Origin of the sequence: Nocardiopsis sp. NPDC006198 (genome assembly GCF_040613895.1) — a bacterium.
GTDB classification, from domain to species: Bacteria; Actinomycetota; Actinomycetes; order Streptosporangiales; family Streptosporangiaceae; genus Nocardiopsis; species Nocardiopsis tropica.
Map to the genome: position 1 here is coordinate 56579 of NZ_JBEXSY010000022.1, position 51024 is coordinate 107602.

46 protein-coding genes (1 of these 46 running past the window's edge) are annotated in these 51024 nt (G+C 74.8%); 19 read left to right on the top strand and 27 right to left on the bottom strand.

All coding sequences use genetic code 11. The annotated features are described in order from the left end of the window. The 6 genes from ABZ234_RS17090 to ABZ234_RS17115 all read right to left on the bottom strand — a co-directional run. Positions 1–720, bottom strand: partial view of an alpha/beta hydrolase fold domain-containing protein gene (locus ABZ234_RS17090; RefSeq protein ID WP_355012710.1) — the 5' portion only. It extends 204 nt beyond the left edge of the window; the window shows 720 of its 924 coding nt (coding positions 1–720); it begins with the start codon at positions 718–720; its stop codon lies off the left edge, out of view. Between the two features lie 171 nt (positions 721–891). After that, entirely contained in the window at positions 892–2223 is a 1332-nt protein-coding gene (locus ABZ234_RS17095) for a transporter (protein ID WP_355012711.1), read from the bottom strand. After that, the gene (locus ABZ234_RS17100; RefSeq protein ID WP_355012712.1) at positions 2220–2891 is read right to left on the bottom strand and encodes a hypothetical protein; all 672 of its coding nucleotides are present in this window, start codon (positions 2889–2891) and stop codon (positions 2220–2222) included. The genes ABZ234_RS17095 and ABZ234_RS17100 overlap by 4 nt, the downstream gene beginning before the upstream one ends. Then, positions 2888–5071 carry a hydantoinase/oxoprolinase family protein gene (locus ABZ234_RS17105; protein ID WP_355012713.1) on the bottom strand — a complete coding sequence of 728 codons (2184 nt, stop codon included), beginning with the start codon at positions 5069–5071 and terminating at the stop codon, positions 2888–2890. The genes ABZ234_RS17100 and ABZ234_RS17105 overlap by 4 nt, the downstream gene beginning before the upstream one ends. A gap of 86 nt (positions 5072–5157) precedes the next feature. After that, complete coding sequence (locus ABZ234_RS17110; protein WP_355012714.1) at positions 5158–6780, bottom strand: FAD-dependent oxidoreductase; 1623 nt, start codon at positions 6778–6780, stop codon at positions 5158–5160. A 150-nt stretch (positions 6781–6930) separates the two neighbouring features. Then, positions 6931–8019 (bottom strand): LacI family DNA-binding transcriptional regulator, encoded by a 1089-nt coding sequence (locus ABZ234_RS17115; protein ID WP_355012715.1) that lies wholly within the window; start codon positions 8017–8019, stop codon positions 6931–6933. 208 nt (positions 8020–8227) lie between these two features. On the opposite strand from ABZ234_RS17115, the gene ABZ234_RS17120 reads away from it, so the two are divergent. Continuing rightward, on the top strand, positions 8228–9253 hold the full coding sequence (locus tag ABZ234_RS17120; protein WP_355012716.1) for a hypothetical protein: 1026 nt from the start codon (positions 8228–8230) through the stop codon (positions 9251–9253). A 153-nt stretch (positions 9254–9406) separates the two neighbouring features. On the opposite strand, the gene ABZ234_RS17125 is transcribed toward ABZ234_RS17120, so the two are convergent. Both ABZ234_RS17125 and ABZ234_RS17130 read right to left on the bottom strand, forming a co-directional pair. After that, a complete protein-coding gene (locus ABZ234_RS17125) occupies positions 9407–10654 on the bottom strand; it encodes an Nramp family divalent metal transporter (RefSeq protein ID WP_355012717.1) in 1248 nt (415 codons plus the stop codon). 232 nt (positions 10655–10886) lie between these two features. Beyond that, positions 10887–11699 carry an SAM-dependent methyltransferase gene (locus tag ABZ234_RS17130; protein WP_352985223.1) on the bottom strand — a complete coding sequence of 271 codons (813 nt, stop codon included), beginning with the start codon at positions 11697–11699 and terminating at the stop codon, positions 10887–10889. A gap of 224 nt (positions 11700–11923) precedes the next feature. On the opposite strand from ABZ234_RS17130, the gene ABZ234_RS17135 reads away from it, so the two are divergent. The 6 genes from ABZ234_RS17135 (at position 11924) to ABZ234_RS17160 (ending at position 17594) form a co-directional block, all read left to right on the top strand. Beyond that, complete coding sequence (locus ABZ234_RS17135; protein WP_355012718.1) at positions 11924–12697, top strand: nucleotidyltransferase domain-containing protein; 774 nt, start codon at positions 11924–11926, stop codon at positions 12695–12697. 530 nt (positions 12698–13227) lie between these two features. After that, positions 13228–13977 carry a hypothetical protein gene (locus ABZ234_RS17140; protein ID WP_355012719.1) on the top strand — a complete coding sequence of 250 codons (750 nt, stop codon included), beginning with the start codon at positions 13228–13230 and terminating at the stop codon, positions 13975–13977. 112 nt (positions 13978–14089) lie between these two features. Further along, positions 14090–14353, top strand: a complete 264-nt coding sequence (locus ABZ234_RS17145) for a hypothetical protein (RefSeq protein ID WP_355012720.1) — start codon at positions 14090–14092, stop codon at positions 14351–14353. A gap of 387 nt (positions 14354–14740) precedes the next feature. Continuing rightward, positions 14741–15718, top strand: a complete 978-nt coding sequence (locus ABZ234_RS17150; RefSeq protein WP_355012721.1) for a phosphatidylinositol-specific phospholipase C — start codon at positions 14741–14743, stop codon at positions 15716–15718. A gap of 347 nt (positions 15719–16065) precedes the next feature. Continuing rightward, positions 16066–16704: a DUF3224 domain-containing protein gene (locus ABZ234_RS17155; protein ID WP_355012722.1), complete on the top strand. Its 639-nt coding sequence runs from the start codon at positions 16066–16068 to the stop codon at positions 16702–16704. Positions 16705–16970: 266 nt separating this feature from the next. Then, positions 16971–17594 (top strand): response regulator transcription factor, encoded by a 624-nt coding sequence (locus tag ABZ234_RS17160; RefSeq protein WP_355012723.1) that lies wholly within the window; start codon positions 16971–16973, stop codon positions 17592–17594. Here the strand turns inward: ABZ234_RS17160 and ABZ234_RS17165 are convergent. The 12 genes from ABZ234_RS17165 to ABZ234_RS17220 all read right to left on the bottom strand — a co-directional run bounded on the left by ABZ234_RS17165 (position 17536) and on the right by ABZ234_RS17220 (position 33139). Further along, positions 17536–18165 (bottom strand): SAM-dependent methyltransferase, encoded by a 630-nt coding sequence (locus tag ABZ234_RS17165; protein ID WP_355012724.1) that lies wholly within the window; start codon positions 18163–18165, stop codon positions 17536–17538. The genes ABZ234_RS17160 and ABZ234_RS17165 overlap by 59 nt on opposite strands. Next, positions 18162–19157 carry an NAD-dependent epimerase/dehydratase family protein gene (locus tag ABZ234_RS17170; RefSeq protein ID WP_355012725.1) on the bottom strand — a complete coding sequence of 332 codons (996 nt, stop codon included), beginning with the start codon at positions 19155–19157 and terminating at the stop codon, positions 18162–18164. Before ABZ234_RS17170 ends, ABZ234_RS17165 begins: the two co-directional genes overlap by 4 nt. After that, positions 19150–19638, bottom strand: a complete 489-nt coding sequence (locus ABZ234_RS17175) for an adenylyltransferase/cytidyltransferase family protein (protein WP_355012726.1) — start codon at positions 19636–19638, stop codon at positions 19150–19152. The genes ABZ234_RS17170 and ABZ234_RS17175 overlap by 8 nt, the downstream gene beginning before the upstream one ends. Further along, positions 19625–20194, bottom strand: a complete 570-nt coding sequence (locus ABZ234_RS17180; RefSeq protein ID WP_355012727.1) for a response regulator transcription factor — start codon at positions 20192–20194, stop codon at positions 19625–19627. The genes ABZ234_RS17175 and ABZ234_RS17180 overlap by 14 nt, the downstream gene beginning before the upstream one ends. Beyond that, complete coding sequence (locus ABZ234_RS17185) at positions 20187–21092, bottom strand: PfkB family carbohydrate kinase (RefSeq protein WP_355012728.1); 906 nt, start codon at positions 21090–21092, stop codon at positions 20187–20189. Before ABZ234_RS17185 ends, ABZ234_RS17180 begins: the two co-directional genes overlap by 8 nt. Continuing rightward, positions 21089–22273, bottom strand: a complete 1185-nt coding sequence (locus ABZ234_RS17190) for a glycosyltransferase (RefSeq protein ID WP_355012729.1) — start codon at positions 22271–22273, stop codon at positions 21089–21091. The genes ABZ234_RS17185 and ABZ234_RS17190 overlap by 4 nt, the downstream gene beginning before the upstream one ends. A 221-nt stretch (positions 22274–22494) precedes the next feature. Next, positions 22495–23157 carry a hypothetical protein gene (locus ABZ234_RS17195; protein WP_267944660.1) on the bottom strand — a complete coding sequence of 221 codons (663 nt, stop codon included), beginning with the start codon at positions 23155–23157 and terminating at the stop codon, positions 22495–22497. 46 nt (positions 23158–23203) lie between these two features. Then, positions 23204–23653, bottom strand: a complete 450-nt coding sequence (locus tag ABZ234_RS17200; protein ID WP_355012730.1) for an acyl-CoA thioesterase — start codon at positions 23651–23653, stop codon at positions 23204–23206. Beyond that, the gene (locus tag ABZ234_RS17205) at positions 23646–29366 is read right to left on the bottom strand and encodes a type I polyketide synthase (protein ID WP_355012731.1); all 5721 of its coding nucleotides are present in this window, start codon (positions 29364–29366) and stop codon (positions 23646–23648) included. Before ABZ234_RS17205 ends, ABZ234_RS17200 begins: the two co-directional genes overlap by 8 nt. Beyond that, positions 29363–30289 carry an enediyne biosynthesis protein UnbU gene (locus ABZ234_RS17210; protein ID WP_355012732.1) on the bottom strand — a complete coding sequence of 309 codons (927 nt, stop codon included), beginning with the start codon at positions 30287–30289 and terminating at the stop codon, positions 29363–29365. The genes ABZ234_RS17205 and ABZ234_RS17210 overlap by 4 nt, the downstream gene beginning before the upstream one ends. Beyond that, complete coding sequence (locus ABZ234_RS17215) at positions 30286–32223, bottom strand: VCBS repeat-containing protein (RefSeq protein WP_355012733.1); 1938 nt, start codon at positions 32221–32223, stop codon at positions 30286–30288. Before ABZ234_RS17215 ends, ABZ234_RS17210 begins: the two co-directional genes overlap by 4 nt. Further along, the gene (locus tag ABZ234_RS17220) at positions 32213–33139 is read right to left on the bottom strand and encodes a DUF1702 family protein (RefSeq protein WP_355012734.1); all 927 of its coding nucleotides are present in this window, start codon (positions 33137–33139) and stop codon (positions 32213–32215) included. Before ABZ234_RS17220 ends, ABZ234_RS17215 begins: the two co-directional genes overlap by 11 nt. A 197-nt stretch (positions 33140–33336) precedes the next feature. Here ABZ234_RS17220 and ABZ234_RS17225 point away from each other — a divergent pair, with 197 nt between their 5' ends. The 8 genes from ABZ234_RS17225 (at position 33337) to ABZ234_RS17260 (ending at position 40968) form a co-directional block, all read left to right on the top strand. Then, a complete protein-coding gene (locus tag ABZ234_RS17225) occupies positions 33337–34680 on the top strand; it encodes an NAD(P)/FAD-dependent oxidoreductase (RefSeq protein ID WP_355012735.1) in 1344 nt (447 codons plus the stop codon). A 116-nt stretch (positions 34681–34796) separates the two neighbouring features. Next, a complete protein-coding gene (locus tag ABZ234_RS17230; protein WP_330161201.1) occupies positions 34797–35159 on the top strand; it encodes a VOC family protein in 363 nt (120 codons plus the stop codon). 164 nt (positions 35160–35323) lie between these two features. Then, positions 35324–36094 (top strand): class I SAM-dependent methyltransferase, encoded by a 771-nt coding sequence (locus ABZ234_RS17235; protein ID WP_355012736.1) that lies wholly within the window; start codon positions 35324–35326, stop codon positions 36092–36094. Beyond that, positions 36081–37415, top strand: coding sequence for an aminotransferase class III-fold pyridoxal phosphate-dependent enzyme (locus tag ABZ234_RS17240; protein WP_355012737.1), 1335 nt, complete (start codon positions 36081–36083; stop codon positions 37413–37415). The genes ABZ234_RS17235 and ABZ234_RS17240 overlap by 14 nt, the downstream gene beginning before the upstream one ends. 52 nt (positions 37416–37467) lie before the next feature. Then, entirely contained in the window at positions 37468–38223 is a 756-nt protein-coding gene (locus ABZ234_RS17245; protein WP_355012738.1) for a haloacid dehalogenase-like hydrolase, read from the top strand. A 99-nt stretch (positions 38224–38322) separates the two neighbouring features. Then, positions 38323–38904: a hypothetical protein gene (locus ABZ234_RS17250; protein WP_355012739.1), complete on the top strand. Its 582-nt coding sequence runs from the start codon at positions 38323–38325 to the stop codon at positions 38902–38904. Beyond that, positions 38901–39341 (top strand): hypothetical protein, encoded by a 441-nt coding sequence (locus tag ABZ234_RS17255; protein ID WP_355012740.1) that lies wholly within the window; start codon positions 38901–38903, stop codon positions 39339–39341. The genes ABZ234_RS17250 and ABZ234_RS17255 overlap by 4 nt, the downstream gene beginning before the upstream one ends. A gap of 163 nt (positions 39342–39504) precedes the next feature. Next, positions 39505–40968, top strand: a complete 1464-nt coding sequence (locus ABZ234_RS17260) for an alpha/beta fold hydrolase (protein WP_355012741.1) — start codon at positions 39505–39507, stop codon at positions 40966–40968. Between the two features lie 398 nt (positions 40969–41366). On the opposite strand, the gene ABZ234_RS17265 is transcribed toward ABZ234_RS17260, so the two are convergent. Beyond that, positions 41367–41762 carry a transcriptional repressor gene (locus ABZ234_RS17265; protein WP_344181538.1) on the bottom strand — a complete coding sequence of 132 codons (396 nt, stop codon included), beginning with the start codon at positions 41760–41762 and terminating at the stop codon, positions 41367–41369. Between the two features lie 320 nt (positions 41763–42082). Next, positions 42083–42523, bottom strand: a complete 441-nt coding sequence (locus ABZ234_RS17270) for a VOC family protein (RefSeq protein ID WP_355012742.1) — start codon at positions 42521–42523, stop codon at positions 42083–42085. Between the two features lie 436 nt (positions 42524–42959). Here ABZ234_RS17270 and ABZ234_RS17275 point away from each other — a divergent pair, with 436 nt between their 5' ends. The 3 genes from ABZ234_RS17275 (at position 42960) to ABZ234_RS17285 (ending at position 46251) form a co-directional block, all read left to right on the top strand. Beyond that, entirely contained in the window at positions 42960–43580 is a 621-nt protein-coding gene (locus ABZ234_RS17275; RefSeq protein WP_355012743.1) for a transcriptional regulator, read from the top strand. Beyond that, complete coding sequence (locus ABZ234_RS17280; protein WP_355012744.1) at positions 43577–45211, top strand: pyruvate, phosphate dikinase; 1635 nt, start codon at positions 43577–43579, stop codon at positions 45209–45211. The genes ABZ234_RS17275 and ABZ234_RS17280 overlap by 4 nt, the downstream gene beginning before the upstream one ends. 167 nt (positions 45212–45378) lie before the next feature. Next, entirely contained in the window at positions 45379–46251 is an 873-nt protein-coding gene (locus ABZ234_RS17285; RefSeq protein WP_355012745.1) for a phosphotransferase, read from the top strand. 70 nt (positions 46252–46321) lie between these two features. Here ABZ234_RS17285 and ABZ234_RS17290 read toward each other — a convergent pair whose 3' ends face one another. The 5 genes from ABZ234_RS17290 to ABZ234_RS17310 form a co-directional block, all read right to left on the bottom strand. After that, positions 46322–46909 carry a histidine phosphatase family protein gene (locus tag ABZ234_RS17290; RefSeq protein ID WP_355012746.1) on the bottom strand — a complete coding sequence of 196 codons (588 nt, stop codon included), beginning with the start codon at positions 46907–46909 and terminating at the stop codon, positions 46322–46324. A 280-nt stretch (positions 46910–47189) separates the two neighbouring features. Continuing rightward, entirely contained in the window at positions 47190–48113 is a 924-nt protein-coding gene (locus ABZ234_RS17295) for a YihY/virulence factor BrkB family protein (protein ID WP_355012750.1), read from the bottom strand. A 186-nt stretch (positions 48114–48299) separates the two neighbouring features. Next, positions 48300–48887 carry a DUF3618 domain-containing protein gene (locus ABZ234_RS17300; protein ID WP_344181552.1) on the bottom strand — a complete coding sequence of 196 codons (588 nt, stop codon included), beginning with the start codon at positions 48885–48887 and terminating at the stop codon, positions 48300–48302. Further along, positions 48863–49303: a phage holin family protein gene (locus tag ABZ234_RS17305; RefSeq protein ID WP_344181554.1), complete on the bottom strand. Its 441-nt coding sequence runs from the start codon at positions 49301–49303 to the stop codon at positions 48863–48865. Before ABZ234_RS17305 ends, ABZ234_RS17300 begins: the two co-directional genes overlap by 25 nt. A gap of 1 nt (position 49304) precedes the next feature. After that, positions 49305–49943, bottom strand: coding sequence for a hypothetical protein (locus tag ABZ234_RS17310; RefSeq protein WP_344181556.1), 639 nt, complete (start codon positions 49941–49943; stop codon positions 49305–49307). 663 nt (positions 49944–50606) lie between these two features. On the opposite strand from ABZ234_RS17310, the gene ABZ234_RS17315 reads away from it, so the two are divergent. Continuing rightward, positions 50607–50840 (top strand): peptidoglycan-binding domain-containing protein, encoded by a 234-nt coding sequence (locus ABZ234_RS17315; RefSeq protein ID WP_355012747.1) that lies wholly within the window; start codon positions 50607–50609, stop codon positions 50838–50840. Positions 50841–51024 lie beyond the last annotated feature (184 nt).

The window sequence follows — 51024 nt, forward strand, 5'->3', positions numbered from 1 at the left end:
GGCGGGCGCGATACCGGTGAGGTCCGCGGTGTCCCGCGGCCCCGCCGGGGAGGCCAGCCGGTGGCCCCGCTCCGCCGGGTCGGGCAGGTAGGAGGAGTTGAAGACCTCGCCCATCCAGGGCCGCAGCAGGGGCCGGTCGACGACCGAGGGCTTGTCCCCCGCCGCCACGGTCATGTCCAGCGGCGGGTAGTGCAGCACCTGCAACCCGACCAGGGACTCGCCGGCCTCCAGGTCCAGCCGGGCCGCCGCCGCGGCCAGGGCGCCCCCCGCGCTCTGCCCGCCGACCGCCAGGCGCGACCCGTCCCAGCCGTGCTCGCCGCCGTGGGCCGCCGCCCACCGCACGATCTCGTGCGCCTGGCGGGCCGGGGCCGGAAACGGGTGCTGTGGCGCGACCGCGTAGCCGACGTTGAGCACGACCGCCCCGGCCTCGGCCGCCAGCGCGCGGCACAGCGGGTCGTCCATCTCCGCCCACCCCAGCACGAAACCCCCGCCGTGCAGGTTGACGTACACCGCCGGGGGCCGGGGGCCGGGCCCGGGGCGGTGGACGGTGACGCGCGCCGGACCGTAGGAGGTGGGGACGGTGAGCGCCTCGGTCCTTCGGGGGTACTCGGGAAGCCTCGCGTGCGCGCGGCGGGTCGCGGGGCCCGCCGCGAGCGCCATGCCCGCCTGCATCGACCGGGCCACCAGGCGCGCGAACGGGGGGCGGCTCAGGATCGTCATGGCGCGCCACGCTACCAGCGCGGCCGCGCTCCGGTGGGCCGATCGGCCCACCGGAGGGCCCCCTGCGGCGCCGGCCCTCCGGGAGGACCGGGGCGTCAGCGCGGTGACGTGCCCCGGCGGACGGGCCCGGAAGGCCTCGCCCCTCCCGGGCGGGGCCCGCCGCCGGGCGGCTCACCGCAGGTAGAGGAACGCGGTGAGGGCCAGGCCGGCGACGGCGACCACCCACGTGTAGGGGAGCGTGGAGAGCATGGAGCGCTCGGGGCGGACCCCGGCGTACTGCGAGGCCCACACCGTCTGGGTGCTGGTGGGGTCCGAGACGCCCAGGACCTGGCCGTAGGAGGCCATCATGCCCAGCACCGCCGGGGCGGGGTAGATGCCGCCGGAGATGAGCACCCCGGCCACCCCCGCGCCGAGGCCGAAGATGTTCATCGGACCGCGGTAGAGGGCCAGCGGCACCAGTGCGGCGAAGACCAGGACGAACAGCCACGGGCTGCCCGGACTGATCGCGGTGACCACGGGGCTGAGCGCCTGGACCGCGCCGGGCAGGTTCACCGCGGCGAGGAGCATCCCGATCGCGATGAACAGGACGATGGGCGGGGCCGCCACGTCGAACGCCTGGTAGAGGGTGCGCAGCGCGGTGCTCGTCATGTCCCGCCAGGGCACGGCGGTGAGCAGCGCGTAGACGACGCCCGCGATCAGCGAGGGCACGATGGGGATCTCCAGCCCCAGCGCCAGCACGATCGGGACCAGGGGTGTGACCAGCGCGTACCAGGGGGCGTCCCCGCGGCGGCGGCGCCGCTCGGCGGCGCGTGCGCGCCGGCCCGGGGGGCGGCCGGGGCCCCCGCCCCCGGCGGGCGCGGGGACGCGCACCGCCCACGTGTGCCGCGCCCCCTTGCGGCGCATCTCCACGAGGATGTAGGCGAGGCCGCCGACCAGGGCGATCGGGAACATGCGCAGCTGGAAGTGCTGCACCGTGGAGACCGGGACGCCGATGGCGTCGGACAGGAACTGCCAGTTGATCAGTTCCAGGGGGAGCCCGGCGGCGATGCCCACCAGGACGGTGCCCGCCGCGACGGTGGGTGTGACCCCGACCGCGATCATCGCCGGGATGCCGACGACGCCCGCGAGCATCGCCGCCGGGGCCGAGCCCGTGATGGCCCCGCACAGGATCGCGACCAGGAACACGCCGACCGCGACCACGGAGGGGCGCTCGCCGCCGAACTCCACGATCTTGCGGACGAGCGTCGAGGCGATCCCCGCCTCCGACATCAGCGTGCCCAGCCAGCAGCCCAGCAGGATGGCGACCATGGTCGCCGCCAGGCGCGGAGCCCCCTCCTGGACGACCGTGCCGACGACGCTGCCCTCCTCCCCGGTGAGGGGCGCCCCCGCGATCAGAGCGACGGCGACGGACAGCAGGACGAGGGCGAAGGCGGTGGGGAGGCGGCGCGTCAGCATCAGGCCGACGCCCACGGCCATGGCGAGAAGGATTCCCAGGGCGGTCACGGGCGGTCTCCGGAGGTGGTTCTCGGGCCCGGACCGTGCTGGTCCGTGCCCCGGTGGGCGAGGGTGGCGGCGATGGCCGCGGTGAGCGCGAGCGGGCTCCGGCGGAGCGCCCCGCGCCGTCCGGCGTAGGCGTGGGCGGCGATCTCGTCCGCGCCGGCGACGTGCCCCCGCACCCGCAGGGGCCCCAGCCTCAGCGCCGTGTGGCCGAGTCTGCGGCGCAGCTCCCGGCCGTGGCCGCGGTGCAGCATGCGGTGGGCCTCCTCGTGGGCGAGCGCCGCCCCGCGCAGCGCGGCGCGCGGGTAGTCCCGGCCCCAGCCCGCCGCCTCCGCCACCCCGCGGGCGTAGTCCAGGGCGTCGGCGTAGACGATCACCCGGTCCCCCGCGGCCCGGTGGAGGTACTCGGCGAGCAGGACCTCGCCGGGGCGCAGGCCCCCGGTGGCCCTGTCGGTCACCTCGGCCCCCGCTCCCCCGGGCCCGGCGGGCCCCGCGCGGGCGGTGTCGGCCAGCTCGCGCCCGAAGGCCAGGGCGGTGCGCGCCCAGTCGCGCAGCTGCCCGGGGTCGCGGCCCTCGTGCGTGGGGGTCAGGGCCAGGAGTTCGGCGGCCAGGTCCTCGTCGGAGGCCGCCGAGATGCGGCCGTAGTCGGCCCCGGGGCGCGGCGGCGCGGTCATCGGCGTGTCTCCATCAGGGCGATCACCGTCTCGTCGGGGCCGCGGCGGCCGATCTCGGTGGCAGCGAGCGCCAGGAGGTGGCCGGGGTCCATGACCCCCGACAGGTCGGCGAGCTTGGGGCCCAGCAGGAGCCACACCGCGGGCGGGACCGCCCCTCCGTCGCCGTAGGCGGTGCGCTCCGCCACCAGGTCCCTGAGCCTTCCCTCCGCCTCCGCGGCGGTCAGGGTGTCCACCCGGGCGTCGGCGCTGTGCAGGCGCACGACGCCCTCGGCGTCCACGACGCGCACGTGGGCGCGCTCCCGAGCGAAGCGGCCGAACGGCCCCCCGGGGCGGCGGAGCAGGCCGAAGACCCGGTACCAGCCGTTGGAGGCGTACTCGGTGACGGCCCCCGGGTCCGCGCCGAGGCCGGCGGCGGCCGCGGCGCGGGCCGCGCCGGCGTCCGTGACGGCGGTGCGGTCCTTGGTGCGCAGCTCGGTGGCGCCCGTGGCGACGGCGGTGACGAGGTTGCGCTGCGGGTCGACGGTGACGTCCACCTCCACCCCGGAGGGGTCGGCGCCCTGCGCGAGCACCGCCTGCTCGGCCTCGGAGCGCACGGCGAGCACGTCGGCGTGGGTGGCGCCGGGGATGATGCGCTCGACGGACTCGCGGACCAGTGCGAGGGCCACGCCGAGGGGGCTGATGACCTCGCTGTGGGCGGCGATGCGGGACCGCATGCCCGTGCGCTCGCCCAGGTAGGGGGTGACGGTGGCGGCGCCGCCTCCCCCGCCGACGAGGTCGCACACGTCGCGGTCGAGACCGTAGTCGCGCACGAGGGCCTCCACGACGGCGCTGACGCGCTCGGTGGCCCGGTGCAGGACGGCGCGCGCGGCCCCGTCCACGTCGACCCCGAGGGCGCGTGCCAGCGGGGCCAGTGCGGCCCGTGCGGCGCGGGCGTCGGAGCGGGCGTAGTCGCCCTCGGGCACCAGCCCGGCGGCGTTGGCCGCGCAGGTGACCGTGAGGGCGAAGCGCCGTCCGCCGGCGTCCAGGACGGCGTAGTCGGCGGGGTCGGAGGCCAGCGGGCTGACCCGGACCAGCCGGGCCCCCTCCAGTTCGGCCGGGTCGGCGAAGCAGGCGTAGGGCAGGCCCGCGATGTGGGCGCTGCGGGGGCCCACGTCCGTCAGGGCGGCCCCGCCGGACCCGTCGCCTCCGGACAGGCGCACGAGGGAGCCGCCGCCCACCCCGACGGTGCGCACGTCCAGGGCCGACAGGTAGGTCTCCTTGCCCCCCAGCTCGGCGTGCCTGATCTGCACGCGCCCGCGCCGGATCACGCTGACGTCGGTGGAGGTGCCTCCCGTCTCCAGGAAGACGCCCTCGCTCACCTTCTCCCCCATGAGGGCTCCCGCGACCCCGGCCGCGGGTCCGGAGAGCACCGTCAGGAGGGGTCGGCTGCGCATCTCGGCCAGGGACATGACCCCGCCGTCGCAGCGCATCACCATCAGCGGCGCGCTCACCCCGGCCTTGAGGATGCTGCTCTCGACGAGGTCGGCGGTCCTGAGCATGCGGGGCATCACCCCGGCGTTGAGCGCGGCGGTGCGGGCCCGCTTGCCCAGGCCGTAGAGCTGGGTGATCTCGTGGGTGGCGGTGACGGGGACGCCCCGCAGCTCGGCCGCCGCCCGGACGGCGGCCTCGCCCCTGGGGTCGTCCACGCTGAAGGGTTCGACCGCGACCACGACCTCGGCGCCCTCGGCGAGCACCCGGTCCACGCCGGCGAGCGCGGCCGCGGCGTCCTCGGGGTCCCGGAGCGCGGTGTAGCGGACGGGGAGCCGGTGCCCGGAGTCGAGTCTGAGCTTGCCCAGGGAGCGCAGGCGCCCGGTGGCGAACGCGTCGTAGCCGGTGCCGATCCCCACGATGCCGATGGTGGCGACGTCGCCCTCCAGGAGGGCGTTGGTGGCCTGGGTGGTGCCGTGCGCGAGGAAGCCGACGTCGTCGGCGCCGACGCCGATGTCGTCGAGCAGGCGCTCCAGCGCGGTCATGATGCCGTGGGCGACGCCATCGGCGTGGTCGTGGCTGGTCGGCACCTTGACCTGGCCGAGGAGGGCGAACGTGGTGGCGCTGACTGCCACGGCGTCGGTGAAGGTGCCCCCGACGTCGATGCCGACGCGTACGGGGCCGCGGGTGGGAGGTGGGGTCGGGTCGATCATCGTCGCCCCTTCGGGGAGTGCGTGGGGAGTGGGAGGTGCGTGGCGCCGCCGGCCGGGCGGGGTGCGGTCGGCGGCGCCGAGGGGTGTCAGTAGCCGCGGACGTCGGGCCAGTGGCGTTCGACGCCGGTGCGGTCCAGGAGGGCGGTGAAGGCCTCCAGGAGGTCGGCCTTGTCGCGGACGGCGTGCGGTGTGGTGCCCTGCTCCAGGGCGAAGGCGGCGAGCCGTCCGGCCGCCTCGCCGATGTTCCACTCGACGGGGTGCAGCCGGAAGCAGCCGTTGGTGATGTGGGTGGTGCCGATGTTCTTCGCGGCGGGGAGCAGGTTGGTCTCCCGGGCGGGCAGGAGCGCGCCCAGGGGGATCTCGAACGGGACGCTGGCGATGTCGACGTAGGTGTCGCCGCCGGTGGAGGGGTGCAGGTCGATGCGGTAGCTGCCGATGCCCACGGAGTCGTGGCGCCGGACGATGCCGTGCGGTCCCACGAGGTCGAGGGACACGTCGTGCTCGGTGACGGTGGTGACCGCCCTGATGCGGCGGGACTCGCGGACGTAGGCGGCCTTGGCCAGCCCGCCCTCCGCGCCGGTGATGTCGGGGCGCGGTCGCAGTCCCGGGAACCCGGTGCCGCCGTCGGGCCGCGGCGCCTCGGTCTGGAGCCAGTACAGGACCGACAGGGACAGCTGGCGGGCCTCCTCGTGGGCCTCGCGGACGGTCGCGGCGTCCACGACGCCCTCGATCTCCAGGGCGGGCTTGAGCCAGTAGTCGTTGAGCGGCCAGTTGACCAGGGTGATGTCGGAGTCGAACGCGCCGGGGCGGTGCATGCCGCGCGCCAGGATGCGGCGGAAGCCCCACAGCTCCTTGTCCCCGGCGTCGGCGCTCTGGTCGGCGGCCACGGCGAGGGGGTCCACGTCGGGGTTGGGGACGAACGTGCGCCGGGAGGGCTCCAGGGTGCGCGGGTCGGGCGCGGCGAAGCCCAGCAGGGGGCCCGGCCAGAAGTCGGGCCGGTAGGAGCGCCAGAAGTCGTACATGCGCGGGCGCTCGATCGTGTGGTCCTCGCCCTCGTGGTGGGAGACGGCGAAGCAGTACGTGATGCCCTGGAGGTTGGCGGGGTCGGCGGCCTCGGGTGCGTGCGGCTCGCCGTGCTCCGACCTGGCCTCCGCGCCGGTGACGTGGTCGATCCCCGCCATCGGCAGGAGGTCGCCGTTCTCCGTGGCGTCGAGGACGTAGTCGGCGGCGACGGTGTGCCTCCGGCCCCGCGCGTCCTCCAGGACGACGGAGTCCACCCGGTGCCCGTCCGTGCGCGCCTCCACGGGACGGTGCCGTTCGAGCACGGTGACGCGCCCGGCGGCACGGTGGGGGGCGAGCATCTCCTCCAGGACGGCCAGGGCGACCCGGGGCTCGTGGCAGAGCTTGCTGACCCGGCCGGCGCCGGGGTTGAGGGTGCGGGAGGCGGCGGCCTCCGCGCGCAGCGGGTAGGCCCGGCGGTAGTGGTCGCGGATGCCCTCGCGCAGGCGGCGGTAGGAGGCGGTGGCGCCGAACTGCTCGATCCAGGGGTTCTCGTCGGGCGGGACGGCCTGCGAGGTGAGCTGTCCGCCGATCCAGTCGGTCTCCTCGGTGAGGACGACGCGGCGGCCGGAGTCGGCGGCGGCCAGCGCGGCGGCCACGCCGCCCAGTCCCCCGCCCACGACGAGGATCTCTGTACGGGTCTCGGTCATCGTGTGCCTGATTCGTTCGTAAGCGGTTCCAGACAGCTCTGCTGAAGGACTGCTGGACTGGTCCAGGACGGATCTGTTTCGTGGTGGCCGCGTGGGCACCGGGCCGACCCCTGTCGGTTCCCGGCCCGGCGAGGCCACCTGAGATGTCTCTCAGGTGTGCTTCTTGGGCGGGCGGGGGGCGGCGATCGTGCCGCCCTCCACCGGTTCGCAGGGCAGCAGGCGCCGGGTGGCTGCTCCGGGGGAGCCCGCGATCAGCTCCAGCAGCAGGCGGACGGCGTCGCGGCCCATCTCGCGCATGGGGACGTCGAACCCGCTGAACGCGGCGCCCCCGCCCGGGGCGCGGCCCCGGGTACCGGTGGCCGCGCCGAGCACCGCCAGGGACAGGTCCCCGGGGCAGTCCAGGCCCGCCCGGCCCACGGCCGCCCCGAGCCCCGCCAGGGCGGCCCCGGTGTCGGTCTGCTCGACGACGACGGCGGTGACGCCCTCGGCCAGCCAGCCGCCCAGCAGGGCGTCCGCGTCGGCGCCGTCGGTCGTCGCGACCAGGCCCCGGGTGTCCAGGCCGGCTTCGCGGGCGCCCTTCAGGACACCCTCCTCCCGGTCGGCCGAGGCCGGCGCCTGGTCGTGTTCGCGCAGGTAGCGGATCTTGCGGTGGCCCGCCGCGACGAGTCGCGCCACGACCTGCGCCGACGCCGGGACGTAGTCGGCGCCGACGTAGGGGACGCCGGGCTCGTCCCGGCGGCCGATGTAGACGAAGGGGAATCCGTCCTCGACCAGGCGCCGGATGGGCTCCTCCGGCACGTGGCGCCCGAAGAACAGGCAGCCGTCGGCGACGCGGACGCGCCGTACCGCGGCCGGGTCCTGCGCCCGCGCCGCGGCGCGGGCGGAGCCGGTGAACAGGATGAGGTCCTGCCCCTGGGCGGCCGCCTCCTCCTCCACCCCGGCCAGGACCGGGTAGTAGGAGTGGGCGACGTCGGTGGGGAACGTGGTGCTGAAGGTGTACAGGCCGAGCATCGCGTTGCGCGCGGAGGCGAGCCGCGTGGCCACGGGGTCGGGCACGTAGCCGAGTTCCTCCGCGGCGTCGAGGACCCTCTGCCGGGTCTCCCTGGCGAGCGCCATGCCCGAGGGCGTCCCCCGCAGGATGAGGGAGACGGCGGCCTGGGAGACGCCCGCGACCCGCGCGATGTCGGACTGGCGGGGCCTGCGGCGCCCGGCGGCCCTCTCCCGGCTTGCGTCGGTCACCTGTTCCTCCTCTGATACGGCGTCCTAATGCGCATTAGTCCATGACTGTGAGCCGCGCCACGCGGTATGTCAAGAGGTGTCGGCCGGATTTCCGACCGATGGCCATGGAGTTTCACTAATACGTATTAGGTCCTTGACTGACGCATCGTCCCTGGCAGAGACTCTGGACCTCGGAGCACCCCCCGACACGCTCCGGAAGGGAACCGTCATGTCCGACGCACACTCCCCCGACACCCCGGCCCCGGGCGTGGGCCGCAGGACCGCGCTCCTGGGCGCCGGGGCCGCCGCGGCCGGGGCCCTCCTCGCCCCCGGCCTCCTCGGGCCGGCGCCCGCGGGCGCCGCCCGCACCGCCCCGGTCCTGCCCCGGTACACGTTCCTGCGCGAGGCCCTGGACACCTCGTCGCTGGCCTACAACCCGACGGGGGAGCTGATCTTCCCGTGCCTGCGCGGCACCGCCGGGAGGCTCTCCGGCGCGCCCGGCCGCTTCCTGCTCTACTACGCCCCCCACGACGCGCCCGGCGGCATCTGCCTGGCGTACGCCGACAGCCCGGAGGGCCCCTTCACCGAGCACCCGGGCAACCCGATCGTGTCCCGCACCTGGTCCCCGCACTACTCGGTCAGCCACGTCTCCTCGCCGCACGTGATGTGGAACGCCGAGCACCGGGAGATGTGGCTGTACTTCCACGGCGAGAACACCACCACGCGCCTGGCGCGCTCGCGGAACGGGATCGACTTCGACTACCAGGGCACCGTGCTGACCACGGCGATGGTGCCGGGCACCACGGAGGCCTCCTACGCCCGGGTCTTCGAGCACCCCCTGCCCGACCGGGGCGCGCGCTACGTGATGGTGTTCATGCGCAACAGCACGGGCGGCAACCGCTCCATCGGGTGGGGGTGGTCGGCCGACGGCATCACCTTCGACTTCGACCCCCGGCCGCTGGTCTCCCACTCCTCCGTGGGGGTGGCGAACCTGTCCGGGCCCCATGTGGTCGAGCGGGGCGGGAGCACCTACGTCGCCTACCACACCGACCGGGGCGACATCCGCCTCACCGAGGTCGGGCGGGACTTCTCCCTGCGCAACCACCTGGGCGTGGTCCACAGCCCCCTGGCGGGGCCGCCGGACTCGGGCCGCAGCGCGGCCCCCTCCTACGGGTCCGACGGGGGCACGCAGTACATGTTCTACGAGGCGGGCAGCCGTCTGGGGGCGACCATCGCCATCGCACGGGCTGGGTGAGGCCGCCCGCGGAAGCGGGCACGGCCGCCCGGACGGGGTCCGGGCGGCCGTGCGGGCCCGCTCCTCCGCGTCCCCGGCACGGCGGGCGCGCGCCCGGTCCGCCCGGGCGGGAGGGGAGAGCCGGGGCCCGGCCTCCGCCGGCCCCGGCGGGGGTCAGGCCCCGGCGACGATCCCGTAGAGCTCGTAGCAGCACAGGACCACGAAGAGCGAGCCCGCCAGGGCCAGCCCGGTGTTGCTGATCCAGCCGTTGCGCCATTCGCGGGGGGTGCGGGAGGAGTTGAGCAGCCACATCAGGGTGAACGCCAGGAAGGGCATGAAGAACGCGCCCAGCACGCCGTAGGCGATGATCAGCTGGAAGGGCCTGCCCACCAGCAGCAGGAGCATGGGCGGGAAGGTCAGCCACAGCATGTAGCCGCGGAAGGCCCAGCTCTTCTCGTTCTCCACGGGATCGGTGTCGGCCCGCCCCCGCACGTGGTTGACGAAGTCCGCGAAGAGCAGGCTCACGCCGTGCCACACGCCGATGATGGAGGAGTAGGCGGCGGAGAAGAAGCCGACGAGGAACACGGTCGCCACGAACCCGCCGAACCGCTCGCGCAGGATGTCGCCCAGCTGGAGGAGCCCCTGGTCGCCCTCCTCCAGCGCGATGCCGCTGGCGTACAGGAGTTCGGCGCCCACGATGAGCATCGCGACGACGAAGACGCCGGTCGTGACGTAGGCGACGCGGTTGTCCAGCCGCATCATCCTCATCCAGCCGGAGTCGCGCCAGCCCTTCGCGTTCACCCAGTACCCGTAGGCCGCCATGGTGATGGTGCCGCCCACGCCGCCGACGAGGCCCAGCGTGTAGAACACCGACCCCTCCGGGAGCAGGGGGACGAGCCCGCGCAGGGTCTGGCCGATGTCCGGCCCGACGTAGACGGCCAGGCCCACCACCGTCACGAACATGACGCCGACCAGGACCGTCATGATCTTCTCGAAGACCGCGTACCGGTTGAACCAGACGATCGCCAGCCCCGAGACGCCCGCCAGGACCGCCCACAGCTCCAGCGGGAGCACCGGGAAGAGGGTGGCCAGGGGCAGGGCCGTCGCGGTCATCGCGCTCGCCCCGTAGACGAAGCCCCAGATCACGATGTAGGGGGCGAAGTAGACGGTGGTCCACTTCCCCATGCTGCTCCACCCGTCGAAGATGGTGCGCCCGGTAGCCAGGTGCCAGCGCCCGGTGGCCTCCGCCAGGGAGATCTTCACCAGACAGCCGACGATCGTCGCCCACAGCAGGGCGTAGCCGAAGCGGTTGCCCGCGATGAGTGTGGCGACCATGTCGCCCGCGCCGACGCCCGTGGCCGCGACGACGATGCCCGGCCCGAGCTGCTTCCAGGTCGCCCTGCGTTGTTCGGTGGCCGCCACCGGCCCCTCCTTCGTGCGGGGACGGAGTCCGCCCGTCCAGTGGCAAGAATGTAGGGGGTGTGACGCACGGTACAAAAGGGGCGACGCTTCCCTCCGGGGGTTCCGTGGCGCAATCGATACGCCCGGAGGGCCGCGGGGCGGGGACGCGCGGCCCGGACCGCCCCGCCGGCGGGCCGTCCGCGGCGGCGCCCGGGCCCCGGCCCGCGGGAGGCCCCCGCCCCGGGCCGCGCCCCTACCCCTTGCGGGCCACCCCGCCGTACTCGGCCACCGGTCGGACCTCGCCCACCTCGGTGGGGCCCGGGCGCCACAGGGAGCAGGAGACCACGCCCGGCTCCAGCAGCTCCAGGCCGTCGAAGAGCGCCGCGATGCCCTCGGCCGAGCGGATGGTGATCTTGGGGGTGCCGCGCTCGTTCCACGCGGCCGCCACCTGGTGGGCGCGCTCGTGGTCGATGTCGTCCGTGGGGTGGGACACGACCAGGAAGCTCCCCGGCGCGAGCGCGTCGAGGAGCCGGTCCAGGACCGAGCGGACCTCGCCGTCGTCGGCGACGAAGTTCACCACGCCCAGCAGCATCAGGGCCACGGGCTCCGACAGGTCCAGGGTCGCGGAGGCCGCGCTCAGGATCGCGTCGGGGTCGCGCAGGTCGGCGTCCACGTAGTCGGTCGCCCCCTGGGCCGACCCCGTCAGCAGCGCCCGCGCGTGCGTGAGTACGAGCGGGTCGTTGTCGACGTAGACGACCCGCGCGTCCGCGGCCACGGACTGGGCGACCTCGTGGGTGTTGTTGTGGGTCGGCAGGCCGGTGCCGATGTCCAGGAACTGCCGGATCCCCTCCTCCTTCGCGAGGTGGGTGACCGTGCGGACGAGGAAGGCGCGGTCCGCGACCGCGTTGTCCACGATCTCCGGGAAGAACGAGCGGATCTGCTCGCCCATCTCCCGGTCCACCGGGTAGTTGTCCTTGCCTCCCAGCCAGTAGTTCCAGATACGGGCGTTGTGGGGGACGGAGGTGTCGATCCTGGGGGCGGGACCCTCGGAAGTCACGGGGGGCACGGAAGGCCTCTTTCTGTGCATGTCGCTCGGAAGCACCCGAAAAGGGGCGCTACGCGGACAAGTAAACGGTCCCGGGGACCGGCGGGCAACTACCGAACCGCCCGAATCCCCCGCCCCACAGGCCTCCCCCGCCCCCGACCGCCGAAAAGGAGTCGAACCGCCCGCGCCCCGGAGAGTAGGTTGCCCACACCCCCGTTCCGCACAGCGACGACCAGGAGCCGCAGGTGAAGCACTCCGCCCCCGAGTACGCACGCATCGCCGAGAAGGGCACCGTCCTGCGCTGCCAGGTGGGGTCCGGCGTCCACGGGGTCGCCCTCGACGGACAGAACGACCGCGACGAGATGGGCATCTGCGTCGAACCGCCCGAGTACGTGATCGGACTGCGCGCCTTCGAGCAGTACGTCTTCCGCACCCAGCCGGACCACTCCCGCTCCGGCCCGGGCGACCTGGACCTGACCGTCTACTCGCTGCGCAAGTGGATGCGCCTGGCCCTGGACGGCAACCCGACCGTCCTGCTGCCCCTGTTCGTCCCCGACGGCGAGATCGTCGCCGTCACGGACACCGGCCGCGAACTGCGCGCCTGCGCCGACCGCGTCCTGTCGCGCCGGGCGGGCCACCGCTTCCTCGGCTACCTGCGCGCCCAGCGCGAACGCATGGAGGGCCTGCGCGGCGGCAAGCACACCAACAGGCCGGAGCTGGTCGACGCCTACGGCTTCGACACCAAGTACGCCTACCACATGGTCCGGCTCGGCATCCAGGGCGTCGAACTCATGGAGACCGGGCGGCTGACCCTGCCGATGCCCGGCCCCGACCGCACCTGGCTGCTGGAGCTGCGCCGCGGCGAACACAGCCGCGCCGAGGCCCTCGAGCGCGCCACGGAGCTGGAGGAGCGGCTGGTGTGGCTGTGCGACCACGCCGACCTACCCGAGGAGCCCGACCGCGCCTGGGCCGACCGCTGGCTGGTCGACGCCTACCGGAGGTCCTGGGACGCCCGCTGAGGACCCCGCCGCCCCTCCCCGCGACCCCGCCGACCAGTACGGGCACCCGCCGGGGAACCGGCGCCGGATCGAGATAGGGTGAGCCACCGAAGAGGCACGCGGCGCGCCCGGCCCACCGGGCGTCGACCGCGCGGCGGACACCGCGCGCGGTGTCCGGGAACAACAAACGTGAGGAAACACCATGGTCGGAACCATCGCCTTTGTGCTCATGGTCGTGAGCCTGTCGATGATGCTCATCGCCGGCATCATCCCCGCGTTCATCAAGACCCGCTGACCGGCGGCGGGTGCCGCCCCTCGGGCGCACCCGCCCACCCGGCTCCCCGGCCGGCCGCCGCACGGCGGTCACCGCCCACCGAGGACAGGGTCCGCACCGGACGCCGCCGCCCGCGGCAGGACCGCTCCCCCGGTCGGCGACGGGGCCCGCCGACCGCGGCGGCCTCCCCCGCACCCCTCGCCCTTACCGCGCGGACCGGACAACCTCACCCCCCGGGGCATGGCCGCGAACGGCCCGATCCTGGAACCTCGTGGTCATGGCGAGGACAACCGGCCGCGCGCTCCCCTGCGGCGGCCCCACCCTGGACCACGGACGCTGCCGCCGCCGACGCCTGGTCCCGCCCTGCCGGGACCACACCCCCCACGCCCTCTCCCGCCGCAGGGCCGCGCCGCCCTGGCCCGCGCCTCCCACCGTGCTGCGCACGCCCCGCCCCCGGGGCGTCCCCCTCCTGCCGCTGCTGGCCTCCCCCTGGCCCGCCCCCGCCCACTCCGCCGCCGGCGCCGAGCAGGCCCGGCGCTGGCTGACCCCGCGCACCCGCGCCGCCCTGGACTGCTTCGCCTCCCTGGTCCCCGCCGCCCAGTGGAACAGGGTCGCCTCCTCCCGCTCGCGCGCCGACTGTCCCGCCCTCGAAGCCCTCGCCCGCGCCTGCGAGTCCCCGCGCGCCGTCGCGGTCGGCGCCCTGCACCGCGTCGCGGAGCACGGCTTCGCCGACCTGCCCCGCACCCACGAGCACCGGATCGCGCGCACCCTGGCCCACGCCAAGGAGAGCCAGGTCAGCACCCGCTCCTTCACCCGGGCCCGCGTCGAGCACCCCGGCCCGCACCTGGAGGACATCGCCCTGTCCCTGCGCCTGCTCGGCGTCCTGGCGTGCCTGTCCCAGGGACGCGCCCCGTGGTGCCCCTGCCTGGACACCCTCCTGCGCCGGGGGCCGCTCCCCGCCCCCTGCGCGGTCTTCTCCCTGGCGACCCGCTTCGCCGGTTCCCACGGCCTCGACCCCACGGCCTGAACCCGGCCGCGCCCGGCGGCCCCCACCGGTTCGGCCCCGCCCCGAGCGCGCCCCCGGGGCGAGAGCTCCCCGCGGGCACGTCCGGAGCGCGGCATTCGCCTGGCGCCAGGCGGTGTTCTTCCTGTCCCTGTGCCCGGCCCCGGAGCAGCGCGGGGCGGTGGCGCGGATGGAGGAGTCCCTTCTCGCGCGTCCCCGCCACACACGTGAGCGGATGGCTCCGGTGGTGGCCGGCCTGCGCCGGGTCGTCGACGGCGGGCCCCTGGTGGAGGGGGGAAGTGACGGTGCCCGGCGCTTCCTGGGCTGGTCGGAACGGCAGCACTGGATGCTGGAGATCGCGCCGCAGGCCCTCCTGCCCCGTACCCGCCGGTGGGAATGAGGGTTCGCAGGCGCTCCTCCCGGCCGGTCGGGGCCGCAGACTGCGGCCGTCCTCACGCGATGACCGGGCGGAAGACAGGAGAGGCCGGTGCGGGGCATCCGTCCACGCTGCCCCACACCGGCGTGCGCGCGGACGCGCAGGGACCAGCCTACGGAATCCGGTGCCTTCTCGGACCCTGTTTGCCATAACTCGTGGGGTGGGCGGACCATCCCCAGTCTCACCTTTACGGTGTAGATTCTCACCCGGGTCCGGGGCGGCCGTCGCCTGCGGCGGGAGCGGACGACGGCCGCGCACAGGGGGTGTCAGGACGGTCGCGCCGTGGCAGTGTGGACGGCGTTCCGGACGCGCCCCGGCGGCGCGTCCGCCCCGTGACCGAAGGAAGCCCCCATGCTCCCCTCCCCCGGCCCCGCCTCCCCGACCGGGCCCGCGTCCCTGCTGGCCGCGGCCCTGTCCGCCCTCCTCGTCCTCCCCGCCCTGCTGGCCCCGGCGGCCCCCGCCTCCGCGGCCCCGGCCCCGGCCCCCCTGGTCGAGCACTCCTCCTGGATGGCGGCGCTGCCCGACGGCGCGAGCCTGTCAGCGCTGTCGGTGCCCGGCACGCACGACAGCGGCGCCTGGCGCGGATCCGTGTGGTCCCGCACCCAGGACCTGACCATCGCCCAGCAGCTCGACTCCGGCGTGCGCTTCCTCGACGTGCGCACGCGCCACTACCGCGACGCGTTCCCCATCCACCACGGTGCCGAGTACCTGCACCTCAACTTCACCGACGTGGTCACCGACGTGGGCGCCTTCCTCGAACGGAACCCGGGCGAGACCGTGCTCATGCGGCTCAAGAAGGAGCACACCGAGGAGGAGAACACCCGCAGCTACGAGGAGACGCTGGACCACTACATCGAGCAGAACCCGGACACCCGCGATGTGCTGGCGGAGCACCTGTGGGTGCCGGACGGGGACGGGAACCGGGTGCCCGACCTGGGCGAGGTCCGGGGCCGGATCGTCATCGTGCAGGACTTCGCCGCCTCCCGCGCCTACGGCGTCCACTGGAACGGGCCAGCGCTCAGCGTCCAGGACGACTACCGCGTGCCCACGCTCTTCGACATCCCCGCGAAGTGGGACAGCGCCCGGGCGCACTTCGACGCGGCGGCCGGCGGCCCGGCGGACCTGCTGTACGTCAACCACCTGAGCGGCAGCGGCGCCCCGTGGGCCAACCCGCGCGACGTCGCGTGGGGCGCCCTGGGACAGCGGGGCGTCAACGCCTACGCCGTGGACCACCTGCGCTCCTCGCGGGCGCCCCGGACGGGCGTCGTCGTCATGGACTTCCCCAGCCAGGAGCTGACCGACCTCGTCCTGGCCCGCAACCCCTCCTGACGCCGGGGCCCCGGCCGCCCCGCGCGGCCGGGGCCCGCACGCCGCCACGGGACCGCCGCCCCCGCACCGGGGTCCGGAAAACGCTCCCCCCGCAACCCCGGGGACCGTGAACCGGAATTCCGTCCCCTCTCCACAGGGGAATTCCCTCGCCCTTTCCGAAGAATTTCCAAGGAAAAGCACCGGAGAAAAGGGGCGGCCACTATTTAAAGTAATGGATCAGAAACAGAAGGTGAGGAACCGAGATCTAGGCCCCTGCCGTATCCAACGACTCATGCGACCGTCCGAAATGTTCCCTATGTTCATTTCCAGGGTGAATGACGATCCACCCCCGGTGCAGAGGAGTAGGCATGAGAATCTGCGGCAGAGACTTCGCGAGAGCAACCCCCCTGTTGGCCGCCGGAGCCGCGGCGGCGTTCCTGTCGGCCTGCTCACCCGTGTGGGCCGACCCGGGAGACGGTCCGACCCCGCCCGACGGCGGCACCGCGTCCCCGACGCAGGGCCCCGGCCCCGGCGCGACCCCGGACCCCGGCGCCCGGCCCAGCACCGACCCCGGCCCCAGCCCCAGCCCCAGCCCCTCCCAGGAGCGCACCGCCACCGCCGTCGTCCACCTCCTCGACCAGACCGTCGAGGAGATCGGGCCCTCCGGCGACCCCAGCGGGACCCAGATCCTCAACACCGTCTTCCAGACCGACTTCGTCGGCGACCTCGACGGCAAGGGGTACCACGTCTATCTGGACCTCGTGGACGCCTCCGGCGGCGCGACCAGCGAGGGCGCGGGGAGGTTCGTCGGCTCCCTGGACGGCGTCGAGGGCACCTTCGCGATGGACGCATGGGGCACCGCCGACCCCGGAGGCGCCATCAGCGCCGAGTGGTGCGTCGTGGAGGGGTCCGCGAGCGGCGACCTGGCGGGGCTCAGCGGCTGCGGGCAGATCCTCACCGACGGCACCCCCGAAGCCCACGTGACCTTGACCTACACCCTGCCGTAACCCCCTGACCTGCCCCTTGACCCCCGGCCGAGCGCTTTTGGCCGGGGGTCGTGCCTTCTTCCGACCGACAGCGCCTTTACACGGACACGAAAACTGTCAATGGACAAGTGAATGCCGGACTTCCTACTCTGTTACCCACTCCGGTTCGAGGATACGGTCACCGCCTGGTACCCGCCACGTTGGAAAGCAGACGCCGCATGCACCTGTTACTGATCGACAATGCCCGACTCTACGCGGAGCCCCTCGCCCGACGCCTTCGGGGACATGTGGACATCAACGATGTCACGTTGTGCTCATTAAGAGAAATCAATGACCACACGCATGCGGAGGCGCGCAGATACGACGCGGCCCTGATCAACGCGAGCGCCCCCAACGTCGAGCAGGTGATCTCCTCCCTGGCCAAGGTCCCCCTGGCCGTCATCGCCCTGGGGGTGGAGGAGACCGAGAAACGGGTCATCGGGCTCGCCGAGTCCGGTGCGGCGGGCTACGTGCCGCTCAGCGGCGACATCGACGACGTCGTCAGGAGCACGAGGGCCGCGGTCCGCAGGGAGATGCACTGCTCCCCGGACATCGCCTTCCAGCTGTGGCGGCACATCGGCCTCATGGCCTCCCAGGCGCCTGAGCAGAAACCCGCCGTCCACCTGACCCGGAGGGAGCAAGAGGTCCTCTCCCTCATCTCCCTCGGGGCCTCGAACCAGCAGATCTCACGCGAGCTCTTCATCGAGCTGCGCACCGTCAAGAACCACGTGCACAACATCCTGCGCAAGCTCGGGGCGAAGCGGCGGGGCGAGGCCGCCGCACGGGCCCACGAGCTCGTCGGCTGGTCGGCGGTCACCCCTTCCGACGCTCAAGGACGACGATCTCGAAACCTGGGTCGTCGAGGCTCATGACCGTGTCCAGCCCCATGCGCCCCTCCACCACCCGGTGCGCGTTGAAGCCGTCCCACCCCTGTCCCGGCGCCGTGCTCCGCCGGTGCACGCAGACGACGTGGCCGCCGGGCCGCAGGCGGTCCCCGAGGCCCTTCGAGAGGAGCTCGAGGTCGTCGGGGGTGAAGTAGTACAGGAACTCGGAGAGGACCACGAGATCGAAGGAGGCGTCGGGCAGATCCCGGGGGAGCACCGACCGGCGCACGCTCACGTGCGGGGAGTCCGCCAGCGCGGCGGTGGCGGCCTCGACCGCCACGTGCGCGCTGTCCACGGCCAGCAGACGGTCGCAGCGCCCGGCGAGCCCCCGTGTCAGCACCCCGATCGAGCAGGCGGGCTCGTATCCGGAGGCGTAGCGCCTCCGGGGCAGGCTGGCGAGGGTCAGGTCGTACTTCCTGCGCTCGTACCAGCGCACCGACAGGTTCCACGGATCGGGGGACTCGGCGTAGCGGCCGTCGAAGTAGGACGGGGGGATCGAGTGCTCGTGCGGGGCCGCGTCGTCGCCGTGCCGCCGCGGCCGGGGGCCGGCCCCGCTCACGGGCGCTCCCCGAACAGGTCCGGGTTGGCCCGTGTCCAGTCGAGGTAGTGCCGCAGGCCGTCGGCCAGCGTCGTCCGCGCCTCGAACCCCAGGAGGTCGCGCAGGCGGGCGGTGTCGGCCGCTCCGCCGTCCGGGTCCCCGGCCGGCCGGGGACCTCGGGTCACCCGGACCCCCGGCACCAGGTCCGCCACGGTCCGGGCGAGCTCCGCGATCGGGGTGGCCCGCCCGGTTCCGACGTTGACGGTGCGCCCGGCCGCCCGGGGCGCGGTCACCGCCTCCGCCGTCGCGGCGGCCACGTCGGTGACCGAGACCATGTCGCGCACCTGCGCGCCGTCCCCGTGGACCACCAGGGGCAGACCGCGCAGCGCCCGCACGCAGAAGATCGCCGCGCACCAGCTGTGGCTGCCCGCCTTGGGCACCTGGTGCGGCCCGTAGACGCTGAAATAGCGCAGGACGGTGACCGGCACCCCGAACCGGGTCCCGTAGAGCCGCGCCTGGCGCTCCGACCAGCTCTTGGAGTTGGCGTAGAGCATGCCGGGCTCCCCCAGCGGGTCGTCCTCGTGGAACCGGTCGCCCCGTGCCGGGACGTCGCCGTACACCTGGGCGGAGGAGGTCAGGACGACACGCCCCGTCCCGTGCCGCCGGGCGGCCTCCAGGACCACCTGGGTGGCCCTCATACTGGCGAAGTCGCGGTCGGGCTCCGCCGTGCACGCGGCGACGTCGGCCAGGGCCGCGGCGTGGACCACCGCGTCGCTGCGCGCGACCAGCGGTCCCGTGGTCCCGGCGTCGGTGACGTCCCCCCTGACCACCTTCGCCAGCGCGCCGACACCGAACCTCTCCGCCTGGTCGAAGGCGTAGGCGTCCAGGGAGTCGAGCACCGTCACCTCCGCGCCCGCCTCCGCCAGGCGTCGCACGACGTGGCTGCCGATGAATCCTGCGCCGCCCGTGACCAGCACGCGCCGTCCGGCGACCGGGTGCGGGGCGCTAGGCATGGAGCCTCCTCAGGAGTGCGGTCGAGGACGCGGTGACGGCCTCGTCGGTGAAGACCGTGCGGCCTCCCAGCCGTTCGACCAGTGCCGATTCGGCTCGCAGGCGCACACAGGGGTTGCGCGCGTAGTCCGGTCCCTTGACGTACACGTCGGGGCGCAGTGCCTCGATGACGCGCATCGGGCTGCTGTCCTCGGCGGCGTGGACGTGATCGACGGCCTCCAGCGCCGCGATCAGGCCGGTCCGGTCGGCGGCGCCGTACAGGGGGCGGCCCGGCCCCTTCACGCACGCGGCGTCGGCGCTGACGCTGACGACCAGCAGGTCGGCCAGGGCCGCGGCCTCGTGGAAGTGGTGGACGTGGCCGACGTGGAGCAGGTCGAAGCAGCCGTGGCACAGGGCGGTGCGCAGCCCGGAGGAGCGCGCCCGCTCCCCCAGCCGCCGCAGGCCGTCGAGGTCCTCGGCCTTGCCCGGTCTAGGCGTGCCCATGGCCCACGCTCCCCCGTCCGCCCCCGGTCAGGGCCACCACGGCGGCCGTGCGGCTGCCGACGCCGAGCTTGCCCAGGATGCTCTGCACATGGTTCTTGACGGTGTGGTGGCGTATCCCCAGCCGGGTGGCGATCTCCCTGTTGGGGAGGCCGACCGCGACGAGGGCCAGCACCTGGGTCTGGCGCCGCGTGAGGCGCCTGCCTCCCAGTGCTCCCCTGCGCACGACGTCGCGCAGGGCGCCGACCAGGCTCTCGGTGCTCTCCTCCGCCGACACGAAGCCGACCGCGCCCGCCTCCAGGCAGTGCAGGACCGCCTCGTGGCAGACGCCGGATCCGATCACGAGGGCGGCGGGGCCGCCCCCGCCCGCGAACCGGCCGATGACCTCGACGCGGCGGGGGTGGGCGGCCTCGACCAGGACGACGTCGACGCCGTCGCAGGTCTGCGGGGGGTCGGCCGCTGCCGAGCTGTCGAGCCCGGCCCGGGAGAGCTCCTCGGCCAGGCTGAGTCCTCTGGCGAGGAACTCGTCCACGACCAGGACGTGGGGGCGGTCAACCATACGCGGGCTCCGTCTCTGTGGGGGTCAGTCCGGACGCGACCAGTTCACGGGGGCTGCTGCGGGGGAAGGAGAGCGAGTCCCGGCCGCAGACGTGGCGTCCGGCGTGGATCGCCGCGGCCCTGAGCGAGGGTTCCCAGTCGGCGCCGGAGGCCCTGGCCACCAGCAGCGCGGCCGTGAACGCCTCCCCCGCGCCGTTGGGGTTGCGGGGCGTCCCGCCGCGGGACAGGGCGGGCTGGCGCAGGCGCCGGTCCCCGGTGCGCAGGACGCTCCCGCCCGCACCGCTGGTGACCGCGACGGCGCCGACGAGGGAGGTCTCGGGCAGCGGTGCGAGGAGGTCGAACTCGCGCCGGTTGGCGACCAGGAGGTCGACCGCCCCGAGGAGGTCGGCGCGCCGGCCGGAGGGCATGGCCGCGAGTTCGCGGCACTGGGTGAGGTGGGGGACGAGCACGAGGCGGCGGCCGCGTACCCGGGCGGCGAGGGCGGAGAGCCGGCTCGGTGAGCAGACGACGAGGACGGTGTCCGGCCGCGGGGCGGCGGCCGGGTCGTGCACCGCTTCCAGGGGAGGCTGCTCCCTGCGGGTGACGGTGACGGACTCCAGGCTGGGCGTGACCAGGGTGACCGTGTGGTCCAGCGGTCCGGTGCCCCGGCGGGGGCCGACGCGGACGCCCTCCGACTCCAGCAGCGACAGCGCCCGGGCGCTGTCCTCCTGGTCCCCGAGTGCGGTGGTGAGCTCCACGTCGGCGCCGAGGCGGCGCAGCGCGAGGGCGAGGCAGGCCCCCGGGCCGCCGGGGGTCCGCTCGTGGCCGGAGGCGGTGAGGCTGACGTCGAAGTCGAGTTCGGAGCCGACCCAGTAGACGTCGTCGGTGTAGGTCCCGCCGACGACGTGGAAGGCGGTCACCGCACCGCCCCGGCGGCCAGTTCCTCGATGTCGGTGACGAGCGTGTCCAGGGAGGGCAGGGCGAGCATGTCGCGCTGCACTCCCCTGGCCCGCGCCCGGAAGGAGGGGTCGGCCAGCACCTCGCGGCAGGCGGCCGCCACGCGCCCGGCGTCGAGGTCCTCCCAGTCCAGGCGCCGGGCCAGGCCGAGCTCCTCGCACCTGGTGGCGACCAGGTGGTTCTCGGCGATCCAGGGGATCGCGACCATGGGCAGGCCCGCGCGCAGCGCCTCCCTGACGCTGGTGAAACCTGCGTGGGTGACCAGCAGGTCGGCCGTGTCCAGGAGGAGGGGCTGGGCGACGAAGTCCACGACGCGGACGTTGGGCGGGGCCGAGCGGCCCAGGTCCTCCGCCCGGCCGCGGCCGACGGCGACGACGGCCTCGCAGGCGACCTCGCCGAGTCCGTCGATGATGGACCGCAGCCGTGTGTCCGCGGCCCTGAACAGGGGCGCCACGGTGCCGAGGCTGGCGTAGACCAGCGGGAGGGAGTGGTCGAGCCCGCCGAGCAGGGGCGGCAGCCGGTCGCCGGGGCGGTCCACCGTGCGGTGCCGGTAGCAGCGCAGCGTGGGGATGGCCGTCTCGGCCGGGTCGTAGCCGGGCGGCATGAGGTGGGCGTGCAGGTGGGCGTAGAGGCGCTCCGCCCGGGGGTCGGGCGGCAGTCCGAGCTGCGCTCGGTGCTCGTCCAGGGGCTGCGCGAGGAGGTCGGGGGCCAGGAACTCGGTGACCCGGCCGACCACTCCGACGGAGGCGTGGGCGATCCCGGCGGCCTCGGCCGCGAGGTAGCCGCCCATGTCGTAGGCCTCGCGTACCACCGCGTCGGCGCCGCCCTCGCGGATGTGGCCGAGCACGTCGCGGGCCGTGGCGAGGGCGCCGTCGCCGGGCAGACCCTCGGAAACGAGCCGGCGCATCAGGGCGTCGACCTGTTCCGGGGGGATGCGTTCGGAGTCGAAGAGGGGGGCGAGCATGCCGGTGATCCAGTCCTTCCCGGCGGGGAGGAAGGGCAGGCCGTAGTGGTCGACCTCGTCCCGGAAGGACTCGGGGGCGCAGACGGCCACGTCGTGCCCCCGGGCCAGGGCGGTCTCCGCGACCGCGACGAGCGGTCGCAGGTGGGTCTCGACCGGCAGGGTGGTGAACAGGATCCGCATGGCGCCTCTCCGTGGGGACGACGGGCCGGGGGTCCGGTGGGGACCCCCGGCCCCGGTGCAGGGACCGTTGTGCCGGGCCCTCCCCGTGGTCGGGGACGGGTCCGGTGTGGGAAGGGCCCGGCCCGGCGGGCCGGGGCGCCCGCCCGGCGGCGTCCGCGTGTCCGGGCGGTCGCCCGGTGCGGGCCGCCGGGCGGGCCCGGGGCCGGTTCAGGGGAAGGGCCCTAGTCCACCAGTGCGGTGAGCTCGCTCTCGGTCGTGGTCTTCATGCAGACGACCTGTCCGTCGGCGTCGTACAGCGCGACCTGGCCCTGCTGGACGTAGGGCTGGCCGATCGGCGGGATGGAGGTCAGGTCGCAGTGCATGACCGCCGGCAGGCGGTTGTGCAGAGTGCCCAGGGGGGTGTCCGCCTCGACGTACACCTCCTGGACGCTGCGCACAGGGTCGGTGCCGAAGTTGACCAGGGGGTCGATCTCCAGGCGCCCGAAGGTGGGGCGCATCATCGGGTCGAGCCCGCGGCCCACGCGCAGCCGGACGCGCTCGCCCGGCCACAGCACCTCGCTGGTGCCGACGGCATCGTAGGTGATGGTCTCCAGGTCCAGCCGCAGGGCACCGTCCAGGGTCAGCACGGGGTCGTGCAGCCTGATCTCGGACTCCTCGGCCACCAGGGTGATGACCTCCTCGGGGGTGTCCGCGGAGGCGTCCCCCCCGAACTTGAGGGTGATGGTGGTCCGGACCCTCGCCTTGAACCCCAGGCTGCCGTCGCTGAGCTCGCGGCGGGGGATCATGACGTCGACCAGGTGGCTGGTCTTGGAGTGCAGCAGTTCGGCCGCGAGCGCCGGGTCGGCGGCCCGCAAGCGGTCCTTCAACGTGTCGGTGGTGGTCATCTCACGCTCCTCGTCGGTGACGAATCAGCATCAACTCCGGTCTGGATCATGCGCGCCACCCCGTCCGGACCGGTTCGGCCAGGTAGGCGTCGATTGCGCGGAGCAGCACCTCCGGGACGGGGACGGGCTCGAAGCCGTCCCCGGACCTCTTCAGCCAGGCGAGCTGCTGCTCTCCGCGGGCGACCAGGTCCTGCCGACCGGCGGCCCGCCAGTACTCGAAGGAGAGGGTCATGCGGTTCTGGACGACCTCGCCGACCCGCATCCGCACGCTGACCTCGTCGAAGGCGTAGAGCTCGTCCAGGTAGGAGCATTCGGCCCGGACGGTGACGAGGGCGTGCTCGTGGTCCAGCGAGGAGACGACCTCGGGGGCGGTCCTGCGCAGGAAGAGCTCCCGGCAGTGCCCCTGCCAGCGCAGGAAGTGGGCGAAGTACACGTTGCCCAGCTGGTTGGTCTCGTCGAGGGTGACGACGTGGCGGTACTCGAAGCTCTCAGGCACCGGCGCCTCCCCGGACCGCGACGGCGGCGACGTCGTCGCCGTCGTGGTGGACGGCGACGGTGGCCCCGCCGCCGTCCAGGAGGGTCCACGGGCCGTCCAGGCTCTTCAGGGTCATGGGGCCGCCGGGCCGGCCGGCGCACTTGCGCAGGGCCTCCGAAGCGGCCCAGACCACGGCCGCGTGCTCGTCGCGCCCGCGTCCGGGGTCGCGGTCGGCGAGGGCGTCGCGCAGGGCGAGCGCGTCGGGGTCGAGGACGTCGTCCCAGCGCACGCGCGCCTCGGCCGTGTCGGGCATCCACACCAGGTCCACCCCCACGGGGACGGGGGCGGTGGCGACCATGGTGACCGCACCGCAGTGGGTGACCGAGACCTGGTCGCCGGTGGACAGCTCGGGGCGGCCGTCGGGCCGTCCGCGGACCGTGACGCCGGTGCCGAGGAGGCGGTGGACGGCACGGGCGCGCCTGCGCACCTGGGTGTCCCCCCGCTCGACGGCCACCCGCACGCCCGCGACCCCGGTGACCTCGGCCGCCCTGCGGTCCAGGTGCGGGCCGAGGAGCTCGACGCCGACCGGGAGCGGCCCGGGGCCCATGACGTTGAGGGCCAGCCCCTCCCAGCGTTCGAGCACGGCCCCGTCGGCACCGGTCAGCTCCAGGTCGAAGACGTGCCGGCCGCCCTCCGCGTAGCGCTCCCTGGCGTGGAGCAGGGCCGGGGCGGACGCGGTGTCCAGGATCGTGACGCGCTCGGCGCCCACCGGGAGCAGGCGGGTGCCGGGCAGGCACGCCTGGAGCGCGTGCAGGGCCGCGTCCCTGCGCCCCGGGTCGCCCAGGAGCAGGCGCCCGGGAAGGTGGGGTGCGAACCAGGCGCCTCCGGGGCCCTCCTCCAGGTCCGCGACGCAGTCGTACCCGGTGAGCCGCCGGTAGGCGCCGACGCGGCGCAGGGGGCCTCCCTGGAAGAGGAGGCGCCCGTACAGGTGCTCGTCGGGACGGACCGGCACCGGGGCGTCCGGGACCACGGGGAGCACGACCCGGCGGCCCGTGTCCGGCGTGCCCGGGGACGGCAGGACCGCGGTGAAGTGGTCCACGGCGAAGCCGGTTGCGGAGCTGCGCAGGACCGTGCGGACGGTGCCGTCGGGCAGGGCGAGCGCGGCCGTCCGGAGGGTGACCTCCTCCCCCCGTCCGACGACCACCGGCGCGGTGAGCCTCAGGTCCTCCAGGACGGGGTGCTCGCGCGTGCCGGTCAGGACGGAGGCCGCCTGCGCCATGGCCTCCATGCCCAGCACCGCGGGCAGGAGCCTGTCCCCCTCGAACTCGTGGTGCTCCAGGTAGGGGTCGGTGTCGGCGCGCAGGACGGTGTCGGCGACGGCCTCGACCCCGGGGACGACCCTGCGGGGGCGTTCGAGGAAGCGGAGCATGGGCAGCTCCGTCTCCTCCGCCCGCAGGGTGGGCGCGTCGCCGTAGCGCCCGGTCACGACGACGCCGCCCGAGACGTCCGGCGAGGCGATGAGCCGGTGGAGCAGGTCGAGTCCGGTGTCGAGCGGGATGGGGTCGATGCCGCGCCGGGCCAGCGCGTCCAGGGTCCCCAGGCGTTCGCCCATCCCGGCTCCCGACCACACCGACCAGTCCACGGCGAGGGCGCGGCAGCCCTCCACGCGGGAGGCGACCTCCTCGGTGAGAGCGCCGAGCCATTCGTTGGCCAGGGCGTAGTGAGCCTCGCCGGGAAGGCCGGTGCGGGCGATGAGGGAGCCGAAGGAGACGAAGAGGCGCAGGGGGCCGGGGTCGAGCGCGTCGAGGAGGTGGAGCAGGCCGGAGACCTTGGGGGCGACGGCGTGTTCGAGCGCGCCCGGGTCCAGGTCGGTCAGGGCCGCGGGCTCGTTGGCCCCCGCGCCGTGCAGGACGCCGGTGACCGGGCCGAGCGCGTCGACGGCGGCGTGCACCGCCCGTCGCACCGAGTCGGGGTCGCGCACGTCGGCCCGCTGGTAGGTGTGGTCCACGCCGTCCTCCTCGAACCGGGCGAGGTTGCGCGCCAGTTCGGGGTCGTCCGCGGGGTCCGAGCGCCCCAGGACGGCGATCCGCGCCCCGGTGCGCACAGCGAGGGTGCGCGCGCACTCGGCCCCGATGCCCTTGCCCCCGCCGGTGACGAGGAGGACGTCGCCGGGGCCGGGGAAGCGGTGTCCGGCGGGGGGCTCCGCCAGGGGGCGGTGGCGCAGTCGCGGCTCGGTGCGCGTCCCGTCCGGGTGGTGGCGGCACTCGGCGTAGCCGCCGTGCTCGACCAGGGAGGCGGCCTCGGCCTCCACCAGGTCGGCGGCCCCGGGGGACTGTGCGGGAACGGTGACCACGGCGGCGGGCACGCCGAGTTCGAGGTGGGCGCTGCGGGCGAACCCCGCCGCCGTGGCGTGCGCGGGGCCGTCGGCGTCCTGGACGACGAGGAGGCGCCGGGCCCCGGTGAGGGCCTTGGCCGCCTCGGCGACCAGGTCGAGGCAGGCGAGGGGGTCGTCGTCGCGGGCCGGCCGCAGTACGAGGGTGCCCTCCCCCAGGTCCCGCAGCGCCAAGGCTGCGCCGAGGGCGTCGTCGTCGCGGGCGACGACGTGGGCGCCGCCCCCCGCCCCGCCGGCGGCCGGTGCCGTGCGCGGGCCCCCGGTCCCCGGGCGGGAGGGGCGCGCCTCGACGTGGTCGACGGTGAACACGCGCACCCAGGGGGCGACGCCCGCGACGGTGTCGGCCTTCCCGGTGTCCGTCCCGGTGGCCGGTCCCTCCGCCAGGAGTTCGGCGATCTGCGCGATGGTGGCCCCGGAGTGCTCGGTGAGGTGGGCGGGGACGGGAAGCGAGAGCCTCCTGGCCGCCTCGGCGATGAGCTGGGCGACGGTGATGGAGTTCAGGTGCAGGTCGGCACGCAGCCGGGTGTCCCCTGTGACCGAGGCGAGGGGGAGTTCGGCGCGTTCGGCGACCACGGCCCGGATGACGTCGGCCGGGGCCGTCCCGGCGGCCTCCTCGGCGGTGGCGCCGGGGACGGGGGCCGGCCGGCGCTCGGGCTCGGGCGCGGCGGCGGGCGCGGCCCGTTCGCAGGGGTTGGCGAGGAAGCGCTGGGGCCGGCCGGGGTCGATCGGGCGCAGGAAGCGCTGCTCGTACAGTGCCTCGACGCGTACGTCCCGTCCCAGGGCCCAGGCCGCGGCGGCGCAGCGCAGCAGTCCGCCGATTCCGTCGGAGCCGGCCTCGACGGCGAAGGCCGGGAGGCCCCGCCCCCGGGCCAGGTGGGTGAGGACGGTGTCGGGTCCGGCCTCGATCCACAGGTCGGTCCCGGCGGCGGCTTCCATGGCCCGGTCGAAGAGGACGGGGGCGGTGGTCTGGCGGACCAGGTGTTCGCGCAGGTCGGTCCCGGGGGCGAGCAGCTCCCCGGTGACGGTGGAGTAGACAGGTCGGCGCGGGTCCGTCACCTCGGCGGCGTCCAGCGCCTTGCGCAGGTCGGCGGCGGCCCCGGCCACGAGCGGCGAGTGGAAGGCGTGGGCGACCGGGAGGCGCAAGCCGTCCAGTTCCCGGACCACCCGGTCGACCGCCGCGGTGCCGCCGGAGACCACCGTGGCCCCGGGGGCGTTGAGGCAGGCGACACCGACGCCGTCGGGGAGGAGCGGCCGCACCCGCTCCTCGGGCATCGCCAGGGCGGCCATGGCCCCGTGGTCCCCGGGCAGAGCGGCCATCGCCCTGCCCCGTTCGCGCACGACGGCCGCCAGGTCGGCCTCGGAGAGGGCGCCCGCCCACGCCAGGGCGGTGAGTTCGCCCAGGCTGTGGCCGACCGCCAGGTCGGCGCGGATGCCCAGGGCGTCCAGCGCCGCGATCGAGGCCAGGGACGCGGCGACGATGCGGGGCTGGGCGACGGAGGTGTCGGCGGCCGGATCGCCCTCGGGCAGGTCCGCCCCCTCGTAGAGGTCGGCGACGGCGGGCAGCCGCCGCGCCAGCGCGCCTCCGGTGCGGCCGGCCGAGGCCGCCTGTCCCGACATCAGCAGGCCGATCCGCGCCCCGTCCCCTCCGGGCGGTGCGGTGAAGACGTCGGGGCCGAGGGTGCGGCGGCCGGCGGCGACCGCGTCCGCGGCCCGCCGCAGGAGGCCGGGGAGCCCGGCGTCCGGGGCGGCGGTGACCGCGGCCCGGTGCGCTCCTCTGCCGCGGGTGCGGGAGAGTTCGGCCGCCAGGTCGGTGTACTGGGCGTAGGACAGCGTGTCGGCCACGCGGGCGGCGTCCTCGATCCTCTCCCGGAGCTCCTCGGCGGAGTCCGCGGAGAACACGAGGAGTTCGCTCTCCTGGGGGGTGCGTCCCAGGGTGGCGGTGCGCGTGTCCAGGCCGGTGCGCCGGTGGGCGGCCAGCCCCTCGACCACGACGTGGGCGTTGATGCCGCCGAAGCCCATGGAGCTGACCCCGGCCCGCAGGGGCCTCCCCTGCGGCCAGGTCTCGGGTTCGCGGACCGTGCGCAGGCGGGCGCGGTCCCCGGAGAGCTCCTCGACGGGGTCCTCGCACCCGGCGGTGGGCGGGACGACCTGGGTGTGGACCGCCATGACGGCCTTGATGAGGCCGGCCGCGCCCGCGGCGGCCTTCGTGTGGCCGATGAGCGCCTTGACCGAGCCCACGGCGGGCGGCGGCCCGTCGCCGGGTTCCCCGACCAGGCCCGAGAGGGCCTTCAGCTCGGCCCGGTCCCCGATGACGGTGCCGGTGCCGTGCGCCTCGAAGTAGGACACGGTTCGCGCGTGGAAGCCGGCCTCGCGGTAGGCGCGGTCCAGGGCGAGGCGCTGCCCCTCGCTCTCGGGCCTGGTGATGCCGCCGGTGCCGTCCGAGGACACCCCCCAGCCCCGCAGGACCGCGTAGGGGCGCAGCCCCAGGGCCTGGGCGTCCTCCAGCCTGGTCAGGACCACCATGCCGCAGCCCTCGCCCGGCAGGAACCCCGAGGAGCCGCGGTCGAAGACGCGCATGCGGTCGCGGGCCAGGGCGCCCGCCCGGGAGAAGCCCACGAGCTCGAAGGGGTCGATGCTCAGGTCCACCCCGCCGGCGACGACGGTACGGGCCCGGCCCTCGGTGATCTCCCGGCACCCGTGGATGACCGCCAGGAGGGAGGAGGCGCAGGCCCCGTCCACGGTGTACCCGCCACCGCCGAAGCCGAAGTGCGAGCAGATGCGCCCCGCGATGGTGTTGGACAGGCTGCCGGCGAGCGTGTCGCCGTCCGGTTCGGGGAAGGGCGCCAGGAAGCGGTCGCGCAGGTCGTCCAGGAGGCCGGGGTCGGTCTCCCCGCGTTCGGCCAGCAGGCCGGCGACCACGCGGCGGACGTAGGGCCAGCGCGTCCGGAGCACGTGCGACCGGGTGAACTCGCCGGTCAGGGTGTTGCCCACGAAGACCGACGTGTCCGCCGCGCCCGCGGTCGCGTCCAGGCCGGCGTCGGAGAGCGCCCGGGACGCGGTGTCCAGGGCCAGCCAGTGGGTGAGGTCGGTGGCGCGGTAGGTGGGACCGGCCACCCCGAAGGCGGCGCGGTCGAACTCGTAGCCCTCCAGGACGGCGGCGTGGGTGACCGAGATCCGGTCGGGGTCGGTCCCCGACTCCCCGAGGTAGTCGGCGAGGTCCAGCCGCTCGGCCGGGATGCGCCGGAAGGCGCGACGCCCGGAGAGCGCGTTGTCCCACAGTTCGGCGGGGGTGGAGGCCCCTCCGTAGGTGCACGCCATGCCCACGATCGCGACGCCGTTCATCGGCCCTTCCCCCACTTCGAGAGTCCGTACAGGTACAGGCCCCGGACCGCGCACACGGCCACGAGGGCGAAGAACAGCCCGAAGACGACGTGTGCCGCGGTGAGCGCCCCGTAGACCGCCGCGACCGACAGCCCGAAGAACACCTGGTTCCTGGGGCCGGAGGGCGTGGTGGCGGGGTCGGTGACCATGTAGAAGGTGAAGAGCACGAAGGCCAGTCCGGTGACGGGTCCCAGGACGGCGGCGAGGGAGGCGTCGAGGAGCACCGCCCGCACGATGCCCTGGAGGGCGAAGCCGCCCAGCCACGCGACGACCAGCCATCCGCGCTTGGTGAGTTTGAAGTTGAGCAGGCTGCCGGTGGTGAGGATGAGGGCCGGCAGGATCCAGTCCCAGGCCCCGGACACGTTCTCCGTGAAGTGGTACGGCGGGGCGATGCCGACCCAGGTGAAGGTGACCAGGGTCGCGGCGATGCCGAAGTTGGAGGGGTTGAGGAAGTGCCGGACGCCCTTGCCCGTGTCGACCCTCAGCACGGTCTTGGAGGCCAGGGCGACGACGACGCCGAAGACGACCGGCCACACCCGCTCCCCCGAGTAGAGGAGCATCCCGACGGCGAGGGCGGTGATGTGGGCGGGCAGCAGGAAGTCGACGAGGGTCCGCGCGCCCCCGAGGAACTTGGGGCGGCGGCCGTTGAGCCGCGCGTCCAGGTACTCCAGTCCCAGTTCCATCGTGTAGGCGGTGGCCAGGGCCGCGAGGGGGACGGCGACCATCGGCTCGAAGCCCAGGTAGGCGTAGCCGAGGACGTTGAGGACCGTGATGGCGACGGCGAAGCGGCGCAGGGCGGTGAGTCGCACGTCGCGTGCGGGCGGCGGCGACGGGGCGGGGCCGCCGTCCTCGCGGTCGGTCGCTCGTACTCGGAGTTCGGTCATGATCCGCTCCCGCTGCCGGTCTCGGAGATCTCGGCGCCGTCGGTCAGGACGACGGTGTGGCGGCCGGGGGTCAGGGTGACCTCGGCCGTGTGGACGCGCCCCTGGTCGTCGCGCCAGGTCAGTTCGACCGGGACGGGGTCCCCGTCTCCGGCCTCGCCGAGGCCGATGACGAGTTCGGGCGCGTGCTTGCCGGAGTGCCCGTTGCCGCCGTCGACCTGGGCGACGTGGACCCTTCCGTCGGGCGCGGTCACGCGGACGGCGGTGCCGACGGCGGGCGTGGTGCCGTGCTCGGCGGGCCGCACGAGGTTGAGCGAGACGGAGGCGCCGGGGTCGGGCGAGTCGTTGCGGTAGAGCACCGAGGTGTCCCACTGGTTGGCGACCGCGATGTCCAGGAGTCCGTCGCCGTCGGTGTCGGCCATGGCCACGCCGCGGCTGACCGTGCTCCGGCCGACGCCCACGTGGTCGCCGATCTCGGCGAAGCGGCCCTGCCCCCGTTCCCGGGCGAAGAAGCTCAGGCCTCCGTCGCCGGACAGGTCGGTCTCGGGGCCGAGGTCGGGCCAGACCCGGGGGTCGGCGAGGAGTTCGTCGTTGACGAGGGCGACCTCCTGGATCTCCGGCCACCGGTTGACCTCCCCGGCGACGAAGCCGGTCGCTTGGACGACCTCCTTGTGGCCGTCGTTGTCGAGGTCGGTGAAGCGGATGTCCCACCCCCATCCGGAGCGGGCGAGGCCGAGCTGCTCGCTGCGGTCGCGGAAGGGCGCCCTGCCGTCGGCGATCAGGCCGTCGTCGGCGGTGTTCATCCAGATGAAGTTGCTCTCGAAGAGGGCGAACTCCTCGGTGATGTTGCTGACGGCCATGTCGAGGTGCCCGTCGCCGTCGAGGTCGCCGAAGTCGATGCCCATCCCCTTGAAGGAGTCCTCCCCCAGGACCTTGGAGCCGGCGGTGGTCGGCGTCCAGGTGCCTCCGAGCTCCGTGAACGAGGGATCGCCCGGCACGGAGTCGTTGCGCAGCAGGACGTCGGGGCCGAAGTCGTTGGAGACGTACAGCTCGGGGAGCATGTCCCCGTCGAGGTCGGCCGCGCCCAGGGCGAGGGTCCAGCCCGTGGACGCCCGGCCCTCCAGGACCCCGCCGGCTTCGGTGAAGAGGGGGCCGTCGGGGTCGGTGGAGCCGAGCAGCAGGCGGTTCTCCCCCGCGTTGGCGGCCCGGGACATGGAGTGCTGCATGGTGGGCCGCCCCCCGCCGGAGGTGTCCAGGACCGCCGCGTCGTCGGGGAAGTAGTTGCCGATGACGAGGTCGAGCGTGCCGTCGCCGTCCACGTCGGCGCTCAGGGCCGCGTTGGAGTGCCAGGTCTCGAACCCGCCGTCCAGGAGTTCGACGGCCTCGTAGGCGTCCGCGGAGGGGGCGGCGTCCCCGCCCGCCATGTGCAGCGAGGGGCTGCGGCCCCAGTAGTAGACGAGCAGGTCCATGCGGCCGTCGGCGTCGGCGTCGACGGGCTGGCAGCCCATCGGGGCCATGGTGTCGTCGTAGGGCAGGTCGCCCGTGTCGAGGACGAAGGGGTCGTAGCGGGAGGGGCCGGTCGGGGCGGGGGCGACCACGGCCCGGTCCACGCGGGGGTCCACGTAGCACAGGTCGTTCATGAGCCCGTCGCCGTCCAGGTCGGTCACGGCCACGCCCGCGCCCACGCTGGACATCCACGCCTGGATGCCCTCGTAGTCGGGGTGCAGGTCGCGGTCCTGCCTCATGGGGAGCCCGGGGGGCGGTTCGAGTTCCAGGGGAGTGAAGGAGAAGCCGGAGGCCAGGGCGTCCACCTCGTCCGCGCCGGGTTCGGGCACCCGTGCGACGAGGAAGGCGGCGGCGACCAGGAGCAGGGCGACGCCCTTGGCCGCGTGCGCGCGCAGGGGCCGGCGGGGGGACCGCGTCCGCTCAGAGGGCACTGGGGACCCCCTCCGTCAGCCGGGCCGCCACCCGCGACCGCCACACCGCGTAGGCGGGCGTCCCGGTCCGGGGCGCGTCACGGCCCCACGGCGGGAGTGCGGCCAGTTCCTCGTCGGTCACCTCCGCCGCGTCCCGGGAGCCGAGGCCCGCCAGGGTCCGCACCGCCGCCTCGGAGTCCGGCGCGACCGGTCCGAGGGTCACCAGGGCCTTGGCCGCGAACGCGGCTCCCTGGGCCAGGGCGGGTGCGTGGCCCCCGGCGGCGTCGAGAAGCCGGCCGACCCGGTCCGGCGCGGCCCCGGTGAAGGCGGCGGCCAGGGCGACACCGCTCCACAGGTCGCCGTGGAACCCGTGCGGGGCCCGGCCGACGGTGCGGGCGATCCGCTCCGGTTCGGCGCACCGGGCGAACCACAGGGCGCGGCCCGCCCCCTGCGCGGTGGCGTGGCGGACGTATCCGGGCAGCGGCGCGCTCAGCCGCCGGCCGGCGCCGCCGAAGAACACCTGGTGGAAGCCGTATCCGTCCCAGGCGAGCCAGCCCAGGAGGGGGTCGAGCTGGCGTAGGACCGGCTGCCAGAGCACGCGCGGCAGGCGGGCCAGGGCCCAGCCCGCGCCGACGTGCGCCGTGTAGGGGCTGCGGCGGGCGCGCCCGCGGAGCATGCGGGAGAAGTCGGTGCGGCGCGGGAGGCTGAGCGCGTCGGTCAGGCACAGGGCCATGGCCGCCCCCTCGTAGACGAAGCCCGCGTCGGGGCCGTACTGCTCGGGAAAGGCCTCCGGAGCCCGGGCGGGGTCGTCGAGCGCCGTGCTGTAGCCCCGGTGGAACGCCGCGCCGACGGCCTCCAGGCGGGCCACCGTCCCCGCCTCCCCCGGGTCGAACCCGCGGGAGGCGAACGTCGTCTCCTCGAGAGGGAATTGCAACACGGATCGGAACTTCGTTTTCGCCCGGCCTAGGTACATGACCACCGCCCCTGGTTGTATCGCACCCGACGAATCTACGTTCCCTCACAAACCACCCCAATAGGAAAGAGGTACCGAATCGAATACAACCGGTACCAGAAAAGTACCGTCCACTGAATCCGGTTACACAACGCATACCGAAGAACAGCTATAAAAAACGGATGATCGCCATTGTGGGAGCGGGGCTGGCGGGACTCGCCTGCGCCGACGAGCTGACACGGGCCGGGCACGAGGTGACGGTGTACGAGGCCTCCGACCGGGTCGGCGGCCGCTGCTGGACGGTCGACGCCTTCGGGGACCGCACGGTCGAGCGCGGCGCCCAGCTGATCGACTCGGGGGACACCCGGCTGCTGCGGCTCCTGGACCGCCTCGGCCTGGACACGGTCGACCTGCACGCCTCCCGGGACGCGGGGGCCGGGCCCCTGCTGTGGATCGGCGGGGCGCCCTACCCGTTGGAGGAGGCCGACGCGGAGTACCGCGAACTGGACCCGGTCGTGCGCGCCGACCGGCAGGCGGCGGGCCGCGCGCCGGGCCGCGGCCACATGACCCCCCGCGCCCTGGAACTGGACGCCATGTCCGTGGAGGACTACCTCGGGCGCACGGTCCCCGGCACCCGCCTGGCCCGCCTCCTCGGGACCGCCTACGCCTGGGAGCTGGGAGCCGACGCCGCGGAGCTGAGCGCGCTCCACCTGGTCACCCTGCTCGGCGCCAACCCTCCCGGCGAGTTCGGACTCTTCGGTCCGGCCGACGCCCGGTACGCCGTACGGGGCGGCACCGGGCGCGTGGCCGAGCTGCTCGCGGAGCGGCTGCCCGGCCGGCTCAGGCTCGGCCACGAACTGGTCGCCCTGCGCAGGGACGGGGCCGGCCGCACCGTCCTGGTCCTGGACCGGGGCGGGGGCGGGGGGGTCTTCGAGGTCCGGCCGGACCGCACCGTCCTGACCGTCCCCTTCTCCGTCCTCGGGGCGCGCGTGGACCTGTCCGGGGCTGAGTTCGGGCCGGACCGCATGCGTGCCGTCCGGGAGCTGGGGATGGGCTCGGCGGTGCGCACGCACATGGAGTTCACGGGGAGGCCGTGGACCTCGGTCGGCTGCAACGGGGCGGCCGTCTCCGACGGGGGCTTCCAGTCGTGCTGGGACGAGACCCTGGGCCTTCCGGGGGACGGGGGGTCCGCCGTGCTGGTCAACCTGCGCACCGGGCGGGCCCCCTCCGCCGACCCCGTGGCGATCGCGGACCGGTTCCTGGCCGAGTTCGATTCGCTGGTTCCGGGCGTGGCCTCGTCATGGACCGGACGCGCCGTTACCTGGGACTGGTCGGCGCATCCGTGGTCGCTCGGTTCGTACGCGTTCTACCGGCCGGGCCAGTTCGCCTCCCTGGCCGGTGTCGAAGCACTTCCGGAAGGCAACTGCCATTTCGCGGGAGAGCATACCAGTCCACACGACAGCGGCATGAACGGAGCAATATCAAGCGGGGTCCGCGCGGCACAAGAGATCATGGGTACCACCTAGGTACCAGAAGTGCCGAATGGACTTTCCAGGGCCGGATTGGATAATGTCTGGCCGGTGCCGTCCCGGCGTTCGGCCACGATGCCGCGCGCACGGGAGAAACAGGGAAAGAGGAGAACATGAGCGAAGAATTCAGCCCGACCCTCGTCATCATCAACCTCCCGGTCAAGGACCTGGAGGCGGCGACCGCGTGGTACACGAAGGTGCTGGGCCACGGCCCCTCCGGGGAGCCCTCCCCCACCGACGTGGAGTTCGACCTGCGCGAGGGCGTGAGCCTGCTCCTGACCACGGGCGACGAGGAGGCCGAGGCGGCCGGGGCCAAGGTCCTGTTCGGGGTCGAGGACCTGGACGCCGAGAAGAAGCGCCTGGCCTCGGTGGACGTCGAGTGCGGCGAGCGCCAGGAGATCCCGGACGCGCTGGCGTGGTTCGACTTCAAGAGCCCCGAGGACCACCGGCTGAGCCTGGTGCAGATGCTGGGCTGACCCGGCGGTCACAGGTCCCCGGCGGGGGCGGTCCGAGCCCGGACCGCCCCCGTCCGGCGTTCGGGGACCGGCCGCGGAGGGCTCCGGGGCCGGTCCCGGATACGGGGCGGTTGTGGTACCTATTCCCTATGGAGGAGGGCGTCCCGCCACCCTAGTGTCACGGTATGAGCGATAAGCGGACCGGCCGGAACGAAAAGGCCGATTACGGCGATGGAATAGCCGACGTATTCGACACCTGGTATGGCGAGGAAAGCGACTCCGACTGCCTGTCCGCCCTGAGCAAACTCGCCGACGGCGGCCCCGTCCTCGAACTGGGCGTCGGAACGGGCCGGGTGGCGGTGCCGCTCGCGGCGTCGGGGCTGACGGTCACGGGGGTGGAGTCCTCCCGGGAGATGATCGACCGCCTGGCCGGCAAGCCGGGAGCCGAGCGGGTCGCCGTCGTCGAGGGCGACCTGGCCGACGTCCCCGTGGACGGCGAGTTCTCCCTGGTGACGTGCGTCGACAACACCCTGTTCCTCCTGGAGTCCCAGGCCGAGCAGGTGCGCTGCTTCACCAATGTCGCGCGCCACCTGCGCCCGGGCGGCGTCTTCGTGGTGGAGGTGCCCGCCCGCGTCCCCCGGATGGACGAGGACGAGCAGCAGGGCGTGTTCGTCGAACACGTCGGCGCCGAGCGGGTCGGCCTGTGGGTCGTGGAGCACGACCGCGCCGGGCAGCGCATGTTCATGCAGCAGATCTCCTTCGAGAACGGGAGCGTGCGCCTGCTCCCGGTCCCGGTCCGCTACGCCTGGCCGGCCGAGCTCGACCTCATGGCCCAGATCGCCGGCCTGCGCCTGCGCCACCGGTGGAGCGGCTGGGACGGCGAGGCCTTCACCTCCCAGAGCGTGCACAACGTGTCCGTCTACGAGCGGATCGAGGACCACGTTGACCTCCCCTGACGCGTTCCCGCTGTGGAACAGCACCTCCATGGAGGCGTTCCTGTCCTACCTGGAGCCCGACGAGATGATCGTGGAGGGTGACGGGGTACGGGTGCGCGACGCCGCGGGCCGCTGGTACCTGGACGCCAGGTCCGGGTTCTGGAACGTGACCCTCGGCTACGGGCACCCCGGCCTGGTCGAGGCCGTGCGCGAGCAGGTCGGCCGCCTCCCCTACGGCAACATGTGGGGCTACGGCCGCCCGGCGCAGATCGCCGTGGAGTGCGCCGAGGCCCTCGTCCGGGTCCTTCCGGAGGGGATCGACCACGTCCGCTTCCAGAGCAACGGCGCCCAGGCCGTGGAGACCGCGGTCCTGCTCTCCCGCCACCTGCGCCTCCTGGAGGGCGAGCCGCACCGCACGGCGGTGGTGGGCCTGTGGGGGGGCTTCCACGGCTTCGGACCGGGCGCCAGCGCCGTCACCGGGCTGTCCTACCTCCACCACCACGCGGGCCCCCTGCTCCCCGACGTCATCCACACGCGGGCGCCCCACGGCGAGGACGCCGCGCCGGCGGACATGGCGCGCGCGCTGGAGCTCCTGGAGGACCACGGCCCCGACCGCGTGAGCGCGATCATCGTGGAACCCGTCATCGGCGAGGGGGGCCACGTCCTGACCCGCGGCCAGGCCGCGGAGCTGTCGGCCTTCTGCCGCACCCACGGGATCCACCTGGTGGTCGACGAGGTGACCACGGGCATGGGGCGGACCGGCGGCTACACCCGCAGCGCCCAACTGGGTCTGGACCCGGACATCCTCCTCCTCGGCAAGGGCCTCACCAGCGGATACGCCGGACTCTCCGCCGTCTGCCTGGGGGAGCGGGTCCACCGCGCCCTGCTCGCCGCCCCGGTGGAGAGGTTCTTCGCCACGGGCTCCACCCACGACGGGCACCCCGTCGCGCTGAGCGCGGCCCTGGCCGTCCTGCGGGCGCTGGCGGATGGCAAGGTGTTCGCGAACGTGGCCGCCCAGGGCGAGCGGCTCCGCGCCGGCCTGCTGGACCTGGCACGCCGCCGTCCGTCGGTGTCCGCCGTCCGGGGCACGGGGCTGATGTACGTGGTGGAGTTCGCCGGCGCAGCGGCCGAGGACCCGTGGTTCGTCAACAAGGCGCGCCTGGCGCTGGAGGAGCGCGGGGTGCTGGTGTCGGTGCTCAACGCCGTCCCGGCTCTCATGGTCATCCCCCCGCTCGTCTTCGGGGACGGCGACGTCGACGAACTGCTCGCCGCGCTCGACGGGGCCCTGGAGGCCCTCGCCTCGGGGTGGGCGCCCGCCGACGGGACGAAGGGCTTCGTCTGAGGCGGCGCCCGCCGGCCGGGAACCGGCCCGCACGACGACTGGAGGTCCTTCCTTGCCTCTGCTCCTCCTCTGGGACATCGACCACACGCTCGTCACGACCACCCTGTTCGACCGGCGCGCGTACCTGGCCGTCGCGACCCGGCTGCTGGGGACGGCCGACCCCGTCCTGCCGCCATCGGGAGCGGGCAGGACCGAACCGCACACGATGGCCGAGACCCTGCGGCTCAACGGGGCCGACCCCGGCGGGCCCCTGGTCGGGCGCGCGCTGGAGCTGTTCGGGGACCTGGTGGCGGGCGATCCCGGGGGCCTTCGCGCCCAGGGGCGTGTCCTGCCCGGGGCGCGGGAGGCCATGGCCGCGGCGGCGGCCCTCCCCGGGGTCCGGGCCGGGGTCGCCACCGGCAACCTGCGCTCCGTCGCCCGCGCCAAGCTGGCCGCCTTCGGCCTCGACCGGCACGTGGAGTGGGCGTGCGGAGGCTACGGCGACACCGCCGCGACCAAGGCCGGGGTGGTCCTCCAGGCACGGCACGCGGCCGGGCTCCGCGCCGGGCGGGAGTTCCCGGCCGGGGAGACCCTCCTGGTCGGGGACTCCCCGGCCGACGCCGCGGTGGCGGCGGCCGGCCACGCGCGCGTGCTCGGCGTGGCGACCGGCCGCGCCGACGCCGGCGCCCTCGCCCGTGCGGGGGCGGACGCCGTCCTGGCCGACCTGTGCGACACCCGCGCGTTCACCGCGGCCGTGCTGTCCTTCGCGCGTCACCGGGTCCCGCGGAGCCCGCGGGGAGCCGCCCCGCCGAAGGTCCCGGGCCCCTGAGACCCGCCCGGGGGCGGTGCACCCCGTCCCCGGCCCCGCGGGCGCACCCGTCCGCGACCGCCCCGCACCCCGTCCGACCACACACCCGAGGAGTCCCCCATGGCAACCCGACCTGACCCGACCACGCGCCACCGCGGCGGCCTGTTGGCCACCGTGAACAGCGACCGCCACAGGACGGCACTGTGGGTGTTCATGGTGGTCGTGGTCGCCCACTGGGCCGAGCACCTGGTCCAGGCCGCGCAGATCTACGTCCTGGACTGGCCCGTGCCGGAGGCGCGGGGCGTGCTGGGCATCCCCTTTCCGTGGCTGGTCACCTCCGAGTGGATGCACTACGGCTACGCCCTGATCATGCTGGTCGGGCTGTTCCTGCTCCTGCCGGGGTTCTCCGGGCGCTCCCGCTCCTGGTGGCTCGCCTCCCTCTGGATCCAGGTGTGGCACCACCTGGAACACCTGCTCCTGCTGCTCCAGGCCCTGTCGGGGGCGCACCTGGGCGGAGGGGCCGCGCCGATGAGCCTCATCCAGTTCGTGGTGCCCAGGGTGGAGCTCCACCTGCTGTACAACGCCCTGGTGTTCGCACCGATGGTCGTGGCGATGTACCTGCACACGCATCCGCGCCCGGACGAGGCGGCGGCGATGTCGTGCGGCTGCGCCGCGGCGCGGGAGGAGGACCCGGTCCGGTGACGCGGCCGGGCGGGGCGCGGCCGGGCCCCTTCAACGTGGTGGTCCTCCTCCTCGCGGTGCTCGTGGTCTGGCTGGGGGCCACCAGCGTGGAGCGGGTCGCGCGGGCGGCCTCGGCGGACGGCGAGCCGGGCACGTTCACCGCGGCCGGGGTGGAGTGCGTGAGCCACCTCGGCCACGAGTCCTGCACCTGCTACGGCACACACCTGCCCGACGACGGCGGGACGGCGCGCGAGGACGTCTACCTGCACGGCGCCGACCGGGCCTCCTGTGTCGTCGGCGCCGCCACCCCCTCCTTCGACGTCGGCTCGGCCACCCGCGTGTACGGCCCCGAGGGGTCGCGCGAGTGGCTGTTCACGGCGGGGATGATCCTGGCCGGGGCCGCCCTGGGCGTGTGGGCGTCGCGGCCGTGGTGGCCCCGGCGCGGGAGGCTGGGCTGACCGGGGCCCGGGCGGCCCCCGACGAAAGTCGGTTCGAAGGCCCGTCGGGTCCTCCGGCGGAGGGAGGCGCGCACGGAGCGGCCGACAGTAGCCTGCGGAGGACTCCCGCCGTTCGACCGCGGACGGCGGGCCCCGTACAGAGCCATGTGAGTGGAGAACACCCGTGCCCCCTGCCCGAAGCGCCGCGCTGGCCGCAGCCTCCGGACTGTTGCTCACCGCCTCGGCCACCCCCGCCTCGGCCGCCCCCGGCCCGGAACCGGAGTGGCGGCTGTGCTCCGAGGTCGCCCGGGGGTGGGACGAGAGCGACGACCGCACCCTGTGCGCCACCGTTCCGGTGCCCCTGGACCACGGGGATCCCGACGGGCGCACGATCGACATAGCGGTGACCCGTGTGCCCGCCACCGGGGAGAACGCCTATCCCATCCTGTTCAACCCCGGCGGCCCGGGGCATCAGGGCGTGACCATGCCCGGGCGCATCCTCGACAGCGAGGCCGCGGGCCTGGCGCTGGGCCACGACCTCGTGGGCTTCGATCCGCGCGGCGTGGGCTACAGCGACGCCGTGAAGTGCGATATGGGGGGAGCCGACCCCGACCCCGGCCTGAGCGACGAGGAGAGCGCACGGCGCGTCGCCGAGGAGCAGAGCCGGATCAACCGCGAATGCCATGCCCACGACCCCGAGCTGGTGACCTCGCTGACCGCGGAGAACGTGGCCCGGGACATGGATCTGATCCGTGAGGCACTGGGAGCGGAGACGATCGGTTACTACGGGGTGTCCTGGGGAACCCTGCTCGGCGCCGCCTACAGGTCGATGTACGACGACCGGGTCGAGGCCATGCTCCTGGACTCGGTGATGTCGCCCGAGGCCAGTGTCACCGTGTTGGACGAGGGGCAGGCCATGGCGGCCCAGGCCGCGTTCCACCGCTTCACCGACTGGGTGGCCGAGCACGACGGCCACTACGGCCTCGGCACGGAGGCCGACCGTATCCGGGACGAGGTGTACGGACTACGGGAAGAACTGACCGAAGCGCCCCGCACCGGCCCCGACGGGACGGTCGCCGACGGCGGCACCGTGACCGCCCTGCTGGCCACCCCCGAACGTGAATGGCCCGCCAACGCCCGCTCCCTCGTCACGCTCCTCGACGGAGGCGTGCCCGAGTGGGGGGTTCGCAACGGGCCCGTCCCCGGCGCCGGTTGGGACGCCGAACCCAGCGGTTTCGACGCCTTCGCGCAGGTGTCGCTGTTGTGCAACGACTCCGACAGCCCGCGTGACTTCGACCAGGTGTGGCAGAACCGGTTGGAACGGGCCGAGCGGTACCCCGTCATGGGCACCCTGGGCTTCTACGAGCACTCCTGTGTCGGGTGGCCCGAGGAGGGTGTGAAACCGGATCTGCACCGAGGGGACAGCCCCCTGCAGCTGGTGGGCCACGTCGACGAGATGGTCACCCCTCACGTCTGGGCCCTGGACATGGGGCGGGCCATCGGCGGAGAGGTCATGAGTGTGGAGGACGACGGGCACGGAACCCTCTCCGACCTGGACTGCGCCGCGGCGGCCGTCGACTTCTTCGCCACCGGGCGGACCACCACGCAGACGTGTCCGGGACCGCCCGCGCCGACCCCCGAGGACTGAGTGCGTGTCCGCCCACGGCGGTGCGCCCCCCCGCGCCCCCCGCGCCGCCGTGGGCCCGGGCGGGCCGTCAACCTCACGCCCCGCCGTGGGCCCGGACCGGCGCCCTGAGGACTCCACCGTGCACGGCCCGGTTCGGGACGGCGGCGCCCGGCATGGGCGGTGGGGACGGCAGGAGGACCGCCCGCGCTCTCCCGGAAGGGCCGACGGGGGCCGCCGGTGACCGCACCGGCCGGCTGGGGGCGTCGCCGGGGCACGGCCTTCGTGCGCGGTCCGGAAGCACTTCCCGGCCGCCCACCGCGCCCCGGCCGCCCGCACGGACTCTTCGCACGGGGCGTGTCCTGGCCCGCGGAACGGACGCGGTACGCGAGTTCATGACAGCGCGACCTGTCGCTGCGGTGCTAGGCGCAGCGCGGGCACACGCCCGAGAGCTCGAAGGAGTAGTCCAGGGACGCGAACCCGCTGTCGCGCCGCACGCGGTCGGCGACCGCCGCCAGTTCGTCCGCCTGCGCGACGTCCTCCACCCGGCCGCAGACGCGGCACAGCAGGTGGTGGTGGCGGAAGGAGGTCCTGCACAGGCGGTAGAGGCGCTCTCCCCCGGGTGAGTGGAGGGTGTCGAGGACGCCCTCCTGGGCCAGCCGGTGGAGGGTGCGGTAGACGGTGGACAGGCTGGGCGGCCCGGGGCCGCTCGAACGCCTCCCGCCGAGGGCGGCGTGGATCTCCTGGCAGCTGCGGAAGTGCGTGCTCCGGTCCAGCGCACCGAGGACGACGTCGTCGTACTGGGACACCCTGGGCATCTCAGCCGACCGCCCGGGGGCTTCTCGCGGCGGGGGGCGCGCCCGCGGGTCCCGGCGTCCTGCGCCGTAGCTCCCTTGCTCCGGTCACGTCACGGTCCTCCGGTCCTGTGACACAGACTGTATGGAAATGATTTTCATAACCGTATCATGACCGCGCCCGTACCCCCTCAAAACCCCCGCCATGGGCGCACTTGACGCCTCCCGGGGGCGGCCGTCCCCGGTCGCGGCCGTCGGCGGACGTACGCGGCCTCCCGGAACATGCCAGGCGCCGGGCCGCACCCGCGGGCCCCACCGCCCGGGACGGACGCCCCGGGTCGGTGTCAGGCTCCGAAGGAGGTCAGCGCCCCCCGGTCGTCGAACCCCGCGCCCGGCGCCCAGGCGATCTCCCAGCGGTTGCCCTCGGGGTCCGCGACGTAGGCGGACCGCCCTCCCCAGGGGCGCTCCACCGGTTCGGCCACGACCGCGGCGCCGGCCCGGACCGCGGCCGCGAACGACTCGTCCACCTGCTCGGGGCCGTCCACGTTGCAGGCGAGGGTGAACCCGGACCACCCGGCCGGGGCGGGGGCCCCGTCCGCCGCCTCGGCGGCCAGCTCCTCCAGGGGGTACAGGGACAGCAGCACCCCGCCCAGGAGGAAGCCCGACCAGCCGTCGCCGCTGGACTCCACCTCCTCCCATCCCAGGGCCCGGTAGAACCGGCGGAGCCCGGGCATGTCGCGGGCACCGAGTGTCACCACGGTCAGACGCGCAGGAATGTCACTCATGCCCGGAGACTAACGCGGCGGGGCCGTGCGCGTCCTCCACGACGGGTCGTCCTCCCCGGGCGGTCCGCGCCGGAGGGCGTCCGCGTGAAGCAGGGCGGGGACCGGACCCGCCGGCCGCGGCCGGTGCCGACGACGCGGAACCGGTTGCCCTCGGGGGGCGGTGAGCACGACGAGGCCCGGGTCGTCCGGACAGAGGGCCCGGTCGACGCGTTCGGCGCTCCGGCCCGGGATTCGCGGCCCGACCCCTCCACATCGAGATGTTCTCAGCATCCAGATTTTGTGAGTATCCTGATGGCGTTGGCACGGAGAAAGGGGTGGTGATGGTCCGACAGGATCGGGCACGGCGGCGGGGGCCCGCCCGCACGAGCGCGGCGAAGGCGCGGCCCACGGGACACGGCCGCGGGACCGGCGGCGTACGGCCCCGGGGGGCCCGCACATGAGCGGCCCCGCGACGACCGGCGCCGACCTGCTGGTGCTGCACGCCCTGCGCTGCGGCGGCCACTCCGGCCTCTCCCGCGTGGCCGAGACCACGGGGCTGGCCGTGTCCGAGGCCGAGTCCGAGCTGATCGACCTGGCGGTCGCCGGCCTGGTGACCCGCGCGGCCGGCGACTTCGGCGGGTGGGGCCTGACGGAGGCCGGCCGCGCGGCGGACGCCGAGCGGATCACCGGGGAGCTGGAGGCGGCCGGCGCCCGCACCGCCGTGACGGCGGCCTACGAGGACTTCCTCGTGCTCAACCCCGAACTGCTCGACCTCTGCACGGCCTGGCAGCTGCGGTCCGTCGACGGCGTCATGACCGTCAACGACCACGGCGACCCGTCCTACGACGCCCGCGTCCTGGCCGCGTTCGCCGGGTTGGACCGGCGGGCCGCCACCGTCTGCGCCGGCCTGGCCGCCGCGCTGCCCCGGTTCGGCCGCTACCGGACCCGCCTCGCCGGGGCCCTCGAACGCGCCCGGGCCGGCGCCCTGGAGCACGTGACCGACACCACCGCGTCCTACCACACCGTGTGGGCCGAGCTCCACGAGGACCTGCTCGCCACCCTGGGGATCCCCCGATGAGGTGGGTGCGCCCCCTCTCGGCGGGGACCCGGGGGACGGCGCGGACACTGGGCGCCAAGGCGCACGGCCTCGTGCTCCTGCACCGCCTCGGCCTGCGGGTGCCCCCGGCGTTCGTCGTCACCACACAGGCGTGCCGCGCCTTCCTGCGCGACGGGCGCCTCCCCGAGGGCCTGGACGGGGAGCTCGCGGCCGCCGTGGGCGGTCTCGAAGCCGCCACGGGGCGCCGCTTCGGCGGCCCGCGGCTGCCGTTGGCGGTGTCCGTGCGCTCCGGGGCCGGTGTGTCGATGCCCGGCATGATGGACACGGTCCTCAACCTCGGCCTCACGGACGGGGCCGCCGCCGGGCTGGCCGCCGAGACGGGCGACCCCCGGTTCGCTCTGGGCTCGCGGCTGCGGTTCCTGTCCACCCTCGCCTCCGCGCTCACGGACGCGGACGGCGCCGGCACCGCCCTCGGCGGAGCCCCCGAACAGGGGGACACCGACGACGGGGAGGCCGACCCCGCCGGTGCGATCGCGGCGCTCCAGGACCGCATCCGGCGGCGCCTGGGACGGCCGGTCCCCGACGAGGCGGCCGCGCAGCTGGAGCTGGCGGTGGGGGCCGTGTTCTCCTCCTGGGAGTCCCCGCGCGCACGCACCTACCGCGACCTGCACGACATCCCGCACGACCTGGGCACCGCCGTGGTCGTGCAGGCGATGGTGTTCGGCAACCGCGACGGGCGCAGCGGCAGCGGGGTCGCGTTCAGCCGCGACCCCGACACCGGTGGGAACGCCCCCTTCGGCGAGGTCCTGTTCGGCCGCCAGGGCGATGACGTCGTCTCCGGCAGGGCGGCGACCCGGCCCCTGCGCGAACTCGCCGACCGGGAGCCGGCCGTGTGGGCGGGCCTGCTCGACGCCCTGGGCCGGATCGAGGAGCACTACCGGGACGCGTGCTACGTCGAGTTCACCTTCCAGTCCGGCGAACTGTGGCTGCTGCAGGTCCGGCCGGGCCGGTTCGTCGGGGCCGCAGCCGTGCGCGTGGCCACCGAACTCGCGGACGAGGGCGTGATCGGACGCCGCGAGGCGCTGCTCAGGGTCTCGCCGCACGACCTGCGGCACGTGCGCACGCCCCGGCTGGACCCGTCCGGGGAGGCCGACGTGCTGGCCCGGGGGCTGGGCGCGTGTCCCGGGATCGCCGTCGGCGGGGTGGCCACCACCTCCGAGGCGGCGGTGCGCATGGCCGCGGACGGACCGGTGGTCCTCGTGCGTCCGGAGACCTCCCCGCACGACATGCGCGGCCTGGCCGCCGCCGCGGGGGTCGTCACCGCCCGCGGGGGTCCGGCCAGCCACGCCGCGGTCGTCGCGCGCGCCATGGGCAAGCCCGCCGTCGTGGGGGTCGCCGGCCTGTCCGTGGGAGCCGACTGGATGGAGGTCGGCGGACGCACGCTGGGCGAGGGCGGCCTCGTCACCGTCGACGGCACGGGCGGCGAGGTCGCCCTCGGGCGCCCCCGCGTCGTCGCCACTGCCGCCGACGAGCACCTCCACCGGCTGCTCGCGTGGGCCGACGACGTGTCGGGGGACCGCTCCGGACGCGACGAGGCCGACCGCCTCGAAGCCGCCCGTGCCGTGCTCGGGCGCGGCCGGCGCCGCGGCTGAGGCCGTCCGCGTCGTCCGGCGGCGGGGCCGGCGGCCGGGCCGCCCACGGGGCGGTCCGCAGGGGCCGCCGCACCGCCCCGTGCCCCCGGCCGGGAACTTGGTAGGGTGCGCTGGTCGCACCGCGCGAAGAGGTGCGGCGCCGCTCGAGGGAGAGGGGCCCGGCGGGGATGCAGGCGTCGAAGGTCTCGCACGCGATGGCCGCGGCCGTGTCGGTCGCCTCCTCACTCGGCCTGGCCACGGACGACGCGATCGTCCTCCACGACTCGAACAAGCTCACCCTGCGTCTGCTGCCCTGCGACGTCCTGGCCCGGGTGGCGCCTGCGGCGGACCACGTCGCGCAGTTCGAGGTCGACCTCTCCCTGCGCCTCGTCGGCTCCGGGTGCCCCGTGGCAGCGCTCGACCCCCGGGTGGAGCCGCGTGTGTACGAGCGCGACGGCTTCGTGGTCACGCTCTGGACCTACTACGAGCCCGTGGCGCCCCGCGCGGTCCCGCCGGCCGGCTATGCCGCCGCGCTCGGGCGGCTGCACGCCGGCATGCGCGGGCTCGACGTCCCGGCTCCGCACTTCACGGACCGGGTCGAAGAGGCCCGGCGGCTCGTGGCCGACCGCGACCGCACCCCGGCTCTGGCCGACGCCGACCGGGACCTGCTCGGCGACACGCTGCGGAGCCTGGGACGGGTGGTGGGCGAGCGCGGCGGCGCCGTGCAGCTGCTGCACGGGGAGCCGCACCCGGGCAACGTGCTCGCCACGCGGAGCGGTCCGGTGTTCGTCGACCTGGAGACGTGCTGCCGCGGCCCCGTCGTCTTCGACCTCGCCCATGCTCCCGAAGAGGTCGGCGAGCACTACCCGGGTGTCGACCACGAGCTGTTGCGCCGGTGCCGGATCCTCGTGCTGGCGATGGTCACGGCGTGGCGCTGGGACCGGGAGGACCGGTTCCCGGACGGGCGCAGGCTGGGCGAGGAGTGGCTCGGCCGGATCCGGACGGCACTCGGCCACGACGGTCCGGACGCCCGTGGCCGGGAGCGGCCCCCTGTGTCGTAGCCGGTCGGCCGCCGGCGCCGGGTCCGCCGTGGTCCCGACCCCGCCCGCCCGCCCGCGGGCGGGCGGGCCCTCAGGGCCGTACGCCGGGCCCGAAACCCGTCCAGCGCAGTTCGGGCGGGAGGTGGCCCATGTCGTTGTACGTCAGCACCGTGGATCCCGCGCCGTCGCGGTACTCGATCACGGTGAGCGCCGTGTTCGCGCAGTTCAGCCCGATCCAGCGCGCGGGCGGCGCGTCGAGGGCGTGCCTGAGCAGCCAGGCCGCCGGGTAGGCGTGGGTGACCAGGACCTCGTGGGTCACGGCGTCGGCGGGACGGGCGAACCTGCGGACGAGGGCGTCCGCGAGCTCCCTGCCCGAGGCGGCCTCCGCGGCGTCGTACCCGTCGAAGAACCCCGCCCACCCGGGGGGCTGCTCGTCCGGCACGTACGGGACGTGGTCGACCAGTTCGGCCGCCTCCCGCACGGGGGCCCCGCCCAGGCGCCCGCCGATGATCCGGGCGGAGCGCTCCGCGCGGGCGAGGGGCGAGTGCCACACGGCGTCGACCGGCAGGGGGGACAGGCGCTCCCCGAGCAGTTCCGACTGCCGCCGCCCGGTGTCGGTCAGCTCCCCGAAGGGGTCCGCCTCGCCGTGCCGCACCACGTACAAGTGCCGAGTCGCCATCGTCGGACCGTGCTCCCCACCGTTTCGCGTCCGGGGTACGGCGGCCCCCGCGCGGCCCCCGGGGCGCGGGGGCGCCGCGTCGGGGTCGGGCGGGGCGCCGGCGCCCCGAAATTCCCATACTCACAACATCCAGATGACAATAACATCCGAATGGGGGCGGACGGAAGCCGGGGAGGAGCCGCCCCGGGGGCCCGCAAGAACCGGACCTGCGGCTCCGGCCGGGAAAGGCGGGCGGACGAGCCGTCCCCGGGCCGGGGCCGCACACGCGCGCCCGCCGAGCTCACGCGCGGCGCCCGGACCGCTTCCCGCCCTCGGCCTTGGGCCGGTCGCGCATCTCCACGTAGGGCTCCTCGCCCGGGGGATGCCCCGCCTCCTCCGCCCGGCCGCGCTCGATCTCGGCGTTGAACTCCTCGCCCAGCAGGATCGCGATGTTGCTGATCCAGAGCCACACGAGGAAGATCACCACGGCCGCCATGCTCCCGTAGGTCTTGCTGTAGGAGGCGAAGTTGGCGACGTAGAAGGCGAACGCCAGCGAGGCGAGGAGCCAGATCACCACCGCGAGCAGGCTCCCCGGGCTGACCCAGCGGAAGCCGCGCCTGGCGTTGGGCGAGGCCCAGTACAGCAGGGCGATCATGAAGGCCACGACGACCAGCAGCACCGGCCACTTCGCGATGCCCCAGACCGTCACCGCCGTGGGACCCAGTCCGAGCAGCTGTCCGATGCGCTCGGCGATCCCGCCCGAGGCCGCGACGGCGACCACGGTGAGGGTCATCAGGACCACGAGCAGCAGGGTGACGCCGACGCGGACGGGCAGCGTCTTCCAGACGGGTCGCCCCTCCGGGACGTCGTAGACGATGTTGGACGCCCGCATGAAGGCGGCGATGTAGCCCGAGGCCGACCACAGGGCGACGGCCAGGCTGATGACGCCTACCAGCCCGGCGACGCCGGCGCTGCCCTGGAGGTTCTCGATGGCGGTCGTCACCAGGCCGGAGACGTCCTGGGGCAGGACGGCCGAGGCGTTCTCGGTCAGCGTCCGCGTGGCTCCCGGCCCCGCGAGGCCGAGCAGGGACACCAGCACCAGCAGTGCCGGGAAGAGCGACAGGATCGCGTAGTAGGTCAGTCCGGCGGCCAGGTCGGTCACGTTGTCCGCGCCGAACTCGCGGAACGTCCTTCGCAGGGAGCCCCACCACGAGGACTTCGACATGCGGGTCGGCGCCGAGGCCTCTTCCGCCGAAGGGCGTCCGCCGCCGGGTTTCTCGTCGCGCTGACGGGCCATCGGCCACTTCCTTCCTCTCCCGCTCCGGCGGGTCCGCCGGAGCCGAGGCCGTGCCCTCCCGGCCCGCCACCGTGGCCGGCCGGGTGGGAGCGCGGCGAGGACACGGCCCGCGGTCTAGGAACCGCGGATCTCCTCCGAGGCGCTCTTGGCCTCGTGCTGGGCCTGCTCACCGGTGGCGTGCGCCTTCTCCGAGGCGCTCTCCTTCAGGTGCTCCCCGGCGCCGCGGGCCGACTCGGTGGCCTGTTCCCTGACCCGGTCCACGGACTCGGAGACGGCCTGTTGGACCGGCTCGATCATCCCGCCCGCACGGTCCTGGACCTGCTGGGCCGCCTGCCGCTCCGCCCTGCTCTCGGAGAGGAGGGAGGCGGCCAGCAGTCCGGCGCCGAAGGCGATCAGGCCCGCGGCGAGCGGGTTGCCCTGGGTCTGCTGGAGGGCCTGCTGGGGAGCCGACCTGACCGCGCCGGCCATCTGGTCGGCGTTCTGCCGGATCGAGCCCCCGGCGGAGTCCCCGCCGGATCCCGGGGACGGCATCGACCCCATGACGCGCTCCTTCATGTCGTGGGCCCTGCGGCGCATCCGGTGGGTGCGCCGGTCGATCGCGTTCTTCGGGTTGGCGCGGCTCACCAGACGGTCCGTGTCCTCGGTCAGCTCCGCGCGCGTCCGTTCGATGTCCTGCCTTATCCGGTCGGATGTTTCGCCCATCGGGCATCCTCCTTCAACGTCTCGATGGTGCGGTCGGGCCGGGGCGAGACCTCGCGCATCCGGCTGCGCCCCATGAAGAACATGACCGCGCCCGCGATCGCCCACAGCACCGCCACCACCAGGGCCGACCAGCCCAGGCCGATGAGTTCGGCGAGGCCGAACACGGCCGCGAGGCTGAGCAGCACCACCGTCATGTAGCCCGCGAAGCCAGCCCCGCTCAAGAGCCCGGCGGCCTTGCCCGCCTTGGCGGCCTCCTCGCGGAGTTCGGCCTTGGCCAGGGCGAGCTCCTGGCGGAACAGCGTCTGGAGGTCGGTGGTCACCTCGCCGACGAGTTCGGACAGGGACCTGTCGTCCTGGACCGGCTCCGGCCGGATCCGGTCCCGTGTGCTCGGTGAGGGCCTGGGAACCGTCGCCATGTCAGCCTCCCCCGCTTCCCCGGTCCCGGCCCGGCCCCTCCGAGGCCGCGGCCGGCGGGACCGCCTCGCCCGCCACCGGGTCCCCCTGCCGCGGCAGTGAGGTCCCCCCGCGCCCTTCGACCGCGGGCGTCCCCCGCCCGGAGGCGTCGCCTCCGCCGGGTCCCCCCTGGCCGGAGACCGAGGAGGACACCTTGAGGACGCGACCGAGCGCGAACCCGGCCACGGCGGCCCCCACGAGGAACGCCACCGGCCTTCGCCGGGCGAAGTCACGGGCCTCGTCCAGCAGGCCGTCGACGCCCCGCTCGTCCAGGAAGTCCGCGGCGCCGCGGCCGCCGTCGGCGACCTGTCGGACCACGTCCCCCACGGGCGACCCGTCGTCCCCGTGCTCGGCCATGGACCCCAGCTCCTGCGACCACTGCCGCAGGTTGCCCGAGGCCTTCCGTGTCTGGTTGTCGGCCTCCTCCCGGAGGCGGTCCTGCACGTCGCCGACGACGTGCCCCGTCTCCGCGCGGGCCTCTCCGGCGAGGGAACGCGCCTGCTCCTTCGCGGTGGACGCGACCTCGCCCGCCGCCGCGCGAGCCGTGTCGGCCTTCTGGCCGCCACCGCTGTCGGGTCCGCCGGACCCATCCTGCGGGTGCATCACCACAACCTCCTCGGATCGGCTGGTCATGCGTTGGGACGCGCGTACCCCGCACTCGTGCCGGTACGCACGGGAAGGCCGCGAGTGTGCATTCCTGGACGTTCCTTGTCGTGTTCTTTCCCGCGGGGTTGCGGACCGGTGGCGGGGCGCCGACCCCGGGCAGACCCGGCCCGCCGGGAGGAGGTCCCCGGAAGAACGGTCCGGGGGCGCACTCCCCCGGCCGGCGGTCCCCTGCCGGGGGCCGTGGAGGACCCCGCGGGCCCGGTCCCGGGCGCAGGGGCCTTCCGCCGGGCGTTCGCCCGGCGCCCCGGGGGCGTCGGCCCGACCGGCACCGGGCCACCCGGTGCGCTCCACCGGGTGGCCCGCTTGTGCGCCGTTTCGCCGCGCGGGGTAGTAACACACCAGGTCACCGGCCCCGACGCGGGGTGGCCCGCACCCCTCTCCCTCCCTTGGAGGCCCCCATGTCCCACGGACTCGCGCGCGGTCGGAGGCACCGCGCGGACGAGTCGGCCACGGCCCGCCCGCGCAGCCCGACGGCGACCCGAACGTCTCCGGGACCGTGTGCCCCCGGAGCCGGCCGCGACCGGACCGCGGTCCGCGGACCGCGGCGACGACACCACACCGCGGGGCTCCACGGGCCCGCACGCACAGACGGAGGGCGACATGGTCGGACTCGAGCTGAACGACACCGGTGAGCGCGTGAAGTACCTCCAGGAGCTGCTCACCTTCGCCGGGTTCCCTCCCGGCGCCATCGACGGCGTCTACGGCGCCAGGACCGCCGACGCGGTCCTCGCCTGCAGGAGGAGCGAGGGGTCCAACGCGACCTCCGGGAACTCGGTCACCGGCGCCGCCGCCAAGCAGATCCTGACCGCTTTCGTGAGGAGGGTGCCCCGGTAGGGCGCACCGGCCCCGCAGACCGGGGCGGGGGCCGGCAGGACGTCCGACCCCCGTCCCACGGAAGCCGCCGCCCCTCCCCCGTGTCGAGGCCACCGGGGAGCGGTGCGGCGGCTTCCACCCACGGGCGTGCCCCTCCGTCCCGGGCGGGCGGGGGCGCCGCCCGCGGGTGCGCGCGCGGGTCCGC

Excerpts from the sequence above, each read along its gene's own strand:
- ABZ234_RS17100 (WP_355012712.1), bottom strand. The coding sequence starts at position 2,891 with ATGACCGCGCCGCCGCGCCCCGGGGCCGACTACGGCCGCATCTCGGCG.
- ABZ234_RS17105 (WP_355012713.1), bottom strand. The coding sequence starts at position 5,071 with ATGATCGACCCGACCCCACCTCCCACCCGCGGCCCCGTACGCGTCGGC.
- ABZ234_RS17110 (WP_355012714.1), bottom strand. The coding sequence starts at position 6,780 with ATGACCGAGACCCGTACAGAGATCCTCGTCGTGGGCGGGGGACTGGGC.
- ABZ234_RS17120 (WP_355012716.1), top strand. The coding sequence starts at position 8,228 with ATGTCCGACGCACACTCCCCCGACACCCCGGCCCCGGGCGTGGGCCGC.
- ABZ234_RS17140 (WP_355012719.1), top strand. The coding sequence starts at position 13,228 with ATGGCGAGGACAACCGGCCGCGCGCTCCCCTGCGGCGGCCCCACCCTG.
- ABZ234_RS17150 (WP_355012721.1), top strand. The coding sequence starts at position 14,741 with ATGCTCCCCTCCCCCGGCCCCGCCTCCCCGACCGGGCCCGCGTCCCTG.
- ABZ234_RS17155 (WP_355012722.1), top strand. The coding sequence starts at position 16,066 with ATGAGAATCTGCGGCAGAGACTTCGCGAGAGCAACCCCCCTGTTGGCC.
- ABZ234_RS17170 (WP_355012725.1), bottom strand. The coding sequence starts at position 19,157 with ATGCCTAGCGCCCCGCACCCGGTCGCCGGACGGCGCGTGCTGGTCACG.
- ABZ234_RS17175 (WP_355012726.1), bottom strand. The coding sequence starts at position 19,638 with ATGGGCACGCCTAGACCGGGCAAGGCCGAGGACCTCGACGGCCTGCGG.
- ABZ234_RS17180 (WP_355012727.1), bottom strand. The coding sequence starts at position 20,194 with ATGGTTGACCGCCCCCACGTCCTGGTCGTGGACGAGTTCCTCGCCAGA.
- ABZ234_RS17190 (WP_355012729.1), bottom strand. The coding sequence starts at position 22,273 with ATGCGGATCCTGTTCACCACCCTGCCGGTCGAGACCCACCTGCGACCG.
- ABZ234_RS17195 (WP_267944660.1), bottom strand. The coding sequence starts at position 23,157 with ATGACCACCACCGACACGTTGAAGGACCGCTTGCGGGCCGCCGACCCG.
- ABZ234_RS17205 (WP_355012731.1), bottom strand. The coding sequence starts at position 29,366 with ATGAACGGCGTCGCGATCGTGGGCATGGCGTGCACCTACGGAGGGGCC.
- ABZ234_RS17210 (WP_355012732.1), bottom strand. The coding sequence starts at position 30,289 with ATGACCGAACTCCGAGTACGAGCGACCGACCGCGAGGACGGCGGCCCC.
- ABZ234_RS17225 (WP_355012735.1), top strand. The coding sequence starts at position 33,337 with ATGATCGCCATTGTGGGAGCGGGGCTGGCGGGACTCGCCTGCGCCGAC.
- ABZ234_RS17230 (WP_330161201.1), top strand. The coding sequence starts at position 34,797 with ATGAGCGAAGAATTCAGCCCGACCCTCGTCATCATCAACCTCCCGGTC.
- ABZ234_RS17235 (WP_355012736.1), top strand. The coding sequence starts at position 35,324 with ATGAGCGATAAGCGGACCGGCCGGAACGAAAAGGCCGATTACGGCGAT.
- ABZ234_RS17250 (WP_355012739.1), top strand. The coding sequence starts at position 38,323 with ATGGCAACCCGACCTGACCCGACCACGCGCCACCGCGGCGGCCTGTTG.
- ABZ234_RS17265 (WP_344181538.1), bottom strand. The coding sequence starts at position 41,762 with ATGCCCAGGGTGTCCCAGTACGACGACGTCGTCCTCGGTGCGCTGGAC.
- ABZ234_RS17270 (WP_355012742.1), bottom strand. The coding sequence starts at position 42,523 with ATGAGTGACATTCCTGCGCGTCTGACCGTGGTGACACTCGGTGCCCGC.
- ABZ234_RS17275 (WP_355012743.1), top strand. The coding sequence starts at position 42,960 with ATGAGCGGCCCCGCGACGACCGGCGCCGACCTGCTGGTGCTGCACGCC.
- ABZ234_RS17280 (WP_355012744.1), top strand. The coding sequence starts at position 43,577 with ATGAGGTGGGTGCGCCCCCTCTCGGCGGGGACCCGGGGGACGGCGCGG.
- ABZ234_RS17285 (WP_355012745.1), top strand. The coding sequence starts at position 45,379 with ATGCAGGCGTCGAAGGTCTCGCACGCGATGGCCGCGGCCGTGTCGGTC.
- ABZ234_RS17290 (WP_355012746.1), bottom strand. The coding sequence starts at position 46,909 with ATGGCGACTCGGCACTTGTACGTGGTGCGGCACGGCGAGGCGGACCCC.
- ABZ234_RS17295 (WP_355012750.1), bottom strand. The coding sequence starts at position 48,113 with ATGTCGAAGTCCTCGTGGTGGGGCTCCCTGCGAAGGACGTTCCGCGAG.
- ABZ234_RS17300 (WP_344181552.1), bottom strand. The coding sequence starts at position 48,887 with ATGGGCGAAACATCCGACCGGATAAGGCAGGACATCGAACGGACGCGC.
- ABZ234_RS17305 (WP_344181554.1), bottom strand. The coding sequence starts at position 49,303 with ATGGCGACGGTTCCCAGGCCCTCACCGAGCACACGGGACCGGATCCGG.
- ABZ234_RS17310 (WP_344181556.1), bottom strand. The coding sequence starts at position 49,943 with ATGCACCCGCAGGATGGGTCCGGCGGACCCGACAGCGGTGGCGGCCAG.
- ABZ234_RS17315 (WP_355012747.1), top strand. The coding sequence starts at position 50,607 with ATGGTCGGACTCGAGCTGAACGACACCGGTGAGCGCGTGAAGTACCTC.